At 71.8% G+C, this 56,555-nt stretch carries 54 protein-coding genes and 1 tRNA gene (1 of these 55 running past the window's edge); 35 read left to right on the top strand and 20 right to left on the bottom strand.

Annotated features, from left to right (window positions below):
- Positions 1–256 (bottom strand): WXG100 family type VII secretion target (locus GCG21_RS10420; RefSeq protein ID WP_370517447.1); only part of this gene is annotated, 256 nt, incomplete at its 3' end.
- Positions 257–424: 168 nt separating this feature from the next.
- Here GCG21_RS10420 and GCG21_RS10425 point away from each other — a divergent pair.
- From GCG21_RS10425 to GCG21_RS10430, 3 genes are all read left to right on the top strand, one after another.
- A complete protein-coding gene (locus GCG21_RS10425; protein WP_227993632.1) occupies positions 425–694 on the top strand; it encodes a hypothetical protein in 270 nt (89 codons plus the stop codon).
- Positions 664–831 carry a hypothetical protein gene (locus GCG21_RS16275; RefSeq protein WP_194165045.1) on the top strand — a complete coding sequence of 56 codons (168 nt, stop codon included), beginning with the start codon at positions 664–666 and terminating at the stop codon, positions 829–831. Before GCG21_RS10425 ends, GCG21_RS16275 begins: the two co-directional genes overlap by 31 nt.
- A 133-nt stretch (positions 832–964) precedes the next feature.
- Positions 965–1,222: a hypothetical protein gene (locus GCG21_RS10430; RefSeq protein ID WP_152909632.1), complete on the top strand. Its 258-nt coding sequence runs from the start codon at positions 965–967 to the stop codon at positions 1,220–1,222.
- Positions 1,223–1,394: 172 nt separating this feature from the next.
- Here the strand turns inward: GCG21_RS10430 and GCG21_RS10435 are convergent, their stop codons facing one another.
- Positions 1,395–1,724, bottom strand: a complete 330-nt coding sequence (locus GCG21_RS10435) for a type II toxin-antitoxin system PemK/MazF family toxin (RefSeq protein ID WP_370517448.1) — start codon at positions 1,722–1,724, stop codon at positions 1,395–1,397.
- On the bottom strand, positions 1,721–1,957 hold the full coding sequence (locus GCG21_RS10440) for a type II toxin-antitoxin system VapB family antitoxin (RefSeq protein ID WP_152909633.1): 237 nt from the start codon (positions 1,955–1,957) through the stop codon (positions 1,721–1,723). Before GCG21_RS10440 ends, GCG21_RS10435 begins: the two co-directional genes overlap by 4 nt.
- 118 nt (positions 1,958–2,075) lie before the next feature.
- Between GCG21_RS10440 and GCG21_RS16280 the strand changes: the two genes are divergently transcribed.
- Entirely contained in the window at positions 2,076–2,243 is a 168-nt protein-coding gene (locus tag GCG21_RS16280; protein ID WP_194165046.1) for a hypothetical protein, read from the top strand.
- Positions 2,244–2,299: 56 nt separating this feature from the next.
- On the opposite strand, the gene GCG21_RS10445 is transcribed toward GCG21_RS16280, so the two are convergent.
- From GCG21_RS10445 to GCG21_RS10455, 3 genes are all read right to left on the bottom strand, one after another.
- Positions 2,300–3,145 (bottom strand): ABC transporter permease, encoded by an 846-nt coding sequence (locus tag GCG21_RS10445; protein ID WP_152909634.1) that lies wholly within the window; start codon positions 3,143–3,145, stop codon positions 2,300–2,302.
- Complete coding sequence (locus tag GCG21_RS10450; RefSeq protein WP_152909635.1) at positions 3,142–4,143, bottom strand: ATP-binding cassette domain-containing protein; 1,002 nt, start codon at positions 4,141–4,143, stop codon at positions 3,142–3,144. The genes GCG21_RS10445 and GCG21_RS10450 overlap by 4 nt, the downstream gene beginning before the upstream one ends.
- A gap of 133 nt (positions 4,144–4,276) precedes the next feature.
- Positions 4,277–5,236 (bottom strand): LysR substrate-binding domain-containing protein, encoded by a 960-nt coding sequence (locus GCG21_RS10455; protein ID WP_152909636.1) that lies wholly within the window; start codon positions 5,234–5,236, stop codon positions 4,277–4,279.
- A gap of 393 nt (positions 5,237–5,629) precedes the next feature.
- Here GCG21_RS10455 and GCG21_RS10460 point away from each other — a divergent pair, with 393 nt between their 5' ends.
- On the top strand, positions 5,630–6,013 hold the full coding sequence (locus GCG21_RS10460) for a hypothetical protein (RefSeq protein ID WP_152909637.1): 384 nt from the start codon (positions 5,630–5,632) through the stop codon (positions 6,011–6,013).
- A 71-nt stretch (positions 6,014–6,084) separates the two neighbouring features.
- Here the strand turns inward: GCG21_RS10460 and GCG21_RS10465 are convergent.
- Both GCG21_RS10465 and GCG21_RS10470 read right to left on the bottom strand, forming a co-directional pair.
- Positions 6,085–6,157, bottom strand: a tRNA-Lys gene (locus GCG21_RS10465).
- A 97-nt stretch (positions 6,158–6,254) separates the two neighbouring features.
- Positions 6,255–7,586 carry a D-arabinono-1,4-lactone oxidase gene (locus tag GCG21_RS10470; RefSeq protein WP_152909638.1) on the bottom strand — a complete coding sequence of 444 codons (1,332 nt, stop codon included), beginning with the start codon at positions 7,584–7,586 and terminating at the stop codon, positions 6,255–6,257.
- Positions 7,587–7,670: 84 nt separating this feature from the next.
- Here GCG21_RS10470 and GCG21_RS10475 point away from each other — a divergent pair, with 84 nt between their 5' ends.
- The 9 genes from GCG21_RS10475 to pstB all read left to right on the top strand — a co-directional run bounded on the left by GCG21_RS10475 (position 7,671) and on the right by pstB (position 18,194).
- Positions 7,671–8,864, top strand: coding sequence for an alanine racemase (locus GCG21_RS10475; RefSeq protein ID WP_227993636.1), 1,194 nt, complete (start codon positions 7,671–7,673; stop codon positions 8,862–8,864).
- A gap of 387 nt (positions 8,865–9,251) precedes the next feature.
- Positions 9,252–9,875 carry a hypothetical protein gene (locus GCG21_RS10480; protein WP_370517450.1) on the top strand — a complete coding sequence of 208 codons (624 nt, stop codon included), beginning with the start codon at positions 9,252–9,254 and terminating at the stop codon, positions 9,873–9,875.
- Positions 9,875–10,867, top strand: a complete 993-nt coding sequence (mshD, locus tag GCG21_RS10485; protein ID WP_152909640.1) for a mycothiol synthase — start codon at positions 9,875–9,877, stop codon at positions 10,865–10,867. The genes GCG21_RS10480 and mshD overlap by 1 nt, the downstream gene beginning before the upstream one ends.
- A 79-nt stretch (positions 10,868–10,946) precedes the next feature.
- On the top strand, positions 10,947–13,166 hold the full coding sequence (locus GCG21_RS10490) for an RNA degradosome polyphosphate kinase (protein WP_227993639.1): 2,220 nt from the start codon (positions 10,947–10,949) through the stop codon (positions 13,164–13,166).
- 23 nt (positions 13,167–13,189) lie between these two features.
- A complete protein-coding gene (locus GCG21_RS17285) occupies positions 13,190–14,149 on the top strand; it encodes an NUDIX hydrolase (protein ID WP_194165050.1) in 960 nt (319 codons plus the stop codon).
- 137 nt (positions 14,150–14,286) lie between these two features.
- A complete protein-coding gene (gene pstS, locus GCG21_RS10500) occupies positions 14,287–15,435 on the top strand; it encodes a phosphate ABC transporter substrate-binding protein PstS (protein ID WP_370517451.1) in 1,149 nt (382 codons plus the stop codon).
- A 19-nt stretch (positions 15,436–15,454) separates the two neighbouring features.
- Positions 15,455–16,435, top strand: coding sequence for a phosphate ABC transporter permease subunit PstC (pstC, locus tag GCG21_RS10505; RefSeq protein ID WP_153878848.1), 981 nt, complete (start codon positions 15,455–15,457; stop codon positions 16,433–16,435).
- Positions 16,435–17,403 (top strand): phosphate ABC transporter permease PstA, encoded by a 969-nt coding sequence (gene pstA / locus GCG21_RS10510; RefSeq protein WP_152909642.1) that lies wholly within the window; start codon positions 16,435–16,437, stop codon positions 17,401–17,403. Before pstC ends, pstA begins: the two co-directional genes overlap by 1 nt.
- A gap of 11 nt (positions 17,404–17,414) precedes the next feature.
- The gene (pstB, locus tag GCG21_RS10515; protein WP_153878846.1) at positions 17,415–18,194 is read left to right on the top strand and encodes a phosphate ABC transporter ATP-binding protein PstB; all 780 of its coding nucleotides are present in this window, start codon (positions 17,415–17,417) and stop codon (positions 18,192–18,194) included.
- 56 nt (positions 18,195–18,250) lie between these two features.
- Here the strand turns inward: pstB and GCG21_RS10520 are convergent, their stop codons facing one another.
- The 3 genes from GCG21_RS10520 to GCG21_RS10530 all read right to left on the bottom strand — a co-directional run bounded on the left by GCG21_RS10520 (position 18,251) and on the right by GCG21_RS10530 (position 20,518).
- Positions 18,251–18,688: a septum formation family protein gene (locus GCG21_RS10520; RefSeq protein WP_194165047.1), complete on the bottom strand. Its 438-nt coding sequence runs from the start codon at positions 18,686–18,688 to the stop codon at positions 18,251–18,253.
- 189 nt (positions 18,689–18,877) lie between these two features.
- Positions 18,878–19,870, bottom strand: coding sequence for an anion permease (locus GCG21_RS10525; RefSeq protein WP_370517452.1), 993 nt, complete (start codon positions 19,868–19,870; stop codon positions 18,878–18,880).
- Positions 19,871–19,879: 9 nt separating this feature from the next.
- Positions 19,880–20,518, bottom strand: a complete 639-nt coding sequence (locus tag GCG21_RS10530) for a DUF47 domain-containing protein (RefSeq protein WP_153878844.1) — start codon at positions 20,516–20,518, stop codon at positions 19,880–19,882.
- Between the two features lie 437 nt (positions 20,519–20,955).
- Between GCG21_RS10530 and GCG21_RS10535 the strand changes: the two genes are divergently transcribed.
- The 8 genes from GCG21_RS10535 (at position 20,956) to GCG21_RS10570 (ending at position 29,798) form a co-directional block, all read left to right on the top strand.
- The gene (locus GCG21_RS10535; RefSeq protein WP_152909644.1) at positions 20,956–21,687 is read left to right on the top strand and encodes a hypothetical protein; all 732 of its coding nucleotides are present in this window, start codon (positions 20,956–20,958) and stop codon (positions 21,685–21,687) included.
- A 165-nt stretch (positions 21,688–21,852) separates the two neighbouring features.
- Positions 21,853–22,443, top strand: a complete 591-nt coding sequence (locus GCG21_RS10540) for an FABP family protein (protein ID WP_152909645.1) — start codon at positions 21,853–21,855, stop codon at positions 22,441–22,443.
- 2 nt (positions 22,444–22,445) lie between these two features.
- Entirely contained in the window at positions 22,446–23,582 is a 1,137-nt protein-coding gene (locus tag GCG21_RS10545) for a folate-binding protein YgfZ (RefSeq protein WP_152909646.1), read from the top strand.
- Positions 23,583–23,738: 156 nt separating this feature from the next.
- Entirely contained in the window at positions 23,739–24,104 is a 366-nt protein-coding gene (locus GCG21_RS10550; RefSeq protein ID WP_227993664.1) for a DUF2516 family protein, read from the top strand.
- A 43-nt stretch (positions 24,105–24,147) separates the two neighbouring features.
- Entirely contained in the window at positions 24,148–24,570 is a 423-nt protein-coding gene (dtd, locus tag GCG21_RS10555; protein ID WP_152909648.1) for a D-aminoacyl-tRNA deacylase, read from the top strand.
- Between the two features lie 57 nt (positions 24,571–24,627).
- Complete coding sequence (locus tag GCG21_RS10560) at positions 24,628–25,545, top strand: Fpg/Nei family DNA glycosylase (RefSeq protein ID WP_152909649.1); 918 nt, start codon at positions 24,628–24,630, stop codon at positions 25,543–25,545.
- A 94-nt stretch (positions 25,546–25,639) separates the two neighbouring features.
- Positions 25,640–28,162: an ATP-dependent Clp protease ATP-binding subunit gene (locus GCG21_RS10565; RefSeq protein ID WP_152909650.1), complete on the top strand. Its 2,523-nt coding sequence runs from the start codon at positions 25,640–25,642 to the stop codon at positions 28,160–28,162.
- 292 nt (positions 28,163–28,454) lie between these two features.
- The gene (locus GCG21_RS10570; protein WP_152909651.1) at positions 28,455–29,798 is read left to right on the top strand and encodes a DEAD/DEAH box helicase; all 1,344 of its coding nucleotides are present in this window, start codon (positions 28,455–28,457) and stop codon (positions 29,796–29,798) included.
- 120 nt (positions 29,799–29,918) lie between these two features.
- Here the strand turns inward: GCG21_RS10570 and GCG21_RS10575 are convergent, their stop codons facing one another.
- Positions 29,919–31,679 carry an ATP-binding protein gene (locus GCG21_RS10575; RefSeq protein ID WP_194165048.1) on the bottom strand — a complete coding sequence of 587 codons (1,761 nt, stop codon included), beginning with the start codon at positions 31,677–31,679 and terminating at the stop codon, positions 29,919–29,921.
- Between the two features lie 135 nt (positions 31,680–31,814).
- On the opposite strand from GCG21_RS10575, the gene GCG21_RS10580 reads away from it, so the two are divergent.
- From GCG21_RS10580 to GCG21_RS10590, 3 genes are all read left to right on the top strand, one after another.
- Positions 31,815–32,483: a uridine kinase gene (locus GCG21_RS10580; protein ID WP_152909653.1), complete on the top strand. Its 669-nt coding sequence runs from the start codon at positions 31,815–31,817 to the stop codon at positions 32,481–32,483.
- Between the two features lie 5 nt (positions 32,484–32,488).
- The gene (locus GCG21_RS10585) at positions 32,489–32,761 is read left to right on the top strand and encodes a hypothetical protein (protein ID WP_152909654.1); all 273 of its coding nucleotides are present in this window, start codon (positions 32,489–32,491) and stop codon (positions 32,759–32,761) included.
- Positions 32,762–32,857: 96 nt separating this feature from the next.
- A complete protein-coding gene (locus tag GCG21_RS10590; RefSeq protein ID WP_152909655.1) occupies positions 32,858–33,817 on the top strand; it encodes an MIP/aquaporin family protein in 960 nt (319 codons plus the stop codon).
- Positions 33,818–33,911: 94 nt separating this feature from the next.
- Here GCG21_RS10590 and glpK read toward each other — a convergent pair whose 3' ends face one another.
- The 3 genes from glpK to GCG21_RS10605 all read right to left on the bottom strand — a co-directional run bounded on the left by glpK (position 33,912) and on the right by GCG21_RS10605 (position 38,045).
- Entirely contained in the window at positions 33,912–35,426 is a 1,515-nt protein-coding gene (gene glpK, locus GCG21_RS10595) for a glycerol kinase GlpK (protein ID WP_153878836.1), read from the bottom strand.
- 48 nt (positions 35,427–35,474) lie between these two features.
- Positions 35,475–36,224, bottom strand: a complete 750-nt coding sequence (locus GCG21_RS10600; RefSeq protein ID WP_152909656.1) for an MIP/aquaporin family protein — start codon at positions 36,222–36,224, stop codon at positions 35,475–35,477.
- A gap of 87 nt (positions 36,225–36,311) precedes the next feature.
- Entirely contained in the window at positions 36,312–38,045 is a 1,734-nt protein-coding gene (locus tag GCG21_RS10605) for an FAD-dependent oxidoreductase (RefSeq protein ID WP_370517453.1), read from the bottom strand.
- A 107-nt stretch (positions 38,046–38,152) separates the two neighbouring features.
- Here GCG21_RS10605 and GCG21_RS10610 point away from each other — a divergent pair, with 107 nt between their 5' ends.
- From GCG21_RS10610 to GCG21_RS10620, 3 genes are all read left to right on the top strand, one after another.
- Positions 38,153–39,127: a sugar-binding transcriptional regulator gene (locus GCG21_RS10610; RefSeq protein WP_152909658.1), complete on the top strand. Its 975-nt coding sequence runs from the start codon at positions 38,153–38,155 to the stop codon at positions 39,125–39,127.
- 56 nt (positions 39,128–39,183) lie between these two features.
- Positions 39,184–39,702: an amino-acid N-acetyltransferase gene (locus GCG21_RS10615; protein ID WP_228759973.1), complete on the top strand. Its 519-nt coding sequence runs from the start codon at positions 39,184–39,186 to the stop codon at positions 39,700–39,702.
- 76 nt (positions 39,703–39,778) lie between these two features.
- Positions 39,779–40,024, top strand: coding sequence for a hypothetical protein (locus GCG21_RS10620; RefSeq protein ID WP_152909660.1), 246 nt, complete (start codon positions 39,779–39,781; stop codon positions 40,022–40,024).
- On the opposite strand, the gene GCG21_RS10625 is transcribed toward GCG21_RS10620, so the two are convergent.
- Together GCG21_RS10625 and GCG21_RS10630 are read right to left on the bottom strand one after the other, a co-directional pair.
- Positions 40,021–40,596: a hypothetical protein gene (locus GCG21_RS10625; RefSeq protein ID WP_152909661.1), complete on the bottom strand. Its 576-nt coding sequence runs from the start codon at positions 40,594–40,596 to the stop codon at positions 40,021–40,023. The genes GCG21_RS10620 and GCG21_RS10625 overlap by 4 nt on opposite strands.
- Position 40,597: 1 nt before the next feature.
- Complete coding sequence (locus tag GCG21_RS10630) at positions 40,598–41,482, bottom strand: A/G-specific adenine glycosylase (protein WP_228760207.1); 885 nt, start codon at positions 41,480–41,482, stop codon at positions 40,598–40,600.
- Positions 41,483–41,660: 178 nt separating this feature from the next.
- Between GCG21_RS10630 and GCG21_RS10635 the strand changes: the two genes are divergently transcribed.
- Complete coding sequence (locus GCG21_RS10635; protein ID WP_152909663.1) at positions 41,661–42,338, top strand: hypothetical protein; 678 nt, start codon at positions 41,661–41,663, stop codon at positions 42,336–42,338.
- 3 nt (positions 42,339–42,341) lie between these two features.
- Here the strand turns inward: GCG21_RS10635 and disA are convergent, their stop codons facing one another.
- Positions 42,342–43,421, bottom strand: a complete 1,080-nt coding sequence (gene disA / locus GCG21_RS10640; RefSeq protein WP_228759972.1) for a DNA integrity scanning diadenylate cyclase DisA — start codon at positions 43,419–43,421, stop codon at positions 42,342–42,344.
- A gap of 73 nt (positions 43,422–43,494) precedes the next feature.
- On the opposite strand from disA, the gene GCG21_RS10645 reads away from it, so the two are divergent.
- The 3 genes from GCG21_RS10645 to radA all read left to right on the top strand — a co-directional run bounded on the left by GCG21_RS10645 (position 43,495) and on the right by radA (position 49,432).
- Positions 43,495–44,361, top strand: a complete 867-nt coding sequence (locus tag GCG21_RS10645; protein ID WP_152909665.1) for a 3-methyladenine DNA glycosylase — start codon at positions 43,495–43,497, stop codon at positions 44,359–44,361.
- A 236-nt stretch (positions 44,362–44,597) separates the two neighbouring features.
- On the top strand, positions 44,598–47,903 hold the full coding sequence (locus tag GCG21_RS10650; RefSeq protein WP_152909666.1) for an HNH endonuclease signature motif containing protein: 3,306 nt from the start codon (positions 44,598–44,600) through the stop codon (positions 47,901–47,903).
- 107 nt (positions 47,904–48,010) lie between these two features.
- On the top strand, positions 48,011–49,432 hold the full coding sequence (gene radA / locus GCG21_RS10655) for a DNA repair protein RadA (protein WP_152909667.1): 1,422 nt from the start codon (positions 48,011–48,013) through the stop codon (positions 49,430–49,432).
- A 34-nt stretch (positions 49,433–49,466) separates the two neighbouring features.
- Here the strand turns inward: radA and GCG21_RS17100 are convergent, their stop codons facing one another.
- Complete coding sequence (locus GCG21_RS17100) at positions 49,467–50,822, bottom strand: M3 family metallopeptidase (RefSeq protein WP_370517454.1); 1,356 nt, start codon at positions 50,820–50,822, stop codon at positions 49,467–49,469.
- A 34-nt stretch (positions 50,823–50,856) separates the two neighbouring features.
- Between GCG21_RS17100 and fdnG the strand changes: the two genes are divergently transcribed.
- The 3 genes from fdnG to nrfD are packed head-to-tail and all read left to right on the top strand — an operon-like array spanning position 50,857 to position 56,314.
- The gene (gene fdnG, locus GCG21_RS10670; protein ID WP_227993643.1) at positions 50,857–54,090 is read left to right on the top strand and encodes a formate dehydrogenase-N subunit alpha; all 3,234 of its coding nucleotides are present in this window, start codon (positions 50,857–50,859) and stop codon (positions 54,088–54,090) included.
- A complete protein-coding gene (locus tag GCG21_RS10675) occupies positions 54,090–55,202 on the top strand; it encodes a 4Fe-4S dicluster domain-containing protein (RefSeq protein WP_152909671.1) in 1,113 nt (370 codons plus the stop codon). Before fdnG ends, GCG21_RS10675 begins: the two co-directional genes overlap by 1 nt.
- A complete protein-coding gene (nrfD, locus tag GCG21_RS10680) occupies positions 55,199–56,314 on the top strand; it encodes an NrfD/PsrC family molybdoenzyme membrane anchor subunit (RefSeq protein WP_152909672.1) in 1,116 nt (371 codons plus the stop codon). The genes GCG21_RS10675 and nrfD overlap by 4 nt, the downstream gene beginning before the upstream one ends.
- 52 nt (positions 56,315–56,366) lie before the next feature.
- Here the strand turns inward: nrfD and selD are convergent, their stop codons facing one another.
- Positions 56,367–56,555, bottom strand: the end of a protein-coding gene (gene selD, locus GCG21_RS10685; protein WP_152909673.1) for a selenide, water dikinase SelD. 837 nt of this gene lie beyond the right edge of the window; the window shows 189 of its 1,026 coding nt (coding positions 838–1,026); its start codon lies beyond the right edge, outside the window — the gene reads right to left on this strand; it ends in the stop codon at positions 56,367–56,369.

Below are 56,555 nucleotides of genomic sequence, written 5' to 3' on the forward strand. Positions count from 1 at the left end.
AGGTGTAGGTCGTCTGCGAGCTGGTCAGGTTCTGTTCGAAGGTGTCCAGCGCGGAGGTGATCTTGCGGGCGTCGGTGCGCCAGCGTTCCATGAGCATGGTGAAGGCGGAGGCGCCCTGGCCCTGCCACTGCGCGCCGATGCTGGCGAGCTTGCCCTCGAGCTGGTTGAGCTCTGTGTTCAGTGATGCCTTCGCGTCGGCGACCACCTGCGCGCCCCGCTGTAGGGCGCCGTCTGCTGCGGAAACCTCGGTTGCCACAGTCACCTCCCGTGTTCGGGCCCCTCATTCGGGCCGGTGTCCTCCCAGCCGTCGGCCGCGAGCGCCGCCGTGTGGCGACGCGGACCAACCTAGGAAGCCGGACCGGCCGTGTCCATGGGCAGGTCTCCCCCGCCCCGGGGCGGGGGAGACCTGCCCATTTCCGGCCCGATGCCCGGCGCGCCACCGTCACGACCCGCGACCACCCGTTCGAGCCGCTGGGAGTCGGGCAAGGAGCCGTTCGCGCGCCGCCTGCTCAAGACCACGGCCGCCGACTGGGGCCCGAACGCCGAGGCCGCGATCCGCGGCCAGGTCACACCGGTCTCCCGCATCGGCATCGAGGAGTTCCTCGACTCCTCCATCGACTGGGAGCAGTTTCTCCTTCGCCACCCCGGAGGTGCTCGAGAAGAGTGCGCGCAGACAAGCCCTCGGGCATCGTGAACGACCCGAACGACTGGGCCCGCGAGGTCGGCAACCCGCGCTACATCCTCGACCCGATCCAGCGCGTGACCACCGTGTCGGTGGAGACCGTGCGTCTCGTCCACGCCCTCCCGCCGCTGCGGATCGTCGGCCTATGACGTTCCTGCCGCGCGACCGGGGCGGCCGCCGCCGCGAGATCCTCTCTGCGATGACCCGGCTCGATGTTCGCGTGGCGGTGTGGGTCGCGCGGGGTGAGCGGACAAGGAGGCAAGGCCCCACTGCCTCGAGGCATTGACGGCGGCGGCACGTCGAGACGGAGTCGATCGACTCGTCATCGAACGCGACGAATCGCTGCAGCGGGCCGACCGCAGCACGATCGCCGAGGTCGTGCGCCGCGACGAGGGCGCGTCGCTCGAATACCGGCACGCGGGTCCCCATGAGCAACCGCTGCTGTGGGTCGGCGACGCCGCGGCCTGGTGCGTCACGAACGGTGGCGAGTGGCGTCGTCGTGCGGATCCGCTCGTCGAATCGCGAATATTTCGTCTGTGAACATACGTGAGCCTGGCTCGTCGTACCGTCCGGAAGACTGCCAGGCTCCGAGGGCTACTGCCCGCCGCAGCCCTCATGATGTCAGCGCGTGATGGCTACGGTCCAGCGCTCGATGTGCATCGACTCAACCTCACCATCGACAGCAACGCGGTGGGCGCGACGGGGGCTCGGGTCAGGCGGAACAGTCGACGGCGACCGCGAGGGCCGCACAGATCTCGCGCATCCGGGTGTCGCGCAATCGTCCGGCACGGTTGACGAGAACAGCGATCGAGACGCTCTCCACCGAGTCGAGGTTCACCGCGCAGGGACGCGGCACGGGATCCTCACCGGGTTCGAGGACGACCTCGCTGACCAGCCCTCGGATCGTGGTCGTGCATGGAGCCACGAGTGCGCGGCGGTGCCGGGGGATCACGGCGTCACGCGAGAGCACGACGACCGGTCTGCGGCCGATCCCGGCCAGCTCGCACCACCAGACCTCGCCGCGCGTGGGGAGGTTGCTCACGAGGCGGCCGCGGCTCGCCGGAATGACGCCAGGTCGCCCCACTCGTCGGGCTCGTCGAGTGGGTGTTCGTCGTAGGCGGCGTAGCCTGCATCGATCTCTGCGGCGCGGTAGCGCGCCAGCAGCGCGCCGAGCGCCTCATCGACCAGGGCGGCATCGGTCGTGCCCGACCGCACCCTGCGAGCGTGTTCGAGCAGGGATGCATCCACCGTGGTGCTCAGTCGTGTGCGAGGCATGCCATCATTGTGCCACTCCTCTCGATCGGTCCGCCTGTGAACGGACGAGAGCCCGGCGCGCGGCCGTCTCGCTCGAGAACGGTGACGTAGGGTAGAACCCCCCCGGCGAGGAGGAAGCATGGCGGAATCGAGTCAGGCCAGTGGCTACCAGAGTGTCGGCAATGGCGTCTATCGGGTGACGGGCGCTATGCGTCGCAGCGCGATCACGGGGCGGTATGTGACCACCAAGTCCTCCGCCCCCGCGACCGGGCGCCGCGCCGCGCCGGAGCAGAAGCGCACCAAGTAGCGTCCGGGCATCGATTCGAGCACGGGCATCGATCGCCGGCAGCAGAGCCGGCTCGGTCAGTCCGAGGTGCGCCGGGCATACGCCCGCAGGGCGAACGGCGCGAACACGGCGGTGAGCACGCCCGCCCAGATGATCGTCGTGAGCACGGGGTGCTGCAGCGGCAGCGCGGCATCGGGGCCGGCCGCGGGACCGTTCCCCCACAGCACACGCATCGACTGTACGAGGGAGGAGACGGGGTTCCACTCGGCCATGGCGCGCAGCCAACCGGGCATCGGCGCGGTGGGCACGAAGGCGTTGGAGAGGAACGTGATCGGGAAGAGCGTCGAGAACATGAAGCCGTTCACGGCCTCGACCGAGCGCAGCCACGATCCGATGAGGATGCCGAACCAGATCATCCCGAACCCGAATAGGAGCACGAGCGCGAACGCGAGCACGGCCTCGCCGAGCGAGTTCCGGATCCGCCACCCGATCGCCAGGCCGGTCAGCGCCATCACGACGATGCCGATGGAGGAGTGCAGCAGGCTCGCGATGCTCCGGCCGATGAGCACGGAGGAGCGCCTGATCGGCAGGGAGCGGAACCGGTCGACGATCCCCTTCTCCACATCGGCGGTGATCCCGGTCGCGACGATGAACGCGGTGAACACGATCGTCTGGCCCATGATCCCCGGGAGCAGGAACTCCTTGTAGGAGGGCCCGCCGGTGTTCGTGATCGACGCGCCGAACACGTAGGCGAAGAGCACCACGAACATGATCGGTTGGATCGTCACGTCCGAGAGCATCTCCGGCATGCGGCGGGTGTGGATGAGGTTGCGGCGGACCATGATCCAGGACTGCTGCCACAGGTTCGTGCGCCGCTGCCGAGCCGGTGCGACGTGTGATCGGGGGGCGGTGGAGGCGGTCATCGGGATTCCTCGGGGGAGTCGTCGGCGAAATGTCCGGTGAGGGAGAGGAACACATCGTCGAGGCTCGGACGCGACAGGCCGATGTCGTCCACGGCGATCCGGCTGTTGCGCAGCCAATCCACGACGCGGGTGAGATCCTCGAGGCCGCCGGCGGGCATCGTCAGCCTGCGGGCGGCCCGATCCACGAACACCTCCGAGCCGGTCTTGCCGAGCAGGGCCTCGGCGGATCCGAGGTCGTCGGGGTCGGTCACCGTGATCACGAGGCTCGCCGCGCCGGCCTGGTTCTTGAGCTGCAGCGGGGTTCCCTGGGCGATGACCCGTCCCTTGTCGATGACGACGATGTCGTCGGCGAGGTGGTCGGCCTCCTCCAGGTACTGGGTCGTGAGCAGGAGGGTGGTGCCCTGGGCCACGAGGTCGCGGATCACCGCCCACATCTCGGCTCGGCTGCGCGGGTCGAGCCCGGTGGTGGGCTCGTCGAGGAACAGCACCGGCGGGGTGGCCAGCAGCGAGACGGCCAGGTCGAGCCGGCGGCGCATCCCGCCGGAATACGTCTTGACCTGCCGGTCGGCGGCCTCGGTGAGCGAGAAGTGCTCGAGCAGCTCGTCGCCGCGCCGGGCGAGCTCCCTGCGGCCGATTCCGTGGAGTCCGCCGATCATGCGGATGTTCTCGCGGCCGGTGAGGATCTCGTCGACGCTCGCCGCCTGCCCGGTCAGGCCCATGCTGCGGCGAACCGTGTCCGGCTCGGAGGCGACGTCGTAGCCGGCGACCCGGGCGCGACCGCTGGTCGGGGCCGACAGCGTCGTCATCATCCGCACGATCGTGGTCTTGCCGGCGCCGTTCGGGCCGAGCAGCCCGAGCACGGTTCCCCGGGGAACCTCGAAGCCGACGTCGTCGACGGCGGTGAAGTCGCCGAACCTCTTGACCAGCCCCTCCGCCTCGATCGCGGGGAGGCGGGTGCGATCGCGTACCTCCTGCCTACCCAGTTGCCTGATGGCCATGGCTCTCCACGGTGGTCGGTGGTGCCCGGCATCCGAGCGGCCGGGGCTCGGGTGCCGGTGCCGTGTACGACGACGGCGACGAATCAGTCAAGCACCGCCTCCCGGCGCCGGAAACCTCGAGAATCAGCACACGTCATCGATGCGACTGATGAGCGATCCCGGGGCCGCCCGCGTCGTCCCCGAGCCAGTCGAGCTTCGCGGACAAGGCAGCGGCGGCGCGGCGTATCGCCCGGACCGCCGGCGTGGCGTCGTCCGCGCGCCAGAGCAGCGACCACGGAAACAGCGACGGCGGCTCGAGCGGGCGCCACCGCAGGCCCGGCATCAACAGGTCGCACGAGGCGGGCACGATCGCGCCGCACTCGCGCTCCCCCACGAGGTAGGCCGCCGCGCGGATGCTCTGGGCGGTGCCGGGAAAGCGGACGGGCCGAAACCCGGCGGCGGCGCACATCGAGGTGACGAACTCGTTGAACTCGGGCGCCTCGGCGTCCTCGGCGAGCACGAGCTCGAGGCCGTCCAGGTCGGCGACGCTCACGGCCGCGGCCCGGGCGAGTGGATGGGCCTGCGCCACCAGCACGCCCATCGGGTCGAGCCGGAACACCTCGGAGGCGATTCCGCGGGGCGCGTCGGCGGCGTTGCCGACCCCCACGTCGATGGATCCCTCCGCGAGCATCCGGTACTGCGCCGGCACCGTCGCCTCGGTCCGGTGGACCACGAGACCGGGCCGGTTGTACTGCGCATGACGCAGGATCTGCGGCATCGAATCGAGGCTCGCATCCCCGATCGCCACCCGCACGACCTCGGCGTCCGCGCTCGCGGACCTCGTCGCGGCGACGGCGCGGTCGACCGCGCGAAGAACGCTCCGCGCCTGGCTCAGGAACACCGCGCCGGACGGCGTGAGCCGCACGTGATGGGTCGTGCGCTCGACCAGCACGACCCCGAGCAGGCGCTCCAGCCGCTGGATCTGCTGGCTCAGGGCGGACTGCACGATGTGCTCGCGCGCGGCGGCGCGGGCGAAGTGGAGCTCCTCGGCCAGCGTCACGAAATAGCGCAGCTGGCGCAGTTCGATCCCACGATCCCCGCCGCGAGTGCTCATCCGAACATCTTCGTCGCGGCCCGGTGCCGTGGCAATGAGCCCGGGCCCGGGCGAGTTCGCTCTCGACCCTGAGAACGAGTTGCCCGTCACGCGGCGAGCAGACGCGTCCGGCGAACAACGGACCGTTCCCGGCGCCGGGGCATGCGCCCTGTGAGCCGATTGTGAGCGCCGGCCGGTACCGTTCGATGCCACGGCACCGTCGGCGCACCTGCAGCGCCGCCCCGATCACCGGATCGGGCTGCCCGCAACCGCGCGAGCGGGGTGCGGGGGCGAATGCCGATGACACGGGAGGTCACGATGGGGCGAGGGCGCGTCGCGGGGTTCGTATGCGCGATGGTCGTGCTGGGAGGATGCTCGGGGGCCGACGCGCCCGAGGAACCGCCCGCTGACCCGGTGGACACGGCAGCGGCAGGGGATGCGGCCGGGCAGACCGAGCCGCCCGAGTCGGGCGAGGGCCCGCTCCGGGCCGGGCTGGCGGACCTCGGGTGGGAGTGCGAGGACCAGTCCTTCGACGCGGAGCTGCTGGCGGACGCCTTCTTCTGCTCGATGGACGAGGAGTTCTTCCTCGGCGCGGGGAACTTCCTCGAGGCGGGGGCCATGCAGGACTACCTCGACGAGGTCGTGATCGCGCTGCACTGCGAATCCTTCCCCGAGGACGAGGTCATTCACTGGGGGATCAAGGACTCGTGGCTCTTCGACGGCCACGACGGCACGGTCCCGGTGATCGCCGAGTCCCTCGACCAGCTGGGCGTGGAGCAGTTCAGCACACCGTGCTGAGGCCGCCGATCGCCCCGCCCCGCTCGAACGGCGAAGGCCCGCCGAGGCCGAATAGCCCCGGCCGAATGCGGTAGGCCCCGCGGGGCTCGAACCCGCAACCCACGGATTAAAAGTCCGTTGCTCTACCCATTGAGCTAGAGGCCCGCGGCCCACCCCGGAATCCGCCGGTGCGGCCACCCGAGAAGTGTAGTCGCTCGCGGCTCGCGGGCGAACGCGCGCACCCGGGCCGCGAGCGTCGTCCTCACGCCGTGTCGAACACCCGGCCGGTGTACCGGTTGGCGAAGACGCCGTGCGGATCCACCCGGTCGCGCACGGCGAGGAAGTCCCCGAACCGCGGGTACAGCTCCGCGAGGTCGGCGCGGCGGAGCCAATGGATCTTGCCCCAGTGCGGGCGCCCGCCGAAGTCGGCCATGATCGCCTCGACCGCCCGGAAATACTCGCGGAACCCCAGGCCGAGGTTCTGGTGGACGGCGACGTACGCCGTGCGCCGTCCAAAAGCGGTGGACAGCCACACGTCGTCGGCGGCGGCGAAGCGCACCTCGATCGGGAACGGCACGGCCGCGCGCCGTCGATCCAGCCACGCGCGCACCCGGGCGAGCGCCGGCGCGAGATCGGCGGCCCCGATCGCGTACTCCATCTCCCGGAAGCGCACCCGCCGCGGGGTCACGAACACCGCGTGGCTCGGGGCGGTGTAGGTGCGCTCGCCCAGGGCCCGCGCGGCGATCCGGTTGACCCACGGTGTGAGCCCGGGGGCGAGGGTGCACAGCTCGTTCGTCGCCGCGAACAGGCCGTTCGAGAGGAGCTCGTCGTCGAGGAGCCGGCGCGTCGTGGGCAGCGGCAGATCGTCGGCCGCGGCCACGTTGTTCGCCTTGGTCAGGGCGAGGTCGGTGTGCGGGAACCAGTAGAACTCGAAGTGATCGTTCGAGCGCACGGGCCCGTCGGTATCCGCGAGACCCTCGAGCACGGCCGCCAGGGGCCGCGGGGCCTCGTGCGCGTGGAGCACGAAGGCGGGCACGGCCCGCAGCGTGAGCGCCGTGATCACGCCGAGCGAGCCCACCCCGAGGCGCGCGGCCTCGAACAGGTCGGGCTCGGAGTCGGGCGTCGTGTCGCGGATCGACCCGTCGGCGGTGACGATCCGCACGTGCTCGACCATCCCCGCGAACCCGGTGAAGCGCTCGCCCGTGCCGTGGGTGCCCGTGCTCACCGCCCCCGCGAGGGTCTGGGCGTCGATATCGCCCATGTTCGCCAGCGCGAGGCCCCGCTCGGCGAGCTCGACACAGAGCCGCCGCAGCGTGATCCCCGCGCCGATCCGCACGGGCCTCGACCCGTCGGGGGACGGCGGTCCCACCCATTCGATCCGGTCGAGGGCGCTCAGGTCGACCGACGTGCCCGTGGTCACCGCACAGTCGGTGAACGAGTGGCCGGAGCCGACGGCGCGCATCCGCCGGCCCCCGGCGGCGGCCTCGCCCACGAGGCGGGCGAGGTCCTCGTCGGTGCGGGGGCGGGCCACCGCCCGCGGATGTGCCGCGGCCGTCGAGGCCCAATTGCGCCAGCGCGTGTCCGTCGTGGTCATGGTGGCGTCCAGTCTGCCGGAATCCCGCATCGGCCGGGGAGGAATTCCAGCGCGACGATGCGCGGCGTGGGCGACAATGAGCCCATGCCGCCCGCTCCCACCCCCGCGCCGTGGGCTCGGGTCACCCGCGACCTGCCGGCGCCGCTCGCCGTGGTGGACCTGCCCACGTTCGACCGCAACGCCGAGGATCTATCGCGCCGCGCCGGCGGCGTGCCCATCCGCGTGGCCTCGAAGTCCGTGCGCGTGCCCGAACTGCTGCGCCGCATGCTCGAGCGCCCCGGGACCATCGGCGTCATGGCCTACTCGCTGCGGGAGGCGATCTGGCTCGTGCGCGCCGGCCTGACCACCGACGTGCTGCTCGGCTACCCGGCCGTGGAGCCGGCCGCGCTCGCCGAGCTCGCCGCCGATCCCGGGTTGCGCCGGGCGATCACGTTGATGATCGACGACGCAGCTCACCTCGACCTCATCGCTCGCGCCGCCGCGGGCGCGGCCGGGCAGGACCTGGCCGCGCAGCCGGTGCGGGTGTGCCTCGACATCGACGCCTCGCTGCGGATCGGACGCGTGCACATCGGCGCCCGGCGCTCCCCGCTGCGCACGCCCGAGCAGGCGCGCCGGCTCGCCGCGGACGCCCACGGGCGGCCCGGGATCGCGGTGCGCGGCCTCATGTTCTACGAGGCGCAGGTCGCCGGGGTGGGCGAGGCCGGCTGGCGGGGGCCGATCGTGCGCGGGCTCAAGCGACTCTCCCTCGCCGAGCTGGCCACCCGGCGCGCGAGCGTGGTCCGCGCGGTCGAGGAGGTGACCGGGCCGGGTCTGCTCGTCAACGGCGGCGGCTCGGGTTCGGTGGCGCAGACGACCGCCGATCCGGTGATCACCGAGGTGACCGCGGGCTCCGGGCTGTTCGTACCCACCCTCTTCGATCACTATGCGGCGTTCACCCCGCGCCCGGCCGCGTTCTTCGGCCTCGACGTGGTGCGCCGCCCGGCGCCCGGATATGCGACGGCGTTCGCCGGTGGCTACATCGCCTCCGGTGCCGTGGGCAGCGACCGCTGGCCGGCCCCGCTCGCGGGCCGGCTCACCGGTTCCGAGGGTGCCGGTGAGGTGCAGACCCCGCTGCGATTCGGGGTCGGCCGTGAGCCCGCGATCGGGGACCGGGTGTGGTTCCGGCACGCCAAGGCGGGGGAGGCCATGGAGCGCTTCGACCGGGTGCATCTGGTGGACGGCGCCGACCTGCTCGCCACCGTGGCCACCTATCGCGGCGAGGGCCTCGACTTCGGCTGACGCGTCGACCAGGGCGGTGGCCTGGATTCCCGCGTCGACCGGGACGGTGGCCTGGCTTCCCGCGCCGAGCAGGGTCGTGGCCTTGATTCCTGCGTCGACCAGGGCGGTGGCCTCGATTCCGGCGCCGAGCAGGGTCGTCGGGTTGAAATGTGTCGGCGGACCAACGATTCGGCCCTGGTCGCCGGCGGATAGGGCCGCGGATGGGGCGGGAAGCAGGACCCTCCGCCGACTCCCCGTGAGCCGGCTCAGAGGGTCGCCAATGCCGGTGCGCCGCGGTTCGCGGCGCGGGTTCGGCCGCGTCTCCCGCGCTGACGGATCGTTGGCGCATCCCCGACCGGAGAACTATCGTGGGCGGGGTCTTTCCCACCCGAGCTCGAAAGGAAGCCCGTGACCGCACGGTTCCGACGCCCCGCGATGCTCTCCGCCCAGCGCGCCGAGGAGATCGTCGGCGACGTCGACCCCGCCAGCCGATCGGAGGCGGCCCACGCCACCGCCGTCGCCCTCGTGGTGCGCGGGCGCGCCGCGGCCCACGACGACGACCTCGTGGCCCGGCTCGTGGAGCTCGTGGACAACGAGGGAATCGACGACCTGGCGATGCTCTGGTCGAACGCCCCGGCCACGACCCTGCCCGGTGCCCTGTGGCGGCTCTATCAGCTGCGGGAGTGGACGAGGAACGACGCCCACCGGGTCGCCGAGCACTTCCGCCTCGGCTCCCGCGCCGCCCAGGTCGACGAGGTGGTGGCGGGAGTCGCACCGCTGCCCGGGCCGAGCGAGGTACGCGACCTGGCGGACGCCGTCCTCACGGGCGTGTACCGGGGCGACTTCGCGGTCGCGCTCGAACGGGCGGGCGCCTTCTGCCGGGTGCTCGCGACCGGCTGCGCGCTCGACGCCGACACCCTGACCGACGACGCCGAGGCCTCCCGCCTCACGCGCCAGGGCGCCACGCTGCAGGCCGTCGCGGAGGAACTCACGGTGGCCGCCGGCCTGTGGCGGGCGGAGAAGCTCGATTGATGGACCCGAGCCCGCCGAGCCCGCCGAGCACGCCGACACCGCCGACGCTGCACACCGGCGTGCCCGACGCGGGCGCCGTCCGCGCCCTCGCCGCCGCCGCGAGGCAGGCCGACGGCATCGACCCCTACGACGAGCAGACCCTCCTCAACCTCGACTCGGGCGCGGTGACCCACCTCCAGCTGGCCGGCCCCACCGGATCCACCGGACCGGTGGGTTATGCCCAGATCGACCGGGGCTCGGCCGAACTCGCGATCCATCCGGACTACCGCCGCGCCGGCTGCGGTGCCCACCTGCTCGCGGCCGTGCTCGAGGCCGGTCCGCCCGAGCTCGCGATCTGGGCCCACGGGAACCTCCCGGGCGCCGCCGCGCTCGCCGCCCGGCGCGGCCTGCGCGTCACCCGGGAGCTGCTCTACCTCACCGCCGAGCTCACGCCCACGGTGCCCACAGTGTCCGAGGCGCCCACGGTGCCCACAGTGTTGACAGCGCCCACAGCGCCCGAGGTCCCGGCGGGGATCGAGCTGGCGACGTTCGCGCCGGGCACCCGCGACGAGGCGGACTGGCTCGCCCTCAACGCGGCCGCCTTCGCCGACCATCCCGAGCAGGGGCGCCTCACGGCCGCCGACCTGCACGCCCGCATGGCCCAGCCGTGGTTCGACCCGAGCCTGTTCTGGCTCGCGCGCGCGCACGACACCTCCGCCCTCCTCGGGGCGATGTGGGTCAAGCCCGCTGTGCCGAGCGGGCCCGCCGAGCCCAATGAACGGAGTGGGCAGAACGTCGGGGGAACGGCCGAGATCTACGTGCTCGGGGTGCACCCCGAGGCGCAGGGACGGCGCCTGGGCACCCTGCTCACGCGCGTCGCCATGGCCGAGGCCCGCCGGCGCGGGTATGCGCGCATGGACCTGTACGTCGAGCGCGAGAACCACCCGGCGGTCGCGACCTACGCCCGCCACGGCTTCGTCACCGCCCAGCGCCACGTGCAGTACTCGCGCTGACCCGGCCCTCGCGCCGACCCGGCATTCACATTCGGCCGATCCCGTGCACGTCCCCAGGATGTGGTGCGAGCATTGGGCCATGACCGAGATCGCGACCGATGACGTGCGCGCCGAGACGGACCTGCCCGAGGGCCGCTTCGGCGACCGGGAACTGAGCTGGCTGGCCTTCAACGAACGAGTGCTCGAACTGGCCGAGGACTCAGGCCTCCCGCTGCTCGAGCGGGTGCGCTACCTGTCGATCTTCGCCTCGAACCTCGACGAGTTCTTCATGGTGCGCGTGGCCGGCCTCAAGCGCCGGATCGCCACCGGCATGGCCGTGACCGCGGCCTCGGGCCTGCAGCCCCGGCAGGTGCTCGAGGCGATCGGCGAGACCGCCCACCAGCTCACCGACCGGCACGCCCGAGTGTTCGCGGCGGACGTGGCGCCGGCGCTCGCCGCCGAGGGGATCACCCTCGTGCGCTTCGACGACCTCGCGGGGTCCGAGCAGGACCGGCTCCACAAGTACTTCCGCAAGATGATCTTCCCCGTGCTCACCCCGCTCGCGGTCGACCCGGCCCATCCGTTCCCGTACATCTCCGGGCTGTCGCTCAACCTCGCGGTCGTCGTGCGCAATCCCGGCACGGGGCGGGAGCACTTCGCCCGCGTCAAGGTGCCGCCGCTGCTGCCCCGGTTCATCGCGGTCGACGCCCGCGGCCGCCCCCACGACCCGGCCGACATCGAGGGGGAGGAGAGTTCCTTCGTGCCGATCGAGGACGTGATCGCCCACTTCCTCGACTACCTGTTCCCCGGCATGGACGTCGTGGAACACCACGTCTTCCGGGTCACCCGCAACGAGGACCTCGAGGTGGAGGAGGACGACGCCGAGAATCTGCTCAAGGCCCTCGAACGGGAGCTGCTGCGGCGCCGCTTCGGCCCGCCGGTCCGCCTCGAGCTGGCCCGCGGGTTCACCCCGAAGGTGCGCGACATGCTCGTCTCCGAGCTCGGCATCGTGGAATCGGACGTGTACGAGCTGCCCGCCCCGCTCGACCTGACCGGCCTCAATCTCATCGCCGACCTCGACCGGGCCGAGCTGTCGTTCCGGCCGTTCGTGGCCGGCACCGCCCGCGGCCTCTCCCAGGTCGAGAGCGCGAACCCCACCGACGTGTTCGAGGCCATCCGGGACGGGGAGATCCTGCTCCACCACCCGTACGACTCATTCGCCACGAGCGTGCAGCAGTTCCTCTCCCAGGCCGCGGCCGATCCGCAGGTGCTGGCCATCAAGCAGACCCTGTACCGCACCTCGGGCGACTCGCCGATCGTCGACGCCCTGATCGACGCCGCCGAGGCCGGCAAGCAGGTGCTCGCGGTCGTGGAGATCAAGGCCCGATTCGACGAACAGGCGAACATCTCCTGGGCCCGCAAGCTCGAACAGGCCGGGGTGCACGTCGTCTACGGGATCGTCGGCCTCAAGACCCACTGCAAGCTCACCCTCGTGGTGCGCCAGGAGGCCGACGGGCTGCGCCGCTACTGCCACATCGGCACCGGCAACTACAACCCGAAGACGGCCCGACTGTACGAGGACTACGGCCTGCTCACGTGCGATCCGGACGTCGGCCAGGACCTGACCCGGCTGTTCAACCAGCTCTCCGGTTACGCGCCCAAGGCGAAGTTCCACCGGCTGCTCGTGGCCCCGCGCTCCGTGCGCTCCGGGCTCATCGAGCGGATCGAGCGGGAGGTCGCGCACCACCGCGACGGTCAGGAGGCGTGGATCAAGTTCAAGGTGAACTCGATCGTGGACGAGGAGACGATCGACGCGCTCTACCGGGCCTCCCGGGCCGGGGTTCCCGTCGACCTCCTCGTGCGCGGCACGACCGCCCTCGAGGCGGGCGTCCCGGGCCTGAGCGAGAGCATCCGGGTGCGCTCGATCCTCGGCCGGTTCCTCGAGCACTCCCGCGTGTTCGCCTTCGCCCGCGGCGGCGACCCCGAGGTGCTCCTCGGCAGCGCCGACCTCATGCACCGCAACCTCGACCGCCGCATCGAGGTGCTCATCCGGGTCGTCGATCACGAACACGTCGCCGAACTCGTCAGCCTCATCGACGTGGCCATGTCCCCCTCGACCGCCAGCTGGCACCAGTTGTACGACCCGGAGGGTCCGCCCGATCGCCCGGGCCGGAACGGTCGGATCTTCTGGCGCCGCGCGGACCGCGACGCCGACGGCAACCGGCTCGCCGACCTGCAGGAACTGCTCATGTCCTCCCACCGGCCCATGATGCGCGCGACGTACCGCTCCGCGGCGCCGCACCGGTCGACGGGCCGCTAGGGGTGTCCGGCGCCAAGAAGCCCGTGCACGCCGCGGGCGCCCTCCTCTGGCGGCTCGCCGGCGGCCACCTCGAGGTGCTGCTCGTGCACCGGCCCGGCTACGACGACTGGTCCTGGCCCAAGGGGAAGCTCCACAAGCACGAGACGCTGCCCGCCGCGGCCGTGCGCGAGGTCCGGGAGGAGACCGGGGTCGAGGCCGTGCTCGGGCGGCCCCTGCCGACCGTGCGCTACGTGCTCGGCGGCGGCACCCCGAAGGTGTGCTGGTACTGGGCCGCCACCCCGGCCGCGGGGATCGACCACTCCACCGCCGTGCCGACCACCCCGGAGGAGGTCGACGAGGCCCGGTGGGTCGAGGCGGTGCAGGCCCTGGAGATGCTCACCCGCCGCGCCGACCGGGCCCCGCTCATGGCCCTGCTCGAGCTGCACGCGGACGGCACGCTGGCGACCTGGCCGGTGCTGCTCGTGCGGCACGGACGCGCCCGGCGCCGATCCGCCTGGCAGGGCGGGGAGGACACCCGTCCGCTCACGGCGACCGGGCAGAATCAGGCGCGATCGCTCGTGCCGATCCTGTCCGCCTACGGCGCCGCCCGCATCCTCACCTCGCCGTGGGCGCGGTGCGCCCTGACCGTCACCCCCTACTCCGAGGCCGCCGGCGTGCCGGTGGCCGTGCTCGAGGAACTGACCGAGGACGGCGCCCGCCACGCACCGGACCGCGCGCGGGCCGTGCTCGAGTCGGTGCTCTCGCTACGACAGCCGGCGACCGTCGTCTGTACGCATCGACCGGTGCTCCCGGTGGCCCTCGCCGCGCTCGCCGCGCGGGCCCCGGACCCGGTGGCGGCCCGGCTGCCCGCCGCGGATCCGTATCTGCGCACCGGCGAGGTGCTCATCGCCCACATCGGCCGGCCCGTCCGCCGGAACCCGGCCAAACCGGGCCGCAAGAAGCCGGCCGTCGTGGCCGCCGAGCTGTACCGCGGGCGCAGCTGAGGTTCGTTCACCCACTGTTCACCCGGGCGTCAGCCCGGCGTCACCGGCGCGAGGATCCGGCGTCACGTGGGGTTCCTAACGTGGGCCGTGGCCGCGGAGTTCGCGGCCCACGACCTGAACAGATTGGGACAACCACCGTGAGCATTGCTCCGATTCGACGCTCGGCCCGCCGGGCGGGTGCCGTCGCCGGCTCCGTCATCGCGGCCGCGCTGGTCCTGACCGCCTGCGGGCCCGCGAACAACGGCGGGAACACCTCGGCCGACGGCGCGGCCCCCGGCGGCGGCGCCGCCTCCGAGCTCTCCGGCATGATCGCCGGCTCGGGCGCCTCCTCGCAGGAGAACGCCGCCCTCGGCTGGATCGCCGGGTTCACCGAGGCGAACCCGGACGTGACCGTCAACTACGACCCGACCGGGTCCGGCACCGGGCGCGAGCAGTTCCTCAACGGCACCGTGCAGTTCGCCGGTTCCGATGCGGCGCTCAGCCCCGAGGAGCTCGAGGAGGCCGGTGCCCGGTGCCTCGGCGGCGAGGCCCTCGAGCTGCCGCTGTACATCTCCCCGATCGCGATCGTGTTCAACCTGCCCTCCCTCGGGGCGGAGCACGTCAACCTCGAGCCCGAGACCATCGCCGGCATCTTCGCGGGCGAGGTGACCAACTGGAGCGACCCGGCCATCGTGGCCGCCAACCCGGAGATCGAGCTGCCGGACCTGGAGATCGTGCCGGTCAACCGTTCGGACAAGTCCGGCACGACCGAGAACTTCACCGACTACCTGGCCGCCGTCGCCCCCGACGTGTGGACCCACGGCCCGGTCGAGGAGTGGCCGATCGCCGGCACCCAGTCCGGTCAGCAGACCTCCGGGATGATCGACGTCGTCTCCGCCGCCGAGGGAACGATCGGCTACGCCGACGCCTCCCGGGTCGGTGACCTGGGCACCGTGGCGGTCGGCGTGGGCGGCCAGTTCGTGCCGCTGTCCGCGGAGGCCGCGGCCAAGGTCGTCGACGTCTCGCCCCCGACCGAGGACGCCACCGACCTGCGGCTGACCATCGAGCTCGCCCGCGACACGACCGAGTCGGGCTCCTACCCGATCGTGCTCGTCTCCTACCTCATCGCCTGCTCCACGTACGAGGACCCGGCCCAGGCCGCCAACGTGGCCGCCTACCTCACCTACGTCGCGAGCGAGGCGGGTCAGGCCCGCGCCGCGGAGCCCGACGTCGCCGGCTCCGCGCCGATCTCCGCCGACCTCCGCCAGAAGGTCGAGACCGCCATCTCAGCAATCGGCGCGAACTGATTCGCGTACTGGAGTTCTCGTGACCTCAGCAACTCCCCGCCTTTCCCCGCCGAGCCCGGCCAGTTCCGGGCTCGGCGGGGAGAGCCGTTCCGGCCGCTTCGGCAACCGCCTCTTCGCGGCGATCTCCACCGGGGCCGGCGTGACCATCCTCATCGCGCTCGCCGCCGTGGCCGCCTTCCTGCTCGTGCGGGCCTGGCCCGCGTTCACCGCCTCGCCCGGCGAGGTCGCCGACGCCACCCAGGGCGCCGGCTTCTGGGGCTACGTCGCCCCGCTGGCCTTCGGCACCGTGCTCTCCTCCGCGATCGCGCTCGTCATCGCCGTGCCGCTGAGCATCGGCATCGCGCTGTTCATCTCGCACTACGCCCCGCGCCGGCTGGCGTCCGGCCTCGGGTACCTCATCGACCTGCTCGCCGCGATCCCCTCGGTCGTGTTCGGGCTCTGGGGGATGGCGTTCCTGCAGCCGCTCATCAGCCCGGTGCTGGAATGGCTCAGCTCGACCCTCGGGTTCATCCCGATCTTCGCCGGCTACCAGGCCCCCGCCCGGAACGTGCTCACCGCCGGCATCGTGCTCGCGGTCATGATCATGCCGATCATCACCGCGACGATCCGCGAGGTGTTCCTGCAGGTGCCGCGGCTGCACGAGGAGGCCTCCCTCGCGCTCGGCGCCACCCGCTGGGAGATGATCCGCCAGGCCGTGCTGCCCTTCGGCAAGTCGGGCATCATCTCCGCCTCGATGCTCGGCCTCGGGCGCGCCCTCGGGGAGACCATGGCGGTGCTCATGGTGCTCTCGCCCGGCTTCGCGATCAACTTCTTCCTCCTCAAGCCCGGCCAGCACAGCTCGATCGCGGCGAATATCGCCGCCCAGTTCCCGGAGTCCTCGGGGATCGCGGTCGACGTGCTCATCGCCACCGGGCTCATCCTGTTCATCCTCACCTTCGCGGTGAACCTGCTCGCGCGCTGGATCGTCGCCCGCCGCGCCCAATTCGACGGAGCGAACTGATGACCGCGCCCGTGACCGCCGCCGAATCCCGCGCGTCCGCCGCCGACGCGGGCCGGACCCGCCCAGACCCAGCCGGGTCCGGCCGCGTCCGCCGTCCGATCCCCGAACCCACGCCGGTGCCGATGGCCCATCGCCGCCGCAAGGACCGCCTCGCCACCATCGCGGTGTGCGGGGCGTTCGTGCTCGCGCTCGTCCCGCTCGTCTCGCTCGTGTGGATCGTGGTGAGCAACGGGATCTCCCGCTTCGGCTGGACGTTCCTCAACACCGACATGGTCGGCGTGTACGGCTCGATGGTCTCCGGCGGTGTCTACCACGCGATCATCGGCACCCTGCAGGTGACCGGGATCGCGGCCGTCATCTCCATCCCGCTGGGGATCTTCACGGCCATCTACCTCGTGGAGTACGGGCGCGGCCCCCTCAAGCGCGGGATCACCCTGCTCGTCGACGTCATGACCGGGATCCCCTCGATCGTCGCCGGACTCTTCGCCTTCGCCCTGTTCACGATCCTGTTCGGCCCGGCCTACAAGGCCGCCGTCATCGGCGGCGTCGCGCTCGCGGTGCTCATGACCCCGGTCGTGGTGCGCTCCGTGGAGGAGATGCTGCGGCTCGTGCCGAACGAGCTGCGGGAGGCCGCCTACGCCCTCGGCGTGCCGCGCTGGCTCACGATCGTCAAGGTCGTGCTGCGCACCGCCATCGCCGGCATCACCACCGGCATCATGATCGCGATCGCGCGGGTGATCGGGGAGACGGCGCCGCTGCTCGTGACCGTCGGCCTCGCCGCGGGCGTCAACTGGAACGCCTTCGAGGGCCGGGTGGCCACGCTGCCGGTCTACGTGTACCGCCAGTACGCCCAGGGCGGGGCCTCGATCGACCGCGCCTGGGCCGGAGCGCTCACCCTCATCGCCATCGTCATGCTGCTCAACCTCCTCGCCCGGCTCGTCAGCCGCTACTTCTCCCCCCGAACCTGAAGGAACCCATCGTGACCCGTCGCATCGAGATCAGCGACCTCGACGTCTACTACGGCCCCAAGCACGCCGTCGCGGACGTGACCATGACCATCGAACCGAGTTCGATCACCGCCCTGATCGGGCCCTCCGGGTGTGGCAAGTCCACGTTCCTGCGCACGATCAACCGGATGCACGAGGTGATCCCGGGCGCCCGCGTCGAGGGGTCCATCGTGATGGACGGCGTGGACCTCTACCGCAGGGACGTCGACCCCGTGGACGTTCGCCGACGCATCGGGATGGTGTTCCAGCGCCCGAACCCGTTCCCCACGATGTCGATCGCCGAGAACGTGCTCGCCGGGATCCGGCTCAACAGCCGCCGGATCGGCAAGTCCGACGGCGAGGCGCTGGTCGAGTCGGCGCTCACGGGCGCGAACCTGTTCAACGAGGTGAAGGACCGCCTCGACGCCCCCGCGTCCGCGCTGTCCGGGGGCCAGCAGCAGCGGCTGTGCATCGCCCGCGCCATCGCGGTGCGCCCCCAGGTGCTGCTCATGGACGAGCCCTGCTCGGCCCTCGACCCGATCTCGACGCTGGCGATCGAGGAGCTCATGAGCGAGCTCAAGGAGGACTACACGATCGTCATCGTCACCCACAACATGCAGCAGGCGGCGCGGGTGAGCGACCGCACCGGATTCTTCAACATCGCCGGCACCGGAGCGCCCGGGCGTCTGATCGAGCTCGACGACACCGCCACGATGTTCGCCTCACCGAAGGAGCAGGCGACCGAGGACTACATCGCCGGCCGCTTCGGCTGAGTCGGAGGGGGCCCGGGGATCGAACCTGGTCCCGGGCCCCCTCGCCATCACTCGGGCTACAGGCCGGAGTCGCGGAAGCTCTGCTCCACGGGATCCTCGGTCGCCGCGATGCACACGACCTCGCGGTCGTTCGCCTTCGTCCAGGTCTCCTCGTTCGGCGGGATCACCAGATAGGCGACCGCGGACTCCTCGGAGGGCGTGCCCACGTAGGCCTCGAAGGCGTCGTAGCACGCCTGGTCGGCCGCCTCCCCGACGGCGTCGTCGCCGGGGTAGTCGCCGTCGTCGAGGGCGGCGAGGTGGAAGACCTCCGCGTCGTGGGAGGTGTCACAGCCCACGGCGGGGATGTCGGTGATCTCGTCCTGCAGGTCACTGAGGTTCGTGCACGTGCCCACCGAGGCGGTGGCGACGGTGGAGCAGGCGGCGAGCCCGAGGCTGCCGGCCGAGACGAGCAGGGCACCGACGGTGGCGGCGCCGAGGCGACGGGGGAGGGACAACGGAGAATCCGATCGACTGGAGGAATAGAACGTTTCGACCCTAGCCAGATCGGCCCCCGACACCTACTCCGTCCACAGGGCAGGGGTACCCATGACGAGTCGCGCCCGGGCCGCCGCGCCCGCCCACGGCGAGCGACGTCGTCCATACTCGAACGATCGGTGCGCAGGAGCGCGGGGTGCCGGCCCGGGTCAGAGGAAGAGGTGGATGATCCGGTACATGATCGCGGCCACGAGGGCGGCGGCGGGGATGGTGAGCACCCACGCGATGCCGATGTTGCGGGCCACGCCCCAGCGCACGGCCGAGAGCCGCTTCGTGGCACCGACGCCCATGATCGCCGAGGTGATCGTGTGGGTGGTGGAGATCGGGGCGTGGAACACGAACGCGGTCGTGTAGAGCACCGAGGCCGCCACCGATTCGGCCACGAACCCGCGGGCCGGGTCGAGCTCGATCACCTTGCGGCCGAGGGTGCGCATGATGCGCCAGCCGCCGGAGTAGGTGCCGGCGGAGATCGCGCCGGCCGCGGCGAGCTTGACCCACAGCGGGATGGAGGTGTCGTCGTGGAAGCCGCCGGCGACGAGGGCGAGCACGATGACACCCATGGTCTTCTGCGCGTCCTGGAGGCCGTGCCCGAGGGCCATCGCGGCGGCGGAGATCGTCTGGGCGATCCGGAAGCGGCGCTGGGTCTTCCCCGGGGCCGCGTTCCGGAACAGCCACAGCACCCCCACCATGACGAGGAAGGCGAGCCCGAACCCGACGAGCGGGGAGGCGATCATCGGGATGACCACCTTGTCGAGGATGACCGTCCAGTGCACCTGCGAGAACGAGGCGATCCCGGCGCCCATGAGGCCGCCGATGAGTGCGTGCGAGGAGGAGGAGGGCAGGCCCTTCCACCACGTGATGAGGTTCCAGACGATCGCGCCGACCAGCCCCGAGAGCACCACGACCAGGCCCTGATGGCCCTCCGGGGCGTTGATGATCCCCGAACCGATCGTCTCGGCCACGCCGACGCCGAGGAGCGCGCCGACGAGGTTCATCACCGCGGCCATCGCCAGGGCCGCCCGCGGGGTCAGCGCCCGGGTCGAGACCGACGTGGCGATGGCGTTGGCGGCGTCGTGGAAGCCGTTCGTGTAGTCGAACGTGAGGGCGATGACGACGACCAGGATGACAAGCGCGAGTTCCACGGCCGCCGGTCAGCTTTCCTTGAGGATGATCGTCTCGACCGTGTTGGCGACGTTCTCGAAGCTGTCGGCCGCCTGCTCCAGGGTGTCGATGACCGAGCGCAGCCGCATGAGCTCGACCACACCGGCCGGGCTCTCCTGGTACCGCGGATTGCGGAACAGGTCGGCGAGCAGGGCGCGGTAGAGCTTGTCGGCCTCGTTCTCGAGGCGGTTCACCTCGATCCAGTACTCCTCGAGGCCGGTCATCGTGCGCAGCTTCGGCATGGCGTCGGCGGTGAGCTCGGCCGCGCGCTGCAGCGTGGTCACCTGGTCGGTCACCGCATCGGGAAGCTCGTCGACCCCGTAGAGCACGACGATCTCCCCGGCCGCCTCCATGAAGTCCATGCAGTCGTCGAGGGCGCTGGCGAGGTCGTAGATGTCGTCCCGGTCGAACGGGGTGACGAAGGTCTGGTTGACCCGCCGCAGGATCGAGTGGGTGGCATCGTCGCCGAGGTGCTCACAGTCCTTGAGCTGCTCGGCGAGCGGCCCGCGGTCGGCGGGCTCGCTGCCCACCAGCTGCGCGAGCAGGTTGGCCCCGGTCACCAGATGGGCCGCGAGGTCGGCAAAGAGATCAAAGAACGTGGCGTCACGAGGCGTGATTTTGAAACGCACCGGAGTCTCCGTCGCGAGGGAATGGCGAACGGCCCAAGGCTAGAGCACAAACGCGAGCCGCACATACCAACCGCGCCCGGGGCGGGGTGCCGTGGTGCGGGCGCCCCGAGAAGAACCCGACGCGCCCGGCCATGCCCCCGAACGTCGTGAGTTGCGGCACGTCGTCGGCCCGCCGGTGGCCACATCGCCCCGGGTAGATGACGCCGGGCCGGCCAGCGCCTGACGGCGTGAAGGCCGCTCGAAGCGGCGAATTTTGGAGCCCGGGGCCGGTTTCGGCCCGACGTCGCGATCAGTCTACGCCGCAGAGCCGCGCCGGGCCAACTGCCGGGCCAACTGTCGCGTGCACCGGCGGGCCGGTGGCTCGGTAGCCTGAGCCCAGTCGACTTCCGCCCGAGAGGACTTGCCGATGAGGACCTGCCGATGAGGACCCGCCCATGATGAGCGGCAGCTTTCGCGCCGTCGTGGCCGCCACGGCCGCGACGGGCGTCGGCGTCACCACCCTGACCCCGCGGCCCCTCCTGACGATCACGGTCGCCGCGATCGCGGTCATCTGCGCCCTCGGCTGGCCGGCCCTCGTCGGCCTTCCCGCGCGGGCCGCCGCCACCGTCGTGCTGCTCGCCACGGCGGCGAGCTCGGTGCTCGTGGTCGAGCTGCTGCAGGATCTGGCCTGGCTCGCGGTCGTGGCCGCCGGGGCGGTGCTCGCGGCGTTCCTGGCCCAGCTGTTCCGGCGCGACGGCCGGCCCCGGCTGCTCGAGGAGGTCGCGGGCACGATCACGGGGGCGGTGATCGTCGCCTCCGCCGCCGGCTGGCTCGCGATCGGGCCGAGTCCCCGGTCCGAGGCGCTCGTGATCACGGCCGCCGTGGCGATCGCGGTGGCCTCGGTCGTGGCCCTCGTCCGGCTGCCCGCCACGTGGTCCACCGTGGCCTCCGTGGTGCTCGCCTGCGCCGCCGGGAGCGGCATCGGCTTCGCGGCCACCACCCTGTCGACCCTGGTCGGCGCGCTCGTGGGCCTCGCCGCCGGGCTGCTCGTGGCCACCGTGCACCGACTCTTCGCGCACTACCCCGTCTCGGGCCGGCTCCTGCCCGGCCTGGCCGCGGCGTTGAGCGTCGTCTCCGTCAGCGGCGTGCCGGTCTACATCCTCGGCCGGGTGCTGCTGCCGATCGGCTGAGGTCCGTTCCCCGGCATCGACCGTGGCCGCCCGGAGCCCGCCATGGGTACACTCGCGCCATGGTCGAAAACCTCTTCGTGGTCCTCGTGGTGCTGGTCGGACTCGGCACCGCAGCCTTCGCCGGGCTCGTGGTTCAGCGCCTCTACCGCCGCCGCTGAGGTCGCCATGGCATTCCAATTCCCCGAGGGACTCGCGCCCGAGGTGTATCCGCTGGCGTGGCTGGTCGGAAGCTGGCGCGGCCCCGGTTTCCTCGGCTACGAGGACATCCCCGAGCGCCCGATCGTGGTCGAGGCCACCTTCGGGCACGACGGCGGTCCGTACCTGAACTACACGGCCACGACCTGGCTGCTCGCCGGCGAGATCGACGGCCTCGAGACCACGGTGGACCAGGCCGACCTCGTCGCCGGCGACGTGTGGAGCGTCGAGTCCGGCTACTGGCGCGTCGCCCCCGCCGCCCCCGAGGACGCCCGCGAACTCACGGGCGAGGGGGATCCCGCCCGCACGCCCGTCACCCAGCTCGAGGTGCTCCTGGCCGAACCGACCGGGCACGTGAGCGTCTACCTCGGCGCCGTCGCCGGCCCCCGCGTGGACCTCGCCACCGACCTCGTGGCCCGCACCCGGACCGGCGCCGACATCACGGCCGCCAAGCGCATGTACGGCCTGGTCGGCGGCGAACTCATGTGGGCCACCGACCTCGCGGCCTTCGGGCACGAGATGGCGTCGTACTCCTCCGGCCGCCTGCAGCGGATGAGCTGACGATGTCCCAGCCGTCGCCCCTGACCGGCCGGCCCGGTGCCGTGCGCGCACTCGCCCCGGACGAGGGCGTCGCCGCCCACTACGGCGAGCCCGTGCGGGAGCAGCGAGCGCTCGAGCGGGGCATCGCCGTCGTCGACCTGAGCCATCACGGGGTCGTGAGCGTCACCGGCGCCGACCGCCTCTCCTGGCTGCACACGCTCTCGAGTCAGCGCCTCGAGGGACTCGCCCCGGGCGAGGCGACCGAGCTGATGCTGCTCGACGTCCAGGGGCATATCGAGCACGCCGCCGGCGTCGTCGACGACGGCGCGACCACCTGGCTGCTCGTGGACTCCGGTCGCGCCGAGGCGCTCGCCGCGTATCTCGAGAAGATGCGTTTCCGCTACGAGGTGACCGTCGAGCTGCCGGAGGTCGCCGTGCTCGGCACGAGCGCCGCGGGGCCGGCGCTCGCCGGTGCCCGCGGCGAGGATCTGGTGGTCTGGCGCGACCCGTGGCCGCGCACGGCCGAGGGGTCCACGCGGTATGGGCCTGCGGACGACGTCCACCCCGGTTCCGAGTGGTCGGCGGCCCTGTGGGTGGTCCCGTCGGGCGACGTGACGGCGGTCGTCGACGCGGCACTCGCCGTGGGCGGCAAGCTCGCGGGCGTGTGGGCCTGGGAGGCGATGCGGGTGGCCACCTGGCGTCCGCGTCACAACCTCGATGTGGACGAGCGCGCCCTCCCGCATGAACTCGACTGGCTGCGCACGAGCGTGCACCTGCACAAGGGGTGCTACCGCGGCCAGGAGTCGATCGCCCGGGTGTTCAACCTCGGCAAGCCCCCGCGGCGGCTCACCTTCCTCCATCTCGACGGCTCGGAGCACGTCATCCCCGATCCCGGTGCCGAGATCATCGGGCCGCGGGACCGGGTGGTCGGCACGCTCGGCTCCGTCGTGCGCCATCACGAGCTCGGCCCGGTCGGCCTCGCGCTCCTCAAGCGCAACCTCGATCCCGAGGTCGACCTCGTGGTGAGCGGAATCGCCGTGGCGCAGGAGGTCATCGTCAACACCGGCGGCATCGGCACCGATCGCCCCGAGCAGGTCGACCGGTCCGGGCTGCGCCGCCGCGACCTCGGCGGCGCCCCGCACGACCTGCGCGGCAAGTAGCCGGGCGATTCGCGCGCGGCGTCACATCTCTGCCGCCGAACGCGGGATTCTGGCGAGGTCCCGGGCCGGAATCCGCAGGGAATGCCGCGTTCGGCCGCCGGCACCCGGCGCCGGTCGTCGCATTCGGCGTGACCACGTACGCTGGGCGACGTGGGAATGGTTCAATCCGCTCAGCTCTGGCTGCTGCTCGCGCTCGCACTCGTCGGCGTCGTCGTCGCCGGGTGGGCCTTCGTGCACGCCCTGCTCATGCACTCGGGTTCGTTCCCGGCGGCGGGCAAGCGCACGAAGACCTTCTGGCTGCTGATCACCGGCCTCGCCGCCGTGCTCGCCTTCCTCGGCATCCCGCCGCCCCTGGGGGTCGGCGGCAACCTGCTCTTCTCCCTCGCCGGCCTCATCGGCGGGGGGATCTACCTCGCCGACGTGCGCCCCGCCGTCCACCGGGCCGGTGGCCGCAAGGGGCCGCGCCGCCCCCGCCCCCCGCGCGGCTTCGACGAGGGCCCGCCGAGTTGGCGCGGCTGGTGAGCGGCACGGCGGCGCCGACATGGGCCGCCGTCCGGGAGGGCTGATGCGGGCCGTGCTCCAGCGGGTCAGCTCCGCCTCGGTCACGGTCGAGGGGGAGGTCGCCGGCCGGATCGGCGCGGGCCTCGTGGCCCTCGTGGCCGCCGCGCCCACAGACACCGGCGCCGACGCCGCCACGGTCGCCCGCAAGATCGCCGAGCTGCGGATCCTGCCCGGCGAGACGTCGGTCGCCGATGCGGGCGCCGAGGTGCTCGTCGTGTCCCAGTTCACCCTGTACGGCGACACGAGGAAGGGCAGGCGGCCGTCCTGGTCCGGCGCCGCCCCGGGAGAACTCGCCGAGCCGCTCGTCGACCGGGTCGTGACCGAACTGCGGACCCGCGGCATCACCGTGGCCACGGGGATCTTCGGTGCCGACATGAGCGTGTCGCTCACCAACGAGGGGCCGTTCACCGTCCTGGTCGACACGTAGCCGTCGACGGCTGGAAGGTCCCCGCTCCGCCCTCGCACCGTGCGCCACCATGGAGCCATGCCCGAAGGCCACACGATCCACCGCATCGCCCACCGGCTCAACGGCGCCTTCGCCCGCGCGCCGGTGCGCGTGAGCAGCCCGCAGGGCCGGTTCGCCGCCGGTGCGGCCGAACTCGACGGGCGGGAGCTGGTCGAGGCGCAGGCCTGGGGCAAGCACCTCGGGGTGGAGTTCGCGGCCGACCGGTGGCTGCACGTGCACCTCGGCCTCATCGGGGCGTTCAGCGTCGACGGGATCGCCTCGATCGCCGCGACCGGCTCGATCGCTACGACCGGCTCGATCGCTGCGACCGGCGGGATCGGCGGCGAGGCCCGCGAGCCGGAGGATCCGCCGGTGACCGGCCAGGTGCGCCTGCGGATCCTGTCCGGAGGGGAGCCGGGGGTGCGGCACGTCGCCGACCTGCGCGGCCCGATGATCTGCCGGCTCGTCACGCCCGAGGAGATCGAGCGGACCGTCGCGAGGCTCGGACCCGACCCGCTGCGCCCCGACGCCGACCCCGAGCTCGCCTGGGCCCGGATCCGGCGCAGCGGCAAGCCGATCGCCGAACTGCTCATGGATCAGCACGTCCTCGCCGGCGTCGGCAACGTGTACCGCGCCGAGGTGCTCTACCGCCACCGGCTCAGCCCGTTCACCCCGGGCGACAAGCTCCAGCGCCGCTCCTGGAACCTCATCTGGGACGACCTCGTGCGCCTCCTCCCGCTCGGGGTGGCCACCTCCCGGATCGTCACGATCCCCGAGCAGGTCGCCGCGGTGGAGGCGGCCCTCGCCGCGGGTGGCGAGGTACACCTGGAGAGCCGGGCGAGCGCCGTCTACAAGCATGCGGGCGAGCCCTGCGAACGGGACGGCGCGCGGATCCAGATCCGTGCGCTGGCGGGGCGGAACCTGTTCTGGTGCGGCCGCTGCCAGCGGCGCGGGTGAGCGAACCTCTGCGCCCGCGGCGAACAGAGGCAGGTTCGCCCGCGCTTCATGGTTAGCCTTATCGGAACGCCGAGACCGGCCAAGGAGCGCTGCCATGTTCGAAAGATTCACAGACCGAGCCCGTCGGGTCGTCGTCCTCGCCCAGGAAGAGGCGCGGATGCTCAACCACAACTACATCGGCACCGAGCACATCCTGCTCGGCCTCATCCACGAAGGTGAGGGGGTCGCCGCGAAGTCGCTGGAGTCCCTCAACATCTCCCTCGAGGCCGTGCGCTCGCAGGTGCAGGAGATCATCGGGGAGGGACAGCAGTCCCCCACGGGGCACATCCCGTTCACGCCCCGCGCCAAGAAGGTGCTCGAGCTCTCCCTGCGCGAGGCGCTGCAGCTCGGCCACAACTACATCGGCACCGAGCACATCCTGCTCGGCCTCATCCGTGAGGGCGAGGGGATCGCGGCCCAGGTGCTGACCAAGCTCGGGGCCGACCTCACCCGGGTGCGCCAGCAGGTGATCCAGCTGCTCTCGGGCTACCAGGGCGGCAAGGACACGGTCGCAGCCGGCGGACCCGCCGAGGGCACGCCCTCCGGCTCGGCCGTGCTCGACCAGTTCGGCCGCAACCTCACCCAGGCCGCGCGCGACAACAAGCTCGACCCGGTGATCGGGCGGGCGAACGAGATCGAGCGGGTCATGCAGGTGCTCTCGCGCCGCACGAAGAACAACCCGGTCCTCATCGGTGAACCCGGCGTGGGCAAGACCGCCGTGGTCGAGGGGCTGGCGCAGGACATCGTCAAGGGCGATGTGCCCGAGACCCTCAAGGACAAGCAGCTCTACACCCTCGATCTCGGCTCCCTCGTGGCCGGCTCCCGCTACCGCGGCGACTTCGAGGAGCGCCTCAAGAAGGTGCTCAAGGAGATCCGCACCCGCGGCGACATCATCCTGTTCATCGACGAGATCCACACCCTCGTGGGTGCGGGGGCGGCCGAGGGCGCGATCGACGCCGCCTCGATCCTCAAGCCGATGCTCGCCCGCGGTGAGCTGCAGACCATCGGCGCGACCACGCTCGACGAGTACCGCAAGCACATCGAGAAGGACGCGGCGCTCGAGCGTCGCTTCCAGCCGATCCAGGTGTCCGAGCCGGACCTGCCGCACGCCATCGAGATCCTCAAGGGCCTGCGCGACCGCTACGAGGCCCACCACCGGGTCACGATCACGGACGGCGCGCTCGTGGCGGCCGTCAACCTCGCCGACCGGTACGTGAACGACCGGTTCCTGCCGGACAAGGCGATCGACCTGATCGACGAGGCGGGAGCGCGGTTGCGGATCCGCCGCATGACCGCCCCGCCGGAGCTGCGTCAGCTCGACGACCAGATCGCCGAGGCGCGTCGCCAGAAGGAATCGGCGATCGACGACCAGGACTTCGAGCGGGCGGCCCGCCTGCGCGACGAGGAGAAGTCGCTCACCGCCAAGCGCGGCGAGAAGGACAAGGCCTGGCGCAGCGGCGACATGGACAACGTCGCCGAGGTGAACGAGGAGCTCGTGGCCGAGGTGCTCGCCGCCTCGACCGGCATCCCCGTGTTCAAGCTGACCGAGGAGGAGTCCTCGCGCCTCCTGCGCATGGAGGACGAGCTGCACAAGCGGGTCATCGGCCAGAACGACGCCGTGACCGCGCTCTCGCAGGCGATCCGCCGCACCCGCGCCGGCCTCAAGGACCCGAACCGCCCCGGCGGCTCGTTCATCTTCGCCGGCCCCACGGGCGTGGGCAAGACCGAGCTCGCCCGGGCGCTGGCCGAGTTCCTCTTCGGCGACGAGAGCGCCCTCATCCAGCTCGACATGAGTGAGTACGGCGAGAAGCACACCGTCTCGCGGCTGTTCGGATCCCCACCGGGATACGTCGGCTACGAGGAGGGCGGCCAGCTCACGGAGAAGGTGCGGCGCCGACCGTTCTCGGTCGTGCTGTTCGACGAGGTGGAGAAGGCGCACGCCGACATCTTCAACTCGCTCCTGCAGATCCTCGAGGAGGGCAAGCTCACCGACTCCCAGGGCCGCGTGATCGACTTCAAGAACACCGTGATCATCATGACCACGAACCTCGGCACCCGGGACATCGCGAAGGGCCTGCTCACCGGCTTCCAGGCCGGCGGCGACCTGAGCACGAACTACGACCGCATGAAGCTCAAGGTCAACGACGAGCTCAAGCAGCACTTCCGCCCGGAGTTCCTCAACCGTGTGGACGACACCATCGTGTTCCCGCAGTTGAGCCAGGAGGAGATCTACCAGATCGTCGATCTCATGGTGGCCAAGCTCGCGACGCGCCTGCGGGATCAGGACATGGACATCGAGGTGACCGAGCCCGCCCGCAAGCTCCTCTCCGAGCGCGGCTACGACCCGGTGCTCGGTGCGCGGCCGTTGCGCCGGGCGATCCAGCGCGAGATCGAGGACCAGCTGTCCGAGAAGATCCTCTACGGGGAGATCTCCCGCGGTCACACCGTGGTCGTGGACGCCGAGGGCGAGGGCCTGCTCGGCACCTTCACGTTCCGCCAGGTGCCGCGCGAGCGGCAGGCGGAGGCGAGTCCCGAACCGGCACCCGCGGCCGTCGGCTCCAGCTCCGACGGCGTCTGAGGCCCACCCGGCCGAGTCGACGGCCCCCGCATCGGCCCCATCTCGGGGCGGTGCGGGGGCCGTCGTCTGCGTGTGGACGGCGCCCGGTCGGCGCGGGTGGGGACGTGGCGGATGCGGTGGACGTACGGTGATCCTCCCCTCCTTTTGCGCACGATCCCCCGGCCATGGGGCACACTGGGAGGACAGCGCACCGCTGATGCCCGGCATCGCGGCTCTTTTCGCTGCTGCGACACAGTGCAGCCAAGCTGAGTGAACGTCATAGCGCTGACCTTCGTCCTCGAGAGGCCGGTGCATGACCACGCACACCCCTGACTTTTCCCAGCTCGGCGTGCCCGCAGGGCTCGTCAAGTCCCTCACCGCTTCGGGTATCACCTCCCCGTTCCCGATCCAGACCGCCACCCTGCCCGACACGCTCGACGGGCGGGACGTGCTCGGCCGCGGCCGCACCGGCTCGGGCAAGACCCTCGCGTTCTCGCTGCCGCTCGTGGCCCGGCTCGCCGAAGGCGGCCGTGCCCGCGCGGCCCGACCCCGCGGCCTCGTGCTCGCCCCCACCCGGGAGCTGGCGACCCAGATCGCCGCGACCATCGAGCCGCTGGCGAAGGCCGCCGGGCTGAGCCACACCGTGATCTTCGGGGGCGTGAGCCAGGTGTCGCAGGTCAAGGCGCTGCGCGGCGGAATCGACATCGTCGTGGCCTGCCCCGGGCGGCTCGAGGATCTCCTCGGCCAGCGCGAGATCGACCTCGGGGCGGTGGAGATCGCCATCCTCGACGAGGCCGACCACATGGCCGACCTCGGGTTCCTGCCCGTCGTGCGCCGGCTCATGGATCGCATCCCCCGCGGCGGCCAGCGCATGCTGTTCTCCGCCACCCTCGACCGGGGCGTCGACGTGCTCGTCAAGCGCTACCTCGACGACCCGATCACCCACGCGGTCGACAGCGCCGAATCGCCCGTGTCGGCGATGACCCACCACCTGTTCGAGGTGCCCGACGTCGGCGCGAAGCGCGACCTCGTCCGCACCCTCGCCTCCGGCCTGGGCCGGTCGCTGCTGTTCACCCGCACGAAGCACCAGGCCAAGAAGCTGGCCCGCCAGCTCACCGCCGACGGCATCCCCGCCGTCGACCTCCACGGCAACCTCTCCCAGAACGCCCGCCAGCGGAACCTGGCCGCGTTCAGCGCGGGGGAGGCGCGGGTGCTCGTCGCGACCGACATCGCCGCCCGGGGCATCCACGTCGACGACGTCTCCCTCGTCGTGCACGTCGACCCGCCGGCCGAGCACAAGGCATACCTGCACCGGTCCGGACGCACGGCGCGCGCGGGTGCCGGGGGCGTCGTCGTCACGATCCTCACGCCCGATCAGCGCCGGGACGTCGCGGCGCTCACCCGGGCCGCGAAGATCAAGGCGCAGGCGATCCGCCCGACGGACGAGCAGGTCGGCGCGATCGTCGGCCCGGTCGCCCCCAAGGTCAAGCCCGCGCCGGTCGCCCAGCAGCAGCAGCGGCCCCAGCAGGCCCGCCGCTCGCAGCCGCGGCAGCAGGGCGCCCCGCGCCAGCAGCGCGAGGGGCAGTCCGGCAGTCGTCCGGCCCGCGGCGGACACCAGTCGCGCCGCCGGTCGGGACAGCCGAGCCGCAGTCGCTGAGCCGACCAGAAGGTTGTGACTCGCCCCTCCAGGAGGGCGCGACCATAATTAACTCCGGCTGAAGTGATGGTCCGCGCCCGTCCTGGTCGCGGGCCATTACTTTCTGCTCCGGTGCTCGCCTCAGCTCTCCGCACCGACCCATCGGTAGTAGAAGCCGCGTCCGCGCCCAGCCGGGTTCGAGGGTGAGAGCAGGCCGTCAGAACTCAGTTGCTTGAGAACCACCCCGACGTTCGAAGGGCTGGCATCCACGATCGATCCCAGCTCAGTGCTGCTGATGCGGCCTCGTGCCCGGGCGAACGAGGTCGCCACACCCGGCCGGTCCGGTAGCGGGCGATGCCGCCCCACGTGCGCGTCATGGTCGAGCAGGACGCGCAGTGCTTCCGGATTCAACCGCCATGCGGGTGCGGTCCCGTGGGGCGTTCCCCGCACCGTTTCCAGTAGCGGACTGTCGTCGACTCGTGCGCGCGAGAGCTTCGCGATGGCACCGCGGGCCTCGTCGGTCGTGAGCTGGATGATGGGTGCGGCCCGTTCGGCGTCGATCCATCCGGTCCGCAATAGGTGGCGCAGGAGCAGCAGCGAGTACACGTCTTCGGACTCCTGTGCGGGCTCGATCTCGCCGAGCCACGCAATCCATGCCTCATCGAGCGCGTCCCCCACCAGTGACGCTCGCACGAACGGTCCGCTGATCTCCCGGATGTCTGGCGGCTGATACCCGACCCGGACCATCTCCCGGACCATTCGGTCGACTCCGATGCCCTCCCGTTCGGCTACTCGCAAGTCGGCCAGCAGCTGGGTGAGTGCGGCGTTTCGGGACTGTGACGGGTGAGTGATGATGTTCGATTCGTTCACTCCACCGAAGAATCCGCCGGGGCTGGTGACTCGGAGGGTGCGTCCGACCTGTTCGATCACGGTCGGCATGTCGGGGCCCCAGTCCCGGTGTGCGAGACCGTTGACGACGGCTTCGCGGGCGGCGAGCATCGGTATGTCCCGCACCTGACGCACGACCAAACCCAACTGAAGGTGTCGCGTACCGTTGCGGGCATCGATCGAGGCGAAGACCTCGGCGAGTTCCTCGAGCGCCGACCGGTCGGCGCGACGGACCCTGGCGGTACTGTCGCCGCCGGCGTAGTCGCGGTGCATGTAGTCCACACTCGGCACGCCCCGTCCGACAAAGGCGAGAACTCCCGCGTTGGTCAGGAGGCCGTCCCCCGTGACCATGTTGAGGCGACGCAGCAGTTCGGGATCGTGGCTCGAGGCGAGTAGTTCGGCGTGAGGTTCGCCCGCCGCTCGGAGGAAGTCGCGAGCGATGGCCAATGCCTGGGGGCGGGCGTGTGTCGCTGGTACTGACGACGCGTCGGCGGACCAGTCGTAGTTCAAGGCTTGGATTCGGCGGGCGTGCCACGTGGATGCGTCGACCTCGACGCAGTGGTCCTCGACTCGCCAGTGGATCTTGCCGTTCATTCGTACCGGCTCGAGGGCCGACGGCGCGATGAGGATCAGGAGGCGCGTGCCGTTGATCCGGGCCTCGGTCACATCGAGGGTCAGCAATCGTCGACTGATCTCGTAGACGCGGTGCCGGAGCCATTCGGCGTCCGAATCTGCGCCGACCAGCGTGCCGTCGTCGGCGACCCCGACGATCAGGCCGCCGCCTCCCGGCGTGTTGGCCATACATGCGGCTTCCGCAGCGAGCTGCTGCGCCACACGCTCGTCCCGCGGTGCCCCCGGAATGATTCGCCCGCCTCGGTCGCGACGCCCCGCCTCTTCCTTGAGATCCACCTCGAGGCGTTCGTACGTGGCGTCGATACGCTCGCCGGCGGACATGCGACGGAGCAGCCTCGACACCTCGGCACGGACCGGATCCCGACGGAAGCTTATGGTCATGGGCCAAGTGTGACACATGACCATAATTAACTCCGGCTAAAGTTATGGTCATGGCCTCGGGGCGGCGTATGCCATAACTTTCGGGCCGCCGGCCCGCGCGTCGGCCGCCGCCGTCGGTGGGACATAATGGCGCCCATGCCGACCGGGCCCGCACTCTTCCCCCTCCCCGAGGGGAGTCGTCACCCGCTGAGGCGGATCGTGCTGCTCACCGGCCCGTCCGGCTCCGGCAAGAGCTCGCTCGTGCGGCGCCTCGGCCTGCCGACCGTGGCGCTCGACGACTTCTACCTCGACGTGGACCACCCGGGCCTGCCGCACCGGTTCGGGATCGTCGACTGGGACGACCCGGCCTCGTGGGACGCCGGCGGTGCCGCCGAGGCGCTCGCGACCCTCTGCCGCACGGGCGAGGTCGAACTGCCCGTCTACGACATCCCCACCTCCCGGCGCACCGGGGCGCGCCGGCTCGTGCTCGACGGGGAACGCATCATCGTGGCGGAGGGGATCTTCGCCGCGGAACTGGTCTCCCGCCTCGCGGAGGAGCAACTGCTCGCGGACGCGATCTGCCTCGCCCGCCCGCGCGTGGCCACGTTCTGGTTCCGGTTGCTGCGCGATGTCGCGGAGTCGCGCAAGCCGCCGCTCACCCTCGTGCGCCGCGGCCTGGCGCTGTGGCGTGCCGAACCCGCGCTCATCGCCCGCTGGGTGGGGCTCGGATGCCGGGCCGTGTCGCCGCGCGCCGCCGAACGCGTGATCGCCGATCTCGCCGCCCGCCCTCCCCGCGGCGGGCCCCGCGGCGGGATGGCAGGATAGCTCCCGTGTCCAGTCCCGAGCGACCCCAGCGGCACCCGTCGCCCGGGCGCCCCCGCAGGTCGCGGCGCGGCGATGCCGCGGCCGTCACGTTGCTCGTGGTGGGAATCGTGCTCGGACTCGTCGGCTACCGGCTCTGGTCGTTCGCCCGTGCCTCGGCGGGAACCGCGTACCCGATCACGATGACCGCGGGGGAGTACCTGCTCTTCGGCGGCGGCGCGGTCGCCTGTCTCGTCGGCGCCGTCGTGCTCATCGCGCACGGACGACGCAGGTCGCGGTGAGCGGTCCGGTCACCCGGAATATCCGTTCGTCTCTCCCTAGTGCAATCGCCGCGCCGCGGGGGTAAACCTGAAGCACCACTCTCATCGAGGAGGTGCATGGCAGTGGCTGAAGAAACGATATCTCCGCTCCTTGTGACGGACCGCCGGACGCGGCTCTATCAAGGGATCTGGGGCAAGTGCCTCGCGGAGTTCCTAGGAACAGCAGTCCTGGTACTGCTGGGTTGTGGTTCCGTGGCGGTGGCCGTCGTCGGCCTGCCCGGTACGGGCCGCACGGCCGGGCCGACGATCTTCTTCCAGGGCTCCGGCGACTGGTTGATCATCGTCTGGGGCTGGGCGTTCGCGGTGGCATTCGGCGTCTATGTCTGTCAGGGCGTCAGCGGCGCCCACATCAACCCTGCGGTCACCCTCGCGTTCGCGATCCGCCGCAGGTTCCCCTGGAAGCACGTGATCCCGTATTGGATCGCGCAGACCCTCGGCGCGATCGGCGGTGCGGCGATCGTGCTCGGCCTGTACACCAACGCGATGAACACGTTCGACCAGCAGTCGGAGACCTTCAACGCGACGGGGCATACGATCCCGACGCTCTCGATCTTCTCCACGTTCCCGGCGCCGTATTTCCACGGTGGCATCTGGGGCCCGCTCGTCGACCAGATCGTCGGTACCGCGATGCTCATGCTCGCGATCGCCGCGGTGATCGACATCCGCAACAAGGCCGTCAAGGCCAATCTCGGGCCGCTCATCATCGGGTTCTCGGTGGCCGCGATCGGCATCTCGATCGGCTCGAACGCCGGGTATGCGATCAACCCGGCCCGCGACCTCGGACCCCGGATCATCGCGTGGCTCGGCGGCTGGGGCGAGTTGGCGTTCCCCGGGAACGGACCCTGGTTCGACACCTACTTCTGGATCCCGATCGTGGGGCCGCTCATCGGCGGCATCGTCGGCATCCTCGTCTACGACCTGTTCATCGGCGACGTGCTGCACGCCATGGGCCGGGCGAAGGAGCGTCCGCCCGTCGGCCGGGTCGCCGAACGCCCGGTCGTCGACGACGACGAGTGAGGAGCGCTCGTCACGACGTTGGAGGCCCGGATGCGCTTCTGGTCGGCGCATCCGGGCCTCCGGTCGTTCGGGTGGGGTCGTCGGGGCGGGAGGGTCAGCTCACGTCGTCGTCGACCCAGTCGAAGGTCTTCGTCACGGCCTTCTTCCAGTTGCGGTAGAGGCGCTCGCGCTCGGCCTCCTCCATCCGCGGCTCCCAGCGCTTACCCTCGGCCCAGTTGTCGATGACGTCCTGCTCGCCGTTCCAGAAGCCGACGGCGATCCCGGCCGCGTACGCCGCGCCGAGCGCCGTCGTCTCGGCCACCTCGGGCCGCACCACGGGAACGCCGAGGATGTCGGCCTGGAACTGCATGAGGGTCTCGTTGGCGATCATCCCGCCGTCCACCTTGAGGCTGCTCAGCTCGACGCCGGAATCGGCGTTCATCGCATCGAGCACCTCTCGGGTCTGGAAGGCGGTCGCCTCGAGCACGGCCCGGGCGATGTGGCCCTTGTTCACGTACCTCGTCAGGCCCACGAGCGCGCCGCGGGCGTCCGCGCGCCAGTACGGCGCGAACAGGCCGGAGAATGCGGGCACGAAGTAGGCCCCGCCGTTGTCCTCGACCGTCGTGGCCAGATCCTCCACCTGCGGTGCGTCCGTGATGAGGCCCAGGTTGTCACGCAGCCACTGCACGAGCGAGCCGGTCACGGCGATCGATCCCTCGAGCGCGTAGACGGGCTTCTGGTCGCCGATCTTGTAGCAGACCGTGGTGAGCAGGCCGTTCTCGCTCGGGATCTTCTCGGTACCGGTGTTGATGAGCATGAAGTTGCCGGTGCCGTAGGTGTTCTTCGCCATCCCGATCTCGAAGCACGCCTGCCCGAAGGTCGCGGCCTGCTGGTCGCCGAGGATGCCGGCGATGGGGACTCCCGGGACCATGCCGCCCTGGCGGCCCTCGCCGTAGACCTCCGAGGAGGAGCGGATCTCGGGCAGCATGGACATCGGGATGCCCATGTCCGCCGCGATCGAGGAGTCCCATGCCAGGGTGTCCAGATCCATGAGCATGGTCCGGGAGGCGTTCGTCACGTCGGTCACGTGGACGCCGCCGTCGACCCCGCCCGTCATGTTCCACAGGGTCCACGTGTCGGTGTTGCCGAACAGGAGGTCGCCGGCCTCCGCCTTGGCGCGGGCGCCCTCGACGTTGTCGAGGATCCACTTGACCTTCGGGCCGGAGAAGTACGTGGCCAGCGGCAGCCCGACCGTGGCCTTGTACTTCTCGGCACCCGCGTCGCCGCCGAGCTCCTCGACGATCTTCTGGGTGCGGGTGTCCTGCCAGACGATGGCGTTGTACACGGGCTCACCGGTGGTCCTGTCCCAGACCACCGCCGTCTCCCGCTGGTTCGTGATCCCGACCGCCGCGAGGTCGCGGGCGGTGAGGTTGGCGCGGGTCAGTGCCAGGCCGGTGACCTCACGGACATTCCGCCAGATCTCCATCGGGTCGTGTTCGACCCAGCCGGCCTTGGGAAGGATCTGTTCGTGTTCGATCTGGCCGGTCTCGACGATCTGGCCGGAGTGATTGAAGATGATGGCACGAGAGGAGGTCGTGCCCTGGTCGATTGCTAGGACGTAGTCCGCCACGGGAAAACCTTTCACTTCGTCGGATGGGGCCGAGGGGCCCCGGTGTATCTACAGCGGGAGCATCGGGATGAGTGGCGCGGCGAGAACCCCGCCGAGGATCCCCCCGATGACCGGGCCGATGATCGGCACGGTGAGGCCGTACCGGAAGTTGGAGGTGCCCTTGTTCTTGATGGGCACGAGCGCGTGGATGACCCGCGGCCCGAGGTCACGGGCCGGGTTGATGGCGTATCCGGTGGGACCCCCGAGGCTCAGGCCGATGGCCAGCACGATGAAGCCGACGATGAGCGGTGCCAGCGCACCCGCCGGCTGGGTCTTGAGGGAGATGATGCTGAACACGAGCACGAACGTGCCGACGATCTCGGGGATGAGGTTCCAGCCGAGGTGCTCACGCTCGGCGATGGTCGAGAACGGGGCGAGCTTGAGGAGCTTGTTCTCCTCCTCGTCGAAGTGCATCTTGTACGTGAGCCACACGATGAAGGCGCCGATCATCGCCCCGGCGAACTGGCCCGCGAAGTAGACGAGCACCTTCGCGAAGGTCATCCCCTCGGCCATGCCGAGGCTGTCGTCGGCGACCAGGAACCCGAGCGTCACTGCCGGGTTGAGGTGCGCGCCGGAGTTGGTCGCGGCGTAGATGCCGAAGGTCACGCCGAATCCCCATCCGAGGTTGATCGCGAGGAAGCCGCCGCCGAGGGCCGTTCCCTTCGATCCCACCAGGACGTAGTTCGCGACCACGCCGCACCCCAGGAGAATGAGGATCATCGTGCCGATCAACTCGGGGACGAAGATATCTGTGAACATTCTGAACTCTTTCGTTCTCGGGAAGGTTGATGAACTGCTTCATTGCAAGGCATCGGGGCGGGTGTCGTCGCCGGCCCCATCGAGGCGTCAGCCGTCCAGGGGCACCATCGGACTCGGGTCACCGGCCGTCCCCCGTGCTGCGGAGCCCTCGGCGTCCGAGGACGTCGCGGCCGCCGCCGCCTCGGACTCCCGCCGGGCGAGGAAGGCGTCTCGCTCCCGTGCCCGGCGTTGTTCGTCCCATCCGAGGATGGGCGAGATGAGGTCGAGGATCTCGTCGATGGCGCCCACGCCGCCGTCGGCGACCTCGTAGTCGAGCCTGGTCCGGTGCAGCAGCACGTCCTCCAGGTGCAGCACCATCTCGGCCCGGGCCGCATAGGCGATCTCCGCGCGCAGGTAGCTCGGCGCGTTCGTGAGCGGGGCGGCGAGGTCGGGCTGGGCCTCGACGAGCTCGACGATCTCGGTGAGATTGGAGCCGTATCGGCGGAGCAGGTGGTCGACCATGTGCTTGGTCCAGCCATAGGTGCGGGCGTATCCGCGGGCCGTGCGCCGGATGGAGGGCAGGCGGTCCGCGCCGCTGAGCGGAACCCGATCGGTGATCGACGGGTTCGTCGCCGCCGCGGCGCCGAGGGCGAAGTCCACGGCGTCCTTGGCCATGACGCGATAGGTCGTGAGCTTGCCGCCGGCGATCGCCACGTGCCCGGGCGCGGGCGAGGCGACCGTGTGTTCGCGGGAGACCTTCGTGGAGGAGCCGTCGGCCTTGGCCACCGGCTGGAGCAGCGGCCGGAGCCCGGCGTAGACGCCGGCGATGTCCTCATGGGTGAGGGGGCGATCCAGCACGGCGTTCACGTGATCGAGCAGGTAGTCGATATCGACCTTCGTGGCCACAGGGTTGCGCGGGTCCTGCGTATACGGGGTGTCGGTCGTGCCGATGATCCAGTAGTCCGGCCACGGGATGACGAACAGCACGGACTTCTCGGTGTGCAGGATCAGCCCCTTCGTGCCCTGGATGCGCTCCTTGGGGATGACGAGGTGAATGCCCTTGGACGCGAGGACCTGCAGGCCGCCCTCGGCTCCGCTCAACCCCTCGGTTTCCTCGGTCCACACGCCGGTGGCATTGATGACCGTGCGCGCCTGGATGTCGTGGGTAGCGCCGGTCTCGAGGTCACGCACCCGCGCCCCCGTGACGACGTCGCCCGCGGACTTGAGCAGCGCCGTCACCTGAGTGCGGGAGGCGGCGAGTGCGCCGTGCTCGGCGGCGGTGCGCACGAGCGTGAAGACGAGGCGGGCGTCGTCGACCTGGGCGTCCCAGTACTGAACCGCGCCGACCGCGGCGTCCTCGCGGAGAGCGGGGAACTCCTCGAGCATCCGCGTCTTCGAGACGTGCCGGTGGTAGGGGAGGGCGCGTCGCCTCTTCGAGAGGGAGGCGAGGATGTCGTAGAGAACGACCCCCGTGCCGATGTAGGCGCGTTCCCAGACGCGCCGCCGGATGGGGTAGAGGAACGGCACCCGGTGAACGAGGTGGGGTGCGACCGTCGTCAGCAGCAGGTCCCGTTCGGTCAGCGCCTCGTGCACGAGCGAGAAGTCGAGCATCTCCAGATATCGCAGGCCGCCGTGGACGAGCTTGGACGAGCGGGACGACGTGCCGGAGGCCCAGTCCTGGGCTTCGACGATGCCGGTGCGAAGCCCCCTGCTCGCGGCGTCGAGGGCGATTCCCGCGCCGGTGACGCCACCGCCGATGACCAGGACGTCCAGGCCGTGTTCGTCGCTCATGGACGCCAGGGCGTCCGTGCGGGTTCGTGCTGTGAGTGGGGTGCTGGCCACGATGCCTCTCCTGTGTCGAAGGTCACGATATGAACGATTCTTGTCGCCGGGGAGAAGATGCGCAAGCATCATGCACAGACGTGCATGATGATCGACGAGGAGAGCGCATGCGTGACCTGGATCAGGCCTATCGCGCCGCCACGATGTACTACCTGCAGAACCAGAAGATGGAGGTCATCGGGGCCACGCTCGGGATCTCGCGCTCCACGGTGTCGCGGCTGCTCACCGCGGCGCGCGCGGCGGGCATCGTCGAGGTGAGCGTCACCGCGCCCGCCCAGGAGGTCCAGAGCCTCGGGCACCGCATCGCCGCCACCTACGGGGTGCGGGTCCACGTCGTGCCCGTCCGGCGTCGCGCGGGCGAGCTGCAGCGGCTCGACCAGGTCGCTGTCGTCGCCGCCCACCTGCTGCAGCAGTGGTTCACGGACGGGATGCTCATGGGGGTCGCCTGGGGCACGACCATCAGCGCGGTCGCCCGGCACCTGACCCCGCGCTCGACCCGCGACACCGCGGTGGTGCAGCTCAACGGCGCCGCGAACACCTCGACCTCCGGGGTCACCTACGCCACGGATCTCATCGGCGCCCTCGCGAGCGCGTTCGACGCCACGACGTACTACTTCCCGGTGCCGGCGTTCTTCGACTTCGAGCAGACCAAGCAGCTCATGTGGCGCGAGCGCAGCGTGCGAAAGATCCTGCAGGTGCACGAGCGGGTCGACCTCGCCCTCTTCGGAGTCGGCTCCCCGGAGGCGGCGGTACCCTCCCACGTCTATACCGCCGGATACCTGGACCGGACGGATCTCGACCAGCTCGAGCGTGAGCGGGTGGTCGGCGACGTGTGCACGGTGCTCCTGCGGGAGGACGGCAGCTATCGGGACATCGCGCTCAACGCCCGTGCCTCCGGCCCCACGCCCCAGGAGCTGCGCCGGATCCGGCGGCGGGTCTGCGTCGTCGTCGGAGAGACCAAGGTGCGCGCCCTCGTCGGCGCGCTCAACGCCCGGGTGGCCACCGACCTCGTCATCGACCAGACCACCGCCCAGGCCCTCCTCGACTACCTGGCAGAGCCCGGACGCCCCGGCGGGCGGTGAGGTGATCGCCCCCACGAATGACTGCGCCCACTCCGCCGCGGGGGCATGATGGTTCGGTGGAGCAGACCCGCCGAGCCGCCGACGTCGCGATCCGTCCTGCCATGCCGGCGGACGTGCCGGCGATCGCCGGCCTCGTGACCCCGTACGCCGCGCGCCGGATCCTGCTCGGCAAGGACCTCGTGGACTACTACGAGGCGGTGCAGGAGTTCCACGTGGCCGAACTCGCCGGCGAGATCGTCGGCTGCGGCGCCCTGCACGTCATGTGGCGCGACCTCGCCGAGGTGCGCACCCTCGCCGTGCACGAACGGATGCGGGGGACGGGCGTGGGCCACAGGCTGCTCGTGCGGCTCATGGACAGGGCGCGCGAGCTCGACCTGGACCGGCTGTTCTGCCTCACGTTCGAGGTCGACTTCTTCGGCCGGCACGGTTTCGAGGTCGCCGCGGGGGAGGTGGTGGATCCGCGCACCTATGCCGAACTGCTGCTCTCCCGCGACGACGGGGTGGCCGAGTTCCTCGACCTCGCCCGGGTCAAGCCCAACACCCTCGGCAACACCCGGATGATTCGCTCGCTCTGAGTGGCCCGCGCGCCCGGCGCCCATTGACGCCCGCGTCCGCGCGGGTCGATCATGAGATGAGGAGCGAGGAGTCGTCATGAGGCACGCAGGATCGCGATACAGCGAGGAACCGGCCGAGTCGGACAGCGGTGACGTGACCGAGGGGCTGGGCCGCCAGTTCGAACTCGATCAGCTCAAGCACGAGCGCGCCGAGCGCGCCGAACTCGACGAGCATCCCGATGCGAGCGGCGAGGTGACCGAGGGGCTGGGCCGTCAGTTCGAGCTCGACCAGCTGCGCCACGAGCGCGCTCAGGAGTCGCGGCTGAAGAAGGGCGGCAACTAGCGGCCGGCGCGCCGGATCCGCTCGCGCAGCGGCAGTTGAGGCGGCCCCGCGAGCCGTGCCGGCGCAAGCAGGTCACGCCGCACGAAGCCGAGCACGACCGGAACCTGGACGGCGACCGCGCTCGCGACGAGCGCTCCCACGAACCCGGCGGAATCGATGAGCACCCAGATCGTGACGGCCACGATGCAGCCGGCCACGACGAGCCGCGGCAGCCAGGCGAGTCGTCGCTGCGTCGCGGCGAGCACGGCGGCGACGCCGCGGGGATCGGGCGAATCGCGCAGCACCTCCAGGTGCCCCCGGCCGCACACGATCGCGCCGACGAGGGCGAGCGCCGCGGCCCAGGCCGTGACGATCTGACCGGCGGTGATCATCGGGCCGGTGCGCTGCGGCCCGGCCAGCGCGATCGCCGCGAGGGTCACCAGCGCGAGCAGCACGACCATGCCGATCGACAGGAGTAGGGCCTGTAGGAGCGCGCGGGCGCCGCGGGCGAGCACGACGTCGGCGGGGATCTCGTCGAGCCCGGGAACCTCGGGGCGCTCGGGCCCGGCGGGGCGGTCGGGGGTGGGGATCACCCTAGGAGGGTAACCGGTACCCGCCCGCGACCTGCGCCACGAGCCCGTCGGCGAGGAGGGAGGCGAGTGCGCGCTCGTGCTGTCCCGCGGGAGCCGCCGCCGGCACGCCCGCCGCGAGCTCGGCGGCCGTGCGCTCGGGAGACTCCCGCAGCTGCGCCATGATCCGGCCACGCGCCTGCCGGTCGCTGCCGGCCCAGCTCTGCCGGCGCCGCCGGAACACATCCGCGGGATAGCCCGCCTCCCGCCATGCGCACGACGTGAGCGGGCACGCGGAGCAGTCCGGGGCGGCGGCCGTGCACACGAGGGCGCCGAACTCCATGACGGCCGCGTTCCACGTCGCCGCCGCGGCCGGGTCCGCCGGAACGAGCGCGGCGGCGCCGCGCTGCTCGTCGCGGCGCAGGTGCGGACGCGGGAGGGCGAGCCCGCCGGTGACCCGGCCGAGCACCCGCCGCACGTTCGTGTCCAACACGACGCTGCGCCGTCCAAACGCGAACGCGCTCACGGCCGCGGCCGTGTACGCGCCGACGCCGGGCAGGTCGAGCAGATCCGCCTCCGCCGCCGGCACCCGCCCGCCGTGGTCGCGCGTGATCGCCGCCGCGGCCTCGAGCAGCCGCAGCGCGCGGCGCGGGTAGCCCAGGTGACGCCAGGACCGCAGCACCTCGGCGGGGGTGGCCGCGGCGAGATCGGCCGGCGTGGGCCACGCGCGGATCCACTCCCGCCAGATCGGCTCGACCCGGGAGATCGGGGTCTGCTGGCTCATCACCTCGCTGAGGAACACGCCCCAGGCGTGGTCGGCGCGCGGGCCGCCGGCCGCCCGCACCCCGGCCGCCGAACGCCACGGCAGCGGCCGGGCGTGCGCGTCGAACCAGTCGGTCAGCGCCCGCACGAGTGCGGACGACGCGGCGGGAGTCGCGGGGTCGGGTGCGGCGACTCCGGCTCGATCGGTTCGATCGGTTCGATGGGGCGGCCGGGCTGGATGGGGTGGACGGAGCGGGGCGGTGGGCTCGGACACGTGCCCAGTGTCGCTCATCGGCGGGCGCGGGTGGGTGGGCTAGGTTCGGTGCGTGAGTGGATCCGGCCGCCGTACGCCTCCGACGTCCGCGCGGGGCGGGGCGCCCTCCGGGCGGCCCGATGCCGCGACGTTCCGACGCCGCCGGCTGACCGTCGGCCTCCTCGCGCTCGTGCTCGTCGCGGGCCTCGTGATCGGGGGCCGCGCGCTGTGGGGGATCGTCGGCGGGGACCGGGCCGGCTCCGCGGACGCCGGGGGAAGCACGCCGGCCACCCCGACCGGTCCGACCGAGGAGGAGCTCGCCAATCCGGTGGCCTGCGCGGCCGGGGCGCTCGAGGTGAGCATCGACCTGACCGGTGACACGCTCCGGCACGGGGCGGGCTCCGACTTCCCGATCACCGTGACCAATTCCGGGCAGGTGCCCTGCCTCGTCGACCTCGGCTACGCGGGCTTCGAACTCGCCCTGTTCTCCGGGGGCGATCGAGTCTGGACGACGGCCGACTGTCACGGCGAGCGGCCCGAGCATCAGGAGTACCTGTTCGACCTCGGCTACAGCCAGACCACGACCATCCCCTGGCAGGGCCGGCGCAGCGCGCCCGACTGCGCGAAGGATCAGAACTTCGCCGATGCGGGAACCTACCGGGCGCGGGTGACGCTCCACCCGGTCTCCCGGGGCGAGGACGTCGGCCCGGCCACGCCGATCACCCAGACCCGGGTGTTCGGCCTCGAATGAGCCTCAGACGAACCGTTCGAGCAGGCTCGACTCGGCCTGGCGGCTGAGACCCTCGCGCACGGCCCGGGCGCGCTGGGCGCCGATGCCGTCGACCGTTTCGAGGTCGTCGATCGAGGCGGCGAGCATCTTCTGCAGGGTGCCGAAGTGGGCGACCACCGCCGTGACCACGGAGGTGGGTAGCCGCGGGATCCCCATGAGCATGCGGTAACCGCGGGGGGCGATCGCGGAGTCGAGCGCCTCGCCCTGGCGGCCGCCGAGCCCGAGCACGCGGGCGATCTGGGTCAGGTCGATGAGCTGGGCCGAGTCGAGCGCGGCCAGGTCGGCGAGCACTCCGGACTCCGACCGCGCCGAGCGGGAGTCGACGTAGTCGCGCACCACGAGCTCCAGGCCCGGGCCGATCCCGGTGATCATCTCGTCGAACTGCAGCGCGAGTAGCCGCCCGTTCGTGCCGAGTTCCACCACGTAGTCGCCGATCTCCACCGAGATCCGCCGCACCATCTCGAGCCGTTGGGCCACCGCGGCGACGTCCCGGACCGTGACGAGATCCTCGATCTCGAGGGCCGACAGCGCCCCGGAGACCTCGTCGAGGCGGATCTTGTACCGCTCGAGGGTGGCGAGCGCCTGATTCGCCCGCCCGAGGATCGTGTCGGAGTCCTCGAGCACGTACCGCTGATGCCCCACGTACAGGGCCACGATCCGCATCGAGGCGGAGACCGAGATGACCGGCAGCCCGGTCTGCTTCGCCGCGCGCTCCGCGGTGCGGTGCCGGGTGCCGGACTCGCTCGTCTCGATGGCGGAGTCGGGCAGCAGCTGCACGGCCGCGCGCAGGATCCGGTTCCGGCCGGGGTCGAGCACGATCGCGCCGTCCATCTTCGCGAGCTCCCGCAGCCGCGTGGAGGAGAACCCGACGTCGAGGTGGAAGCCACCGGTCGACATCGCCTCGACCACGTCGTTGAAGCCGAGCACGACGAGGGCGCCGGTGCGGCCGCGCAGGATCCGCTCGAGGCCGTCGCGCAGCTCGGTCCCGGGCGCGACCGAGGCGAGCGTCTCCCGCAGCAGGGGCGCCAGCGCAGACTCCGACACTGCCAGTCCTCTTCTCCTCGGCCACCAGACCCGCCCACATCATACGTTCCGGCGACGCTGTTACCGTGCCGCCATGAGCACGATCCTCGACCGCGAGCAGTGGCCGGCCCGCGAACGGGCGCATGAGGCGCGCATCGACGACCTCACCCGCGGCCATCGGGAGCGCGCGGGGCGAGGCGAGCCGCATCCGGTCGAGGACTTTCTCTTCCACTACTACCGCAACCCGCTCGGGCAACTGCGCCGGTGGCATCCCGGCGCGCGGTTCGTGCTGGCCGGCGCCGAGGAGCGGGCCGGCCGCCGGTTCTATCGTATGGACGACGACGCTCACCTGGGCGTCGACGTCGCCTCCTTCGCCGCCGAGCGGGCGGGGGTGATCGCCCGGGCCCGGCTCGTCCTCGCCCGCACCGCCTCCCGGCCGGCCCAGCTCGCCTGCTTCGGCCTGCACGAATGGGCGATGGTCTACCGGGCGGGGGAGCGGCCGGAGGCGGTTCGGCACCCGTGGCCGCTGCGGCTCGGGGTCGGGGGCACCGACGACGTGGTCGAGTCGCACACGATCCGGTGCACCCACTACGACGCCTACCGGTTCTTCACCGAGCCCGCCGCGCCGCGCAACACGGTCACGCCCACCCGGGAGCGGCAGCCGGAGCTCGAGCAGCCGGGCTGCCTGCACGCCGGCATGGATCTGTATCGGTGGGCGTTCAAGCTCTTGCCCGTGGTGCCGAGCGAGCTCGTGGCCGACTGCTTCGACCTCGCGCGCCGGATCCGCGTGCTCGACATGCGCGCCTCGCCCTACGACCTGCGCGACCTCGGCTACGAGCCCGTCGCGATCGAGACCCCTACCGGCAAGGCCGTATACGTCGCCGCCCAACGCGAGTTCGCGGCCGAGGGGGCGGGGCTGCGTGCCCGGCTGCTCGCCGAACTCGACCACGCGGGGCTCTGAGCCGGTTCCCGCGATCTGGTTGCGATCGTTCCTCTCCGCCTCCTCGACCCCGCTCTCGTCAGAGGGCCTTCGGATGCTCACGGGTCCAAGTCCGCTCGACACCGCGGCTGGCCGGCCCGACATCTCTCCGATGTGTTTCACAAGTGGCCCGGTGGACCGGTGCCTCGCTGGCCCGGCTGTGTGCCTGTGCGGTTGAGGCCGGGGGAATGTCGGTGGTCGCTGAGACCATGATTGGTATGGAACTTCAGCAGCTGGTGGGCGAGGTGGGCGATGATGCCGGCCTGGTCGCTCGGCTGCGTCAGGGCCGCGATACCGTGGATCGGGTCAAGGTGGAGCAGCTCGCGTTGGCGGCGACGTGGGTGCAGTGGCATCCGTTCGTCATCGCCGATGACTATGACGGCGATGAGGACCTGGCCGGTGCGCCGCGGCTCGTGGCCGAACGCGCTCGTGCCCGCAACGCGATCTGGGAGCAGGAGGGCCACGTGGTCACCCCGGCCACAACCGGATCCGGCACCGGCACCGGCACCGGGGCCGAGGCCGTGGCCGGCGCGGGTGCCACGGGCTCTGATTCGATGGATGCCCCGGCGACCGCCACCACGTCGCCCTCCTCCAGTGAGTCCGCCACCGGCGGTGACGCCACCGCCGCGTGTGCCGATCCCGCTCCCTCGGCCAGTGGCACGCTTGCAGGTGCTTCCTCCTCTCCCGCGGCCGGCGGGCCGGCCACCTCCAGCTCCGCGGCCTCCGGCTTCACCACCTCTGAATCCGCCACGACCGGATCCGGCTCCGGGGCCGGGGTCTCGGGGTTCGTGGCCTCGGGTGGTGGGCACGGGGCCGATCTGGGGGTCGATCCGGGCACGGGGGTGCGGGGGTTGTGGACGGTGGAGGAGTTCTCGATCTCGACGTTCGCGACCGCGGCCGGGATGGGTCTGGGCGCGGCCGAGCGGCTGCTGCTGGAGGCCGAACAGTTGCGGGTGCGGCTACCGCGCCTGTTCGCCCGGACCATGGCCGGGCGGACGCGGGTGTGGCGGGCCCGGACCCTCGCCCGGGCGACCCTGTTCCTCTCGGAAGAGGCATGTGACTACGTCGATGCCCAGCTCGACCTCGTGCCCTTGAACTTCGGGCAGGCCCAGCTCGATGGCCTGATCAAGCGGGCCCTGATCGAACACATGCCCGAGGAGTACGAGGACCTCGAGGAACGCTTCGCCGCGCCACCGGCACGAGACGTCGTGTTCAAGCACGTACGCAACGGGACCGGGGACACCAGCGTGCAGGCCGTCCTGCCCGTCGTGGAGGGCCGCATCCTCGAAGACGTCATCGACCACCTCGCCGCCACCCTCACCGCCCAGGGCTGGAAGCTGACCGCGGGCGAGCTGCGCTCCTACGCCATGGGCGACCTCGCCCGGCTCCGCTACGACGGCCAACACCCCCTCACCCCACCCGAGACCCCGACCAGCGAGCCGAACAGCGGGCCGAACAGTGGGCCGAACAGTGGGCCGAACGGTGCCCAGCTGCCCGACAGACCACCCGACGGGCCGAACGATCCGCCGGCCAGCGGGCCGAACGATGGGCCGGCAGGGCCGAGTTGGTGTGGGGATCCGAACTGCACCGGCAACCGCCACGACGACGACCCGGCCGGCACATCGGCCGCATCGAGTGCTCTGAGCGCCACCCTCGAGGCCGGGCCGGCCGGTCCGGAAGGCCCGGTGACCACGGGCGGCCCGGTGACCACGGGCGCCCCGGTGACCACGGGTGGGGCGGGTGTGCCGCGCGGCAAGATCTTGATGTACCTGCACGTCCAGGCCCGTGACCTGTTCCCCTTCGGCATCCCGAACACCGGCCCACCACCACCGCCGACACCCGGCGGCGCCGGAGCTGCGGGAGCCGATCACGGCGATGACGCCGCCGGCAGGCCCGCCACGCGCGCATCCGGGCCACCGACCGGGCCGCCCACTGGGCCGACTGGGCCGCCGACTGGGCCGTCGACTGGGTCGTCGTTGGGGATCGATCCTGGCCGGTTGCGGCGGACGCCGGTGCGTATCGAGGCCCGCGGCATCCCGGCCGGCACGTTCATCAGCGCCGCTGAACTCGCCCCGATCTTCTACCGCCCATCCGCGCTCACCCCGCACGGACGCCCCTGCACCGGGGACTGCCTCACCCGGCCCACCGGCCCGCCCACAGGCCCGCCCGACGGCCCGCCCGCGGGCCCGATCCTCGACCGGCGCAGGCACCGATCTGGCAGCAGCCGAGCTGGCGGCATTGAGGGGACAGCCCTGCCCGGAACCGACGGGACCGACAGCACAGGTGTGTCCACTGCTCCCGGAACCACCGAGGTCGCCGCCGGGGCCGGCGAGACCGTCCTGCCCGGAATGGGCGGGACCGACAGCACAGGTGTGTCCACCGCTCCCGGATCCGCCGAGGTCGCCGCCGGGATCGGCGAGACCGTCCGGCCCGGAACCGACGAGGTCGCCGCCGGGACCGGCGAGACCGTCCGGCCCGGAACCGTCGAGGTCGCCGCCGGGACCGGCGAGACCGTCCGGCTCGGGGCATCGGTCGACCGCCCCGGCTCCGGTGCTGCCGGTGCTACGGGGGCTGCCGGTGCTACGGGTGCTGTCGGTGCTACGGGTGCGGCCGGTAGCGGGTTGGCGTGTTTCGCACCGGAGATCATCGTGCGGCCGGTCCTGGACCTGGACGAGCCACTCGCCACGGACTGCTACACCCCGTCCGAGCGGCTGCGTGAACAACTCGTCCTGGCCGAGGATCGATGCGCCTTCCCCTGGTGTACCCGCACCGCCCGCGCCTGCGACCTGGACCATATCCAGGCCTGGCACACCACCCGAGCCCGCACCGGCCCGAACGCCGGCGCCGAGGTCGCCACCGGCGGGGCGACCTGCCCGTGCAACCTCGCCCCGCTGTGTCGCGCGCATCACCGGCTCAAGACCCACGCCCGCGCCGCCGCCGCGTCCCGCGGCCGGCACGCGGCCTGGACCTACGTCAAACTCGATACCGGCACCTACCTGTGGACCGGCCCCCACGGCCTACGGCTCCTACGCACCCCGTGGGGCACCTACGACACCCAGAACACCGGCATCCAGAACATCGAGATCCAGAACACCGGCACCCACGAAGCAGACGAGCCGGGTCAGACGAGCAAGACGAGCGACCACCGTGACTCGAACGACCCAAACGGCGTGGGCGGCCCGACCCGCTCGAACGGTCCTACCGGCGTGGGCGGCTCGAACGGCTCGACCGGTCCGACCGGCGTGGGCGGCGCGACCGGCGCGACAGGCGTGGGCGGCTCGAACGGACCGACCGATACAACCGGCACGACCGGCGTGAGCGAACGGTCGGCGAGCGGGTCGATGTCCCCGCAGCGGGAACGGGCGAACCGGGCCCACTGGTCCGAGGGCACACTCGAGAACCGGGACATCCTCGAGGCCTGCAACCACGACATCATCAAGAGAGCCGACCAGGCCCGCGCCGCCAGACGCCGGGCAGAAGACGCCGCCGCCGACGACTGCCGACCCGACGAACCACCCTTCTGACGCGAGACGGTCGGGTGCCCGTGCGGGCGAGCGCCTTCCTCACGTCTGTCGCTGTGGATCCTCGGCGTTCCACCGAGGATGTCGGCCGCGCCGGATAGCCTGCGGCCATGAGTTCCAAGTCCACCAAGTCGGCCACCGCATCGGCGACCAGGCCCCAGTTCCAGTGCAGCGAATGCGGGTGGACGACGAGCAAATGGGTCGGGCGGTGCGGTGAATGTCAGGCCTGGGGCACGGTGGCCGAGACGGACGGACCCTCGAGCGCCCGTACGGCGAGTGTGGTCCCGACCCTCGCGGCGGCCGCGCTGCCGATCGGCGAGGTCGACGCGAACCTCGCCCGCTTCCGCAGCACCGGCGTGAGCGAGGTCGACCGGGTACTCGGCGGCGGGATCGTGCCCGGCGCCGTCATGTTGCTCGCGGGCGAGCCCGGGGTGGGCAAGTCGACGCTGCTGCTCGACGTCGCCGCCCGCTGCGCGGGCACGGGCCGCAGGGTCCTCTATGTCACGGCCGAGGAGTCCGCCGCGCAGGTACGCCTGCGGGCCGACCGGATCGACGCCGTACACGAGCGGCTCCTCCTCGCGGCCGAGACGGACCTGGGCAAGGTGCTCGGGCAGATCGAGGCCACCCAGCCCGAGTTGCTCGTCGTCGACTCGGTGCAGACCCTCGCCTCCGCCCAGGTCGACGGCAGCGCGGGCGGCGTCGCCCAGGTCCGGGAGGTGGCCGCCTCCCTCATCGGCGTCGCGAAGCGCACGAATATGCCCGTCATCCTCGTGGGCCACGTGACCAAGGACGGCTCGATCGCGGGGCCGCGCGTGCTCGAACACCTGGTCGACGTCGTCTGCCAGTTCGAGGGCGACAAGCACGCCCAGCTGCGGATGCTCCGGGCGGTGAAGAACCGCTACGGCGCCACCGACGAGGTGGGCTGCTTCGTCATGAACGAATCGGGCATCCACGGCCTGGCCGACCCGTCGGGACTGTTCATCTCGGGGCGGCGCTCGGGCGTCACCGGCAGCTGTGTCACCGTTACCCTCGACGGCCGCCGTCCCCTACCCATCGAGATCCAGGCGCTGCTCTCCCACAGCAGCACCCCACAGCCGCGGCGCGCCACGCACGGGGTCGACGGTTCCCGGGTCGCCATGACCCTCGCGGTGCTCGCCACCCGATCGATGAAACCCGTCGCCGGTCTGGACGTCTACGTCTCCTGCGTCGGCGGCGCCCGTGCCCACGAACCCGGCGCCGACCTCGCGGTCGCGCTCGCCGTCGCCAGCTCGCAGGACAACGAACCGCTGCCCGAAGGGCTCGTCGCCCTCGGCGAGGTGAGCCTCACCGGTGAGCTCCGGCCGGTGCTCGGCACGGGCCGGCGGATCGCGGAGGCCCGCCGCCTCGGGTTCACCCGCGCACTCGTACCGGTCGGAAGCGACCTGGGCGGCGCCCAACTCGCCGGGATCCGTGTCAAGGAGATCGCCCACCTGGACGACGCGCTCAAGTACACCGGGCTCTCCGCCGGCTACCGCGGGCCGCGGCGGGTCTAGGAGCCCTGGCCGAGCCACTCGGACGGGCGCCCGATCAGGCCAGCCAGCGCTCGAACGGGGCGAAGGAATAGGGCCGGCCGAGGAAGTCGGCCACCAGGTCGGCCGCGTCCTTCGACCCGCCCGGGGCGAGCACCGTCTCCCGGTAGCGGCGGGCGGTGGCCGGATCGAACAGGTCCGCTCCGCCCGTACCGCCGTGCCCCGCGCCGCCCCGGCCGTTCTCGCCCGCGAAGGCACTGAACAGGTCCTTCGCGATCACGAGCGACCACATGTAGGTGTAGTAGCCGGAGGAGTAGTCGTCGAGGTGCCCGAACGAGGCCGCCTGGTGCGTTCCCGGCAGGTACTCGAACAGCGAGTACTCGCCCTGCAGGCGGGCGGTGTGGGCCGTGAGGTCGGCGACCTGCTCTGTGTGGAGCGAATAGGACAGGGCCGCGTAGAACATCTGCGTGCGGGCGTCGAAGCCCTGGCCGAAGTCGTCCGCAGCCCGCATCCGCGCGACCAGCTCGGCCGGGATCGTCTCGCCCGCGGCGTTCCGAGCGAACGTGGCCAGCACGCGCGCGTCCCACGCCCACTCCTCGAGCAGCTGACTCGGCGCCTCGACGAAGTCCCACTCCGTGGCGAGCCGCAGGTCGCGGCGGGCCTCGGCATCCTGGGCGAACATGAAGAACGGCACCGAGTCCGGATAGTCGGTCGTGACGCTCACGAGACCGTCGGCCTCCGCCGGGTGGTCGGCGATCCAGTCCGGCGGCAGCCCCGCCAACCGGTCGGGATGGACACGGATCGATCGGGTGTCCTCCCGGATGTTGCGGGCGAACTCCTGCCCGGCCGCCACGAGCTGCTCCGAGATCGCCGCGATCCGGGTCCGCTCCGGGCCGGCGAGCCCCACGCCGCCCCGGCGGAAGTCCCGGCGCACCCGCTCGAGAAGCCGGCGGGCAACCGGGTCCAGCCCGGAGCCTGTGCCCCCGCCGGCTCCGCTCTCGTCGTCGGTGCGACCGGCCCCGTCAGCCCTGCCGGCCCCGTCGGCACTGTCGGCTCTGTCAGCCCTGTCAGCCCCGTCTGCACTGTCGGCGAGGTGGTCGACGATCGCGTACAGTTCCGCGTCGAGCATGAGGGCCGTGGTGAACCGGTCGACCCGCTGCACCGCATCCTCACCCGCCGCGCGTACCTCGGCGAGCGGATGCAACTCGCTCAGGGTCGATGCGGGCGCCTCGGCGCCCGCGAGCAGGATCGACAGCTCGTTCCACTCCTCGAGCAGCTCCGCGGCCGTTTCGGGAGGCGAGGCCTTGAGGCGGGCGACGATCGCTGCGGCGCCGGTGAGGGCGTCGTCCGTACGCCGTTGCAGCCACGCGGCGGTCTCGGCGGGCGCGGGAAGATCCAAGGGGTGCGGGCTCACCCGGATCAGCCTATCCGTGCCTATAGTGGATCGCATGGCACGCTGGAGTCCCCTGGAATGGCCGGTCTTCCGGCAGGCGCGCTCCGGGGACGTACTCGGCCGCGGAGCCGCGGTCACCTCCGCCGCCACCCGCGGCACGCGGGCGCGCACGGCGACCGCCGACCGGGTCGTGCAGAGCGTGTGCCCCTACTGTGCGGTGGGGTGCGGGCAGCGGGTGTTCGTCAAGAACGAGAAGGTCATCCAGATCGAGGGCGACCCCGATTCGCCGATCTCGCGCGGGCGGCTGTGCCCCAAGGGCGCAGCGAGCGAGCAGCTCGTCAACTCGCCCGGACGGCAGACCGAGGTGCTCTACCGGGCGCCGGGCGCCGCGGAATGGACCCGGCTCGACCGGGACACCGCGCTCGACATGATCGCCGACCGGTTCCTCGCCTCCCGCAGGAACACGTGGCAGGAGCGCGACCCGCAGGGGCGGATCCTGCGCCGGACGATGGGGATCGCGGCCCTCGGCGGGGCGACGCTGGACAACGAGGAGAACTACCTCATCAAGAAGCTGTTCACCGCCGCGGGCGCGATCCAGATCGAGAACCAGGCGCGCATATGACACTCCGCCACGGTTCCCGGTCTGGGAACCTCGTTCGGTCGCGGCGGCGCCACGCAATATCTGCAGGACCTGGCTCATGCGGACTGCATCGTGATCCAGGGATCCAACATGGCCGAATGCCACCCCGTGGGCTTCCAGTGGGTGGCCGAGGCGCAGGCGCGGGGTGCGAGGGTCATCCACGTCGATCCCCGGTTCACTCGCACCTCGGCGCTCGCCGACAAGCACCTGCCGATCCGGGCGGGCAGCGACGTCGTGCTGCTCGGCGCGGTGATCAACCGGGTGCTCACCGACGAGTCGTATTTCCGTGAGTACGTGACCGCCTATACGAATGCCTCGACCATCCTGCGGGAGGACTTCCGCGACGCCGAGGACCTCGACGGACTCTTCTCCGGCTACGACGCCCGCACCGGCTCCTACGACAACGCCACGTGGGCCTACGCAACGGACCCGGAGACCGGCGCCGAGCTGCACGATCCGACGCTGACGGATCCGCGCTGCGTGTTCCAGGTGCTCAGGCGCCACTACTCCCGCTACACCCCGGAGGCGGTCGAGGCCTCGTGCGGCATCGGCCCGGCGGACTTCGACTACCTCGCGCGGGCCGTGATCGAGAACTCCGGGCGGGAACGCACGACCGCGTTCGTGTACGCGGTGGGCTGGACCCAGCACACGCTCGGGGCCCAGTTCATCCGCACCGCCGCGATCCTGCAGCTGCTGCTGGGGAACATGGGCCGGCCCGGCGGGGGCATCATGGCGCTGCGCGGGCACGCGAGCATCCAGGGATCCACCGACATCCCGACCCTGTTCGACATGCTCCCCGGCTACCTGCCGATGCCGCTCGCGGGCAGGCACGACACGTTCGCCGACTACACCGCCTCGTTCGCCGCGAAGGATCAGAAGGGGTTCTGGGCGAACGGCGACGCGTACGCCGTCAGCCTGCTCAAGGCGTGGTGGGGCGAGTCGGCCACGGCCGGCAACGACTGGGCCTACGACTACGTGCCCCGGCTCACCGGCCCGCACGGCACCTATCAGACCGTGGCCGCGATGCTCGCCGACGAGGTCGAGGGGTACTTCCTGCTCGGGCAGAACCCGGCCGTCGGCTCCTCGAACGGGCGGATGCAACGGATGGCGATGTCGCATCTGAAGTGGCTCGTCGTGCGCGACCTGAACATGATCGAGTCGGCGACGTTCTGGCGTGATTCCCCGGAGATCGAGACCGGCGAGCTGCGCACGGGCGACATCGACACCGAGGTGTTCTTCCTGCCCGCCGCGAGCCACGTGGAGAAGGCCGGATCGTTCACCCAGACCCAGCGGCTGCTGCAGTGGCGGCACAAGGCCGTGGCCCCGCCGGGGGAGTGCATGAGCGAGCTCGAGTTCTTCCACCAGCTCGGCAAGCGCCTGCGCGACCGGCTCGCCGGCTCGACCGACGAGCGCGACCGGCCCCTGCTCGAGCTCACCTGGGACTATCCCGCGGGCGCCGACGGCGAGATCGACTCGGGCGCCGTGCTCGCGGAGATCAACGGCTGGCACGTGGACCCCGCCGCCGAGCCCGGTTCGCAGCGTCGCTACCTGTCGACGTTCAACGAGATGCGTGCCGACGGCTCGACCGTGGGCGGCTGCTGGATCTACACGGGCGTGTACGCGGGCGGCGTCAATCAGGCGGCCCGCCGCAAGCCCGGCGCCCAGCAGCCCACGACCGCCCTCGAATGGGGTTGGGCGTGGCCCTCGAACCGGCGCATCCTGTACAACCGGGCCTCGGCCGACCCGCGGGGGCGGCCCTGGAGCGAACGCAAGAAGTACGTGTGGTGGGACGAGGCGGCGGGCCGCTGGACCGGCGTCGACGTGCCCGACTTCATCCCGGATCGTGCCCCTGGTGCCACGGGTGACCCCGATGACCCGGCCGCGGGCGGGCCGGGCGCGATCGCCGGCGACGACGCGTTCATCATGAAGCCCGACGGCAAGGGCTGGCTGTTCGCCCCGACCGGGGTGGTCGACGGGCCGCTGCCCACCCATTACGAGCCGCAGGAGTCCCCGGTCGCGAATGCGCTGTACACCCAGCAGCGCAACCCGGGCCGGGTCACGTTCCCCCACAAGGACAACCTGAGCGCGCCGAGCGCGGACGAGCCGGGCTCCGGCGTCTACCCGTTCGTGTTCACCACCTACCGGCTCACCGAGCACCACACCGCCGGCGGCATGAGCCGCACCCTGCCCTACCTCTCGGAGCTGCAGCCGGAGATGTTCTGCGAGGTCTCACCCGAGCTTGCGGCCCTGCGCGGGCTCACGAACGAGGGCTGGGCCACGATCGTCTCGGCGCGGGCGGCGATCGAGGCCCGCGTGCTCGTCACGCGGCGGCTGCGCCCGCTTCGGGTCGCCGGGCGCACCGTGCACCAGGTCGGGCTGCCCTATCACTGGGGCGTCGGCGGGGATGCGATCGTCTCCGGCGATGCGGCCAACGACCTGCTCGGCATCACCCTCGACCCGAACGTGCTCATCCAGGAGTCGAAGGCCGCGACCTGCGACATCGTTCCCGGCCGGCGCCCGCGCGGGGCGGCGCTGCTGCGGCTCGTGTCGGAGTACCAGAGCCGCGCCGGGGCCACGACCCACACGGGCAACGAGCCGCTCGGCGGACCGGGCGAACCACCCACCGAACCACGAGAAGGGGGAGCGTGATGGGTCAGCTCTTCGGACGCACCGATCCGGCACCTGACGCAGGCTGGACGGACGCCGGACCCCGCAAGGGATTCTTCACCGACACCTCCATCTGCATCGGCTGCAAGGCGTGCGAGGTCGCGTGCAAGGAATGGAACCAGCTGCCGGCGGCGGGGGCGGGTGAGAGCGGAGGGCTGCTCGGCTCCTCCTACGACAACACCGGCGCGCTCGGGGCGGACACGTGGCGCCACGTCGCGTTCATCGAACAGGACTCCGGCCGCATCGCCGCGGCCCGCGAGTCCGGCCGCAGGCTCGTCGACCTCGGCATGCCCACCCTCTCCCCCGCGGCCGGCGGGAGTATGGACGGCGCCCGCTCGCCGAGGGTGGACGCGCTCGCCGCCGCGGGCGCGTCCGACGGGATCGGCGTGCCCGGCGGCGCGGGGGCGCATGCGGGCGTCGACGTGCTCGGCGACACCGAGGGGTCCGCGCACCCCGATACCCCCGAGTTCCGCTGGCTCATGGCCTCGGACGTGTGCAAGCACTGCACCCACGCCGCGTGCCTCGACGTGTGCCCGACCGGGGCGCTGTTCCGCAGCGAGTTCGGCAGCGTCGTGGTGCAGGACGACGTGTGCAACGGCTGTGGCGCCTGCGTGGCCGCCTGCCCGTTCGGGGTGATCGAGCGGCGGGCCGACGGGGTGAGCGAGCCCGGGCGGCAGCGCCCGCAGGCCGAGGCCGTGGGCCACTCCCAGGGCGGCATCGCCCAGAAGTGCACGCTCTGCTACGACCGGCTCACAGAAGGCGAGCAGCCCGCCTGCGCCCAGACCTGCCCCACGGAGTCGATCCGCTTCGGCGAGCGGGACGAGCTGGTCGAGCGGGCACGGCGGCGGGTCGGGCAACTGCACTCCCAGGGCATGACCGAGGCCCGCCTCTACGGCGCGAACGAGAACGACGGCGTGGGCGGCACCGGCTCGGTGTTCCTCCTGCTCGACGAGCCCGAGGCCTACGGGCTTCCACCCGATCCGCGCGTGTGCACCGCCGACCTGCCCGGCATGTACGCCCGGGCCGGACTCGCCGCGGCCGGGATGCTCGCGGCCGCCGCGCTCGCGTTCGCCCGGCGCGGGGGCCGGGCATGACGGCCTCGGAGTTCGCGTCGTACCGGCCGCCGGACGAGCCGCGGCGTCGCCGCCGGCGCAGGGACGGCGCCCGGCCGGGTTCGGGGCGCGGACGCGGCCCGCGTAGGCCGGGCGGGGCGGACGGCTCGCGGGAGATGCCGGTCGTGCCCGATGCGGAGTTCACCTCGTATTACGGGCGCCCGATCGTCAAGCCCGCCCCCTGGGGCGGCGACATCGCCGCCTACCTGTTCCTCGGCGGGCTCGCGGCCGGATCGGGTCTGCTCGCGGCCGGCGCTCAGCTCACCGGGCGGCCTGCGCTGCGCCGGGTGGGCCGGTTCGCCGCGATCGGCTCCGCGGGCCTCGGCACGGTCGCCCTCATCCGCGACCTCGGCCGGCCCGAACGGTTCGCGAATATGCTCCGCACGATCAAGGTGACCTCGCCGATGAGCGTCGGCTCGTGGCTGCTCGCCGGCTTCGCCACCTCCGCGGGCGTGGCGGCCGCAGGCGAGGTGGACCGGATGAGCGCCGGCCGGCTCCCGCTCGGGCCGCTGCGCCCGCTGCTGCGCCAGGCCGACGGCGCCGCCGGGATCGTCGCCGGCGCACTCGCCCCCGGGCTGGCCGCCTACACCGGCGTGCTGCTCTCGGCCACCGCGACGCCGACCTGGAACGAGGCCAGGGACGAGCTGCCGTTCCTCTTCGCGGGTTCGGCGGCGCTCGCGGCGGGCGGGCTCGCGATGATCGCCACCCCGCGCGCCGAGGCCGGCCCGGCGCGGGGGCTCGCGCTCGCGGGCGTCGCCGCCGACCTGGCGGCGAGCGGGGTCATGGAACGACGCGTCGACCCGGCCATCGCCGAGACCCTGCGCGGGGGCAGCGCCGGTGAGATGCTGCGCGCGAGCCAGGCCCTCGCCGTGACCGGTGGGATCGGGACCCTGCTCGCGGGCCGCAGCCGGACCGCGGCCGTCTGCTCCGGCGCGGCGCTGCTCGCGGCGTCCGTGCTCACCCGGTTCGGGATCTTCGAGGCGGGGATGGCATCCGCGCGGGACCCCCGCTACACGGTCGAGCCGCAGAAGCGCCGGCTCGAGCGGCGACGGGCAGCCGGCATCACGGACGATTCGATCACGACCGCCGAATGAGCCACCGAGGCCGCGAGCCGGCCGCGAGGAGCGATCGTGGACTCGGCCCGTCTCAGCGGATCTCGATACCCGCCCCGGCCACCGTGTGGCCGATGACCGGGTGGCCCGGCAGTTCCCCCACGACGAGCAGTCCGCCCGAGGTCTGGGCGTCGGCGAGCAGGAGCAGGTCGTCCTCGCCCACCCGCGGCCCGACCCGCAGGTGGTCGCGCACCCAGTCGAGGTTGCGGCGCGTGCCGCCCGA

The organism is Pseudactinotalea sp. HY160, from assembly GCF_009372055.1.
Lineage (GTDB): Bacteria > Actinomycetota > Actinomycetes > Actinomycetales > Beutenbergiaceae > HY158.

Bases quoted from the DNA above. Each gene is read 5' to 3' on its own strand.
- dtd (WP_152909648.1), top strand. From the start codon at position 24,148: ATGCGGGCCGTGCTCCAGCGGGTCAGCTCCGCCTCGGTCACGGTCGAG.
- GCG21_RS10475 (WP_227993636.1), top strand. From the start codon at position 7,671: ATGCCGCCCGCTCCCACCCCCGCGCCGTGGGCTCGGGTCACCCGCGAC.
- GCG21_RS10575 (WP_194165048.1), bottom strand. From the start codon at position 31,679: ATGACCATAAGCTTCCGTCGGGATCCGGTCCGTGCCGAGGTGTCGAGG.
- GCG21_RS10650 (WP_152909666.1), top strand. From the start codon at position 44,598: ATGGAACTTCAGCAGCTGGTGGGCGAGGTGGGCGATGATGCCGGCCTG.
- GCG21_RS10565 (WP_152909650.1), top strand. From the start codon at position 25,640: ATGTTCGAAAGATTCACAGACCGAGCCCGTCGGGTCGTCGTCCTCGCC.
- GCG21_RS16280 (WP_194165046.1), top strand. From the start codon at position 2,076: ATGGCGGAATCGAGTCAGGCCAGTGGCTACCAGAGTGTCGGCAATGGC.
- GCG21_RS10610 (WP_152909658.1), top strand. From the start codon at position 38,153: ATGCGTGACCTGGATCAGGCCTATCGCGCCGCCACGATGTACTACCTG.
- GCG21_RS10570 (WP_152909651.1), top strand. From the start codon at position 28,455: ATGACCACGCACACCCCTGACTTTTCCCAGCTCGGCGTGCCCGCAGGG.
- GCG21_RS10425 (WP_227993632.1), top strand. From the start codon at position 425: ATGCCCGGCGCGCCACCGTCACGACCCGCGACCACCCGTTCGAGCCGC.
- GCG21_RS10470 (WP_152909638.1), bottom strand. From the start codon at position 7,586: ATGACCACGACGGACACGCGCTGGCGCAATTGGGCCTCGACGGCCGCG.
- GCG21_RS10580 (WP_152909653.1), top strand. From the start codon at position 31,815: ATGCCGACCGGGCCCGCACTCTTCCCCCTCCCCGAGGGGAGTCGTCAC.
- GCG21_RS10590 (WP_152909655.1), top strand. From the start codon at position 32,858: ATGGCAGTGGCTGAAGAAACGATATCTCCGCTCCTTGTGACGGACCGC.
- GCG21_RS10600 (WP_152909656.1), bottom strand. From the start codon at position 36,224: ATGTTCACAGATATCTTCGTCCCCGAGTTGATCGGCACGATGATCCTC.
- GCG21_RS10645 (WP_152909665.1), top strand. From the start codon at position 43,495: ATGAGCACGATCCTCGACCGCGAGCAGTGGCCGGCCCGCGAACGGGCG.
- GCG21_RS10450 (WP_152909635.1), bottom strand. From the start codon at position 4,143: ATGGCCATCAGGCAACTGGGTAGGCAGGAGGTACGCGATCGCACCCGC.
- radA (WP_152909667.1), top strand. From the start codon at position 48,011: ATGAGTTCCAAGTCCACCAAGTCGGCCACCGCATCGGCGACCAGGCCC.
- GCG21_RS10440 (WP_152909633.1), bottom strand. From the start codon at position 1,957: ATGCCTCGCACACGACTGAGCACCACGGTGGATGCATCCCTGCTCGAA.
- GCG21_RS10550 (WP_227993664.1), top strand. From the start codon at position 23,739: ATGGTTCAATCCGCTCAGCTCTGGCTGCTGCTCGCGCTCGCACTCGTC.
- GCG21_RS10445 (WP_152909634.1), bottom strand. From the start codon at position 3,145: ATGACCGCCTCCACCGCCCCCCGATCACACGTCGCACCGGCTCGGCAG.
- nrfD (WP_152909672.1), top strand. From the start codon at position 55,199: ATGACGGCCTCGGAGTTCGCGTCGTACCGGCCGCCGGACGAGCCGCGG.
- GCG21_RS10455 (WP_152909636.1), bottom strand. From the start codon at position 5,236: ATGAGCACTCGCGGCGGGGATCGTGGGATCGAACTGCGCCAGCTGCGC.
- pstA (WP_152909642.1), top strand. From the start codon at position 16,435: ATGACCGCGCCCGTGACCGCCGCCGAATCCCGCGCGTCCGCCGCCGAC.
- mshD (WP_152909640.1), top strand. From the start codon at position 9,875: ATGGACCCGAGCCCGCCGAGCCCGCCGAGCACGCCGACACCGCCGACG.
- GCG21_RS10545 (WP_152909646.1), top strand. From the start codon at position 22,446: ATGTCCCAGCCGTCGCCCCTGACCGGCCGGCCCGGTGCCGTGCGCGCA.
- GCG21_RS10535 (WP_152909644.1), top strand. From the start codon at position 20,956: ATGAGCGGCAGCTTTCGCGCCGTCGTGGCCGCCACGGCCGCGACGGGC.
- GCG21_RS10540 (WP_152909645.1), top strand. From the start codon at position 21,853: ATGGCATTCCAATTCCCCGAGGGACTCGCGCCCGAGGTGTATCCGCTG.
- GCG21_RS10560 (WP_152909649.1), top strand. From the start codon at position 24,628: ATGCCCGAAGGCCACACGATCCACCGCATCGCCCACCGGCTCAACGGC.
- GCG21_RS10675 (WP_152909671.1), top strand. From the start codon at position 54,090: ATGGGTCAGCTCTTCGGACGCACCGATCCGGCACCTGACGCAGGCTGG.
- GCG21_RS10620 (WP_152909660.1), top strand. From the start codon at position 39,779: ATGAGGCACGCAGGATCGCGATACAGCGAGGAACCGGCCGAGTCGGAC.
- GCG21_RS10490 (WP_227993639.1), top strand. From the start codon at position 10,947: ATGACCGAGATCGCGACCGATGACGTGCGCGCCGAGACGGACCTGCCC.